Annotated in this window: 48 protein-coding genes and 3 pseudogenes; 24 read left to right on the forward strand and 27 right to left on the reverse strand. The window is 68.8% G+C overall.

Annotated elements, in window-relative coordinates; all coding sequences use genetic code 11:
- Positions 1 to 58: 58 nt before the first annotated feature.
- Positions 59 to 760: a hypothetical protein gene (locus FHL79_RS11310; protein ID WP_138758705.1), complete on the reverse strand. Its 702-nt coding sequence runs from the start codon at positions 758 to 760 to the stop codon at positions 59 to 61.
- Between the two features lie 170 nt (positions 761 to 930).
- On the opposite strand from FHL79_RS11310, the gene FHL79_RS11315 reads away from it, so the two are divergent.
- Positions 931 to 1,446, forward strand: a complete 516-nt coding sequence (locus tag FHL79_RS11315) for a hypothetical protein (RefSeq protein ID WP_138758706.1) — start codon at positions 931 to 933, stop codon at positions 1,444 to 1,446.
- A 114-nt stretch (positions 1,447 to 1,560) separates the two neighbouring features.
- Here the strand turns inward: FHL79_RS11315 and FHL79_RS11320 are convergent, their stop codons facing one another.
- Both FHL79_RS11320 and FHL79_RS11325 read right to left on the reverse strand, forming a co-directional pair.
- Positions 1,561 to 3,627, reverse strand: a complete 2,067-nt coding sequence (locus tag FHL79_RS11320) for an ArnT family glycosyltransferase (protein ID WP_138758707.1) — start codon at positions 3,625 to 3,627, stop codon at positions 1,561 to 1,563.
- Positions 3,624 to 4,889 (reverse strand): bifunctional glycosyltransferase family 2/GtrA family protein, encoded by a 1,266-nt coding sequence (locus tag FHL79_RS11325; RefSeq protein WP_138758708.1) that lies wholly within the window; start codon positions 4,887 to 4,889, stop codon positions 3,624 to 3,626. The genes FHL79_RS11320 and FHL79_RS11325 overlap by 4 nt, the downstream gene beginning before the upstream one ends.
- Before the next feature lie 138 nt (positions 4,890 to 5,027).
- Here FHL79_RS11325 and FHL79_RS11330 point away from each other — a divergent pair, with 138 nt between their 5' ends.
- Complete coding sequence (locus FHL79_RS11330; RefSeq protein WP_138758709.1) at positions 5,028 to 5,966, forward strand: quinone oxidoreductase family protein; 939 nt, start codon at positions 5,028 to 5,030, stop codon at positions 5,964 to 5,966.
- 9 nt (positions 5,967 to 5,975) lie between these two features.
- Here the strand turns inward: FHL79_RS11330 and FHL79_RS11335 are convergent, their stop codons facing one another.
- Both FHL79_RS11335 and FHL79_RS11340 read right to left on the reverse strand, forming a co-directional pair.
- Complete coding sequence (locus tag FHL79_RS11335) at positions 5,976 to 6,689, reverse strand: DNA alkylation repair protein (RefSeq protein ID WP_138758710.1); 714 nt, start codon at positions 6,687 to 6,689, stop codon at positions 5,976 to 5,978.
- Position 6,690: 1 nt separating this feature from the next.
- Positions 6,691 to 7,074 carry a hypothetical protein gene (locus FHL79_RS11340; protein WP_138758711.1) on the reverse strand — a complete coding sequence of 128 codons (384 nt, stop codon included), beginning with the start codon at positions 7,072 to 7,074 and terminating at the stop codon, positions 6,691 to 6,693.
- Positions 7,075 to 7,160: 86 nt separating this feature from the next.
- Between FHL79_RS11340 and FHL79_RS11345 the strand changes: the two genes are divergently transcribed.
- Together FHL79_RS11345 and FHL79_RS11350 are read left to right on the forward strand one after the other, a co-directional pair.
- A complete protein-coding gene (locus tag FHL79_RS11345) occupies positions 7,161 to 8,702 on the forward strand; it encodes an acetolactate synthase large subunit (protein WP_138758712.1) in 1,542 nt (513 codons plus the stop codon).
- 137 nt (positions 8,703 to 8,839) lie between these two features.
- Positions 8,840 to 10,378 carry an esterase/lipase family protein gene (locus FHL79_RS11350; protein ID WP_138758713.1) on the forward strand — a complete coding sequence of 513 codons (1,539 nt, stop codon included), beginning with the start codon at positions 8,840 to 8,842 and terminating at the stop codon, positions 10,376 to 10,378.
- A gap of 6 nt (positions 10,379 to 10,384) precedes the next feature.
- Here FHL79_RS11350 and FHL79_RS11355 read toward each other — a convergent pair whose 3' ends face one another.
- The gene (locus tag FHL79_RS11355; protein ID WP_138758714.1) at positions 10,385 to 11,095 is read right to left on the reverse strand and encodes a Clp protease N-terminal domain-containing protein; all 711 of its coding nucleotides are present in this window, start codon (positions 11,093 to 11,095) and stop codon (positions 10,385 to 10,387) included.
- 115 nt (positions 11,096 to 11,210) lie between these two features.
- Here FHL79_RS11355 and FHL79_RS11360 point away from each other — a divergent pair, with 115 nt between their 5' ends.
- The gene (locus FHL79_RS11360) at positions 11,211 to 11,660 is read left to right on the forward strand and encodes a hypothetical protein (RefSeq protein ID WP_138758715.1); all 450 of its coding nucleotides are present in this window, start codon (positions 11,211 to 11,213) and stop codon (positions 11,658 to 11,660) included.
- A gap of 54 nt (positions 11,661 to 11,714) precedes the next feature.
- Here FHL79_RS11360 and FHL79_RS11365 read toward each other — a convergent pair whose 3' ends face one another.
- Positions 11,715 to 12,293, reverse strand: coding sequence for a carboxymuconolactone decarboxylase family protein (locus FHL79_RS11365; RefSeq protein ID WP_138758716.1), 579 nt, complete (start codon positions 12,291 to 12,293; stop codon positions 11,715 to 11,717).
- Positions 12,294 to 12,624: 331 nt separating this feature from the next.
- Here FHL79_RS11365 and FHL79_RS11370 point away from each other — a divergent pair, with 331 nt between their 5' ends.
- Both FHL79_RS11370 and FHL79_RS11375 read left to right on the forward strand, forming a co-directional pair.
- Complete coding sequence (locus FHL79_RS11370; RefSeq protein ID WP_138758717.1) at positions 12,625 to 13,899, forward strand: hypothetical protein; 1,275 nt, start codon at positions 12,625 to 12,627, stop codon at positions 13,897 to 13,899.
- Positions 13,896 to 14,474: a hypothetical protein gene (locus tag FHL79_RS11375; protein ID WP_138758718.1), complete on the forward strand. Its 579-nt coding sequence runs from the start codon at positions 13,896 to 13,898 to the stop codon at positions 14,472 to 14,474. Before FHL79_RS11370 ends, FHL79_RS11375 begins: the two co-directional genes overlap by 4 nt.
- Positions 14,475 to 14,732: 258 nt before the next feature.
- On the opposite strand, the gene FHL79_RS11380 is transcribed toward FHL79_RS11375, so the two are convergent.
- Both FHL79_RS11380 and FHL79_RS11385 read right to left on the reverse strand, forming a co-directional pair.
- Positions 14,733 to 15,398, reverse strand: coding sequence for a response regulator (locus FHL79_RS11380; protein WP_138758719.1), 666 nt, complete (start codon positions 15,396 to 15,398; stop codon positions 14,733 to 14,735).
- A complete protein-coding gene (locus FHL79_RS11385; RefSeq protein ID WP_138758720.1) occupies positions 15,395 to 16,558 on the reverse strand; it encodes a sensor histidine kinase in 1,164 nt (387 codons plus the stop codon). The genes FHL79_RS11380 and FHL79_RS11385 overlap by 4 nt, the downstream gene beginning before the upstream one ends.
- A 173-nt stretch (positions 16,559 to 16,731) precedes the next feature.
- Between FHL79_RS11385 and FHL79_RS11390 the strand changes: the two genes are divergently transcribed.
- The gene (locus FHL79_RS11390) at positions 16,732 to 18,882 is read left to right on the forward strand and encodes an MMPL family transporter (protein ID WP_138758721.1); all 2,151 of its coding nucleotides are present in this window, start codon (positions 16,732 to 16,734) and stop codon (positions 18,880 to 18,882) included.
- A 116-nt stretch (positions 18,883 to 18,998) separates the two neighbouring features.
- Complete coding sequence (locus FHL79_RS11395; protein WP_246080656.1) at positions 18,999 to 19,313, forward strand: hypothetical protein; 315 nt, start codon at positions 18,999 to 19,001, stop codon at positions 19,311 to 19,313.
- Positions 19,314 to 19,334: 21 nt separating this feature from the next.
- Here the strand turns inward: FHL79_RS11395 and FHL79_RS11400 are convergent, their stop codons facing one another.
- Together FHL79_RS11400 and FHL79_RS11405 are read right to left on the reverse strand one after the other, a co-directional pair.
- Positions 19,335 to 20,441 carry a tyrosine-type recombinase/integrase gene (locus tag FHL79_RS11400; RefSeq protein ID WP_138758722.1) on the reverse strand — a complete coding sequence of 369 codons (1,107 nt, stop codon included), beginning with the start codon at positions 20,439 to 20,441 and terminating at the stop codon, positions 19,335 to 19,337.
- A gap of 234 nt (positions 20,442 to 20,675) precedes the next feature.
- Positions 20,676 to 20,825: a helix-turn-helix domain-containing protein gene (locus FHL79_RS11405; RefSeq protein ID WP_138758752.1), complete on the reverse strand. Its 150-nt coding sequence runs from the start codon at positions 20,823 to 20,825 to the stop codon at positions 20,676 to 20,678.
- A 207-nt stretch (positions 20,826 to 21,032) separates the two neighbouring features.
- Between FHL79_RS11405 and FHL79_RS26145 the strand changes: the two are divergent.
- The 3 genes and pseudogenes from FHL79_RS26145 to FHL79_RS25785 all read left to right on the forward strand — a co-directional run.
- Positions 21,033 to 21,092, forward strand: a pseudogene (locus FHL79_RS26145) (hypothetical protein); the annotation flags it as partial.
- A gap of 200 nt (positions 21,093 to 21,292) precedes the next feature.
- A complete protein-coding gene (locus FHL79_RS26590; protein ID WP_439331127.1) occupies positions 21,293 to 21,361 on the forward strand; it encodes a hypothetical protein in 69 nt (22 codons plus the stop codon).
- 241 nt (positions 21,362 to 21,602) lie between these two features.
- Positions 21,603 to 22,091 carry a hypothetical protein gene (locus tag FHL79_RS25785; protein WP_246080658.1) on the forward strand — a complete coding sequence of 163 codons (489 nt, stop codon included), beginning with the start codon at positions 21,603 to 21,605 and terminating at the stop codon, positions 22,089 to 22,091.
- Between the two features lie 343 nt (positions 22,092 to 22,434).
- Here the strand turns inward: FHL79_RS25785 and FHL79_RS11425 are convergent.
- The 5 genes and pseudogenes from FHL79_RS11425 to FHL79_RS11440 all read right to left on the reverse strand — a co-directional run.
- Positions 22,435 to 22,725, reverse strand: a pseudogene (locus tag FHL79_RS11425) (transposase); the annotation flags it as partial.
- Between the two features lie 63 nt (positions 22,726 to 22,788).
- Positions 22,789 to 23,805, reverse strand: a complete 1,017-nt coding sequence (locus FHL79_RS11430) for a transposase family protein (protein ID WP_171058120.1) — start codon at positions 23,803 to 23,805, stop codon at positions 22,789 to 22,791.
- Between the two features lie 1,147 nt (positions 23,806 to 24,952).
- Complete coding sequence (locus tag FHL79_RS11435; protein WP_171058121.1) at positions 24,953 to 26,362, reverse strand: TolB family protein; 1,410 nt, start codon at positions 26,360 to 26,362, stop codon at positions 24,953 to 24,955.
- A gap of 277 nt (positions 26,363 to 26,639) precedes the next feature.
- Entirely contained in the window at positions 26,640 to 26,768 is a 129-nt protein-coding gene (locus tag FHL79_RS26155) for a hypothetical protein (protein WP_281283866.1), read from the reverse strand.
- Positions 26,769 to 27,366: 598 nt separating this feature from the next.
- A pseudogene (locus tag FHL79_RS11440) lies at positions 27,367 to 28,534 on the reverse strand (IS3 family transposase).
- A 244-nt stretch (positions 28,535 to 28,778) separates the two neighbouring features.
- Between FHL79_RS11440 and FHL79_RS11445 the strand changes: the two are divergent.
- The 4 genes from FHL79_RS11445 (at position 28,779) to FHL79_RS11460 (ending at position 34,853) form a co-directional block, all read left to right on the forward strand.
- Entirely contained in the window at positions 28,779 to 29,069 is a 291-nt protein-coding gene (locus FHL79_RS11445) for a hypothetical protein (protein WP_138758727.1), read from the forward strand.
- Between the two features lie 487 nt (positions 29,070 to 29,556).
- On the forward strand, positions 29,557 to 31,110 hold the full coding sequence (locus FHL79_RS11450) for a S8 family peptidase (protein WP_218938431.1): 1,554 nt from the start codon (positions 29,557 to 29,559) through the stop codon (positions 31,108 to 31,110).
- Between the two features lie 118 nt (positions 31,111 to 31,228).
- On the forward strand, positions 31,229 to 32,035 hold the full coding sequence (locus FHL79_RS11455) for a polysaccharide lyase family 20 protein (RefSeq protein ID WP_171058122.1): 807 nt from the start codon (positions 31,229 to 31,231) through the stop codon (positions 32,033 to 32,035).
- A 1,726-nt stretch (positions 32,036 to 33,761) separates the two neighbouring features.
- Positions 33,762 to 34,853, forward strand: a complete 1,092-nt coding sequence (locus FHL79_RS11460) for a hypothetical protein (protein ID WP_138758729.1) — start codon at positions 33,762 to 33,764, stop codon at positions 34,851 to 34,853.
- A gap of 570 nt (positions 34,854 to 35,423) precedes the next feature.
- On the opposite strand, the gene FHL79_RS11470 is transcribed toward FHL79_RS11460, so the two are convergent.
- Positions 35,424 to 36,452 carry a tyrosine-type recombinase/integrase gene (locus tag FHL79_RS11470; RefSeq protein WP_171058123.1) on the reverse strand — a complete coding sequence of 343 codons (1,029 nt, stop codon included), beginning with the start codon at positions 36,450 to 36,452 and terminating at the stop codon, positions 35,424 to 35,426.
- Between the two features lie 256 nt (positions 36,453 to 36,708).
- Positions 36,709 to 36,939, reverse strand: a complete 231-nt coding sequence (locus FHL79_RS11475) for a transposase family protein (RefSeq protein WP_138758731.1) — start codon at positions 36,937 to 36,939, stop codon at positions 36,709 to 36,711.
- 731 nt (positions 36,940 to 37,670) lie between these two features.
- Here FHL79_RS11475 and FHL79_RS11480 point away from each other — a divergent pair.
- A complete protein-coding gene (locus tag FHL79_RS11480) occupies positions 37,671 to 38,150 on the forward strand; it encodes a hypothetical protein (protein ID WP_138758732.1) in 480 nt (159 codons plus the stop codon).
- A gap of 667 nt (positions 38,151 to 38,817) precedes the next feature.
- Here FHL79_RS11480 and FHL79_RS11485 read toward each other — a convergent pair.
- On the reverse strand, positions 38,818 to 39,033 hold the full coding sequence (locus tag FHL79_RS11485) for a hypothetical protein (protein WP_138758733.1): 216 nt from the start codon (positions 39,031 to 39,033) through the stop codon (positions 38,818 to 38,820).
- Between the two features lie 412 nt (positions 39,034 to 39,445).
- Here FHL79_RS11485 and FHL79_RS11490 point away from each other — a divergent pair, with 412 nt between their 5' ends.
- On the forward strand, positions 39,446 to 40,801 hold the full coding sequence (locus tag FHL79_RS11490; RefSeq protein ID WP_246080660.1) for an IS110 family RNA-guided transposase: 1,356 nt from the start codon (positions 39,446 to 39,448) through the stop codon (positions 40,799 to 40,801).
- A 1,208-nt stretch (positions 40,802 to 42,009) separates the two neighbouring features.
- On the opposite strand, the gene FHL79_RS11495 is transcribed toward FHL79_RS11490, so the two are convergent.
- A complete protein-coding gene (locus FHL79_RS11495; protein ID WP_138758734.1) occupies positions 42,010 to 44,244 on the reverse strand; it encodes a hypothetical protein in 2,235 nt (744 codons plus the stop codon).
- A 1,973-nt stretch (positions 44,245 to 46,217) separates the two neighbouring features.
- Here FHL79_RS11495 and FHL79_RS11500 point away from each other — a divergent pair.
- The 3 genes from FHL79_RS11500 to FHL79_RS26595 all read left to right on the forward strand — a co-directional run bounded on the left by FHL79_RS11500 (position 46,218) and on the right by FHL79_RS26595 (position 50,948).
- A complete protein-coding gene (locus FHL79_RS11500) occupies positions 46,218 to 46,616 on the forward strand; it encodes an ATPase, T2SS/T4P/T4SS family (protein ID WP_281283868.1) in 399 nt (132 codons plus the stop codon).
- A 302-nt stretch (positions 46,617 to 46,918) separates the two neighbouring features.
- On the forward strand, positions 46,919 to 49,690 hold the full coding sequence (locus FHL79_RS11505) for an NACHT domain-containing protein (RefSeq protein ID WP_138758735.1): 2,772 nt from the start codon (positions 46,919 to 46,921) through the stop codon (positions 49,688 to 49,690).
- A gap of 310 nt (positions 49,691 to 50,000) precedes the next feature.
- Positions 50,001 to 50,948, forward strand: coding sequence for a rolling circle replication-associated protein (locus tag FHL79_RS26595; protein ID WP_439331126.1), 948 nt, complete (start codon positions 50,001 to 50,003; stop codon positions 50,946 to 50,948).
- A gap of 403 nt (positions 50,949 to 51,351) precedes the next feature.
- On the opposite strand, the gene FHL79_RS25520 is transcribed toward FHL79_RS26595, so the two are convergent.
- Positions 51,352 to 52,095, reverse strand: coding sequence for a recombinase family protein (locus FHL79_RS25520; RefSeq protein ID WP_218938434.1), 744 nt, complete (start codon positions 52,093 to 52,095; stop codon positions 51,352 to 51,354).
- On the reverse strand, positions 51,984 to 52,577 hold the full coding sequence (locus tag FHL79_RS25525; protein WP_218938435.1) for a recombinase family protein: 594 nt from the start codon (positions 52,575 to 52,577) through the stop codon (positions 51,984 to 51,986). The genes FHL79_RS25520 and FHL79_RS25525 overlap by 112 nt, the downstream gene beginning before the upstream one ends.
- 296 nt (positions 52,578 to 52,873) lie before the next feature.
- Here FHL79_RS25525 and FHL79_RS11520 point away from each other — a divergent pair, with 296 nt between their 5' ends.
- Entirely contained in the window at positions 52,874 to 53,608 is a 735-nt protein-coding gene (locus FHL79_RS11520) for a hypothetical protein (protein WP_138758736.1), read from the forward strand.
- A 239-nt stretch (positions 53,609 to 53,847) separates the two neighbouring features.
- Here FHL79_RS11520 and FHL79_RS25090 read toward each other — a convergent pair whose 3' ends face one another.
- The 3 genes from FHL79_RS25090 to FHL79_RS11530 form a co-directional block, all read right to left on the reverse strand.
- Entirely contained in the window at positions 53,848 to 54,006 is a 159-nt protein-coding gene (locus FHL79_RS25090; protein WP_171058124.1) for a hypothetical protein, read from the reverse strand.
- A 343-nt stretch (positions 54,007 to 54,349) separates the two neighbouring features.
- Complete coding sequence (locus FHL79_RS11525; protein ID WP_138758737.1) at positions 54,350 to 54,550, reverse strand: hypothetical protein; 201 nt, start codon at positions 54,548 to 54,550, stop codon at positions 54,350 to 54,352.
- A gap of 84 nt (positions 54,551 to 54,634) precedes the next feature.
- Complete coding sequence (locus tag FHL79_RS11530; RefSeq protein ID WP_138758738.1) at positions 54,635 to 55,426, reverse strand: hypothetical protein; 792 nt, start codon at positions 55,424 to 55,426, stop codon at positions 54,635 to 54,637.
- Positions 55,427 to 55,626: 200 nt separating this feature from the next.
- On the opposite strand from FHL79_RS11530, the gene FHL79_RS11535 reads away from it, so the two are divergent.
- Entirely contained in the window at positions 55,627 to 56,451 is an 825-nt protein-coding gene (locus FHL79_RS11535; RefSeq protein WP_138758739.1) for a hypothetical protein, read from the forward strand.
- A 21-nt stretch (positions 56,452 to 56,472) separates the two neighbouring features.
- Here the strand turns inward: FHL79_RS11535 and FHL79_RS11540 are convergent, their stop codons facing one another.
- Both FHL79_RS11540 and FHL79_RS11545 read right to left on the reverse strand, forming a co-directional pair.
- On the reverse strand, positions 56,473 to 56,856 hold the full coding sequence (locus tag FHL79_RS11540; RefSeq protein WP_138758740.1) for a hypothetical protein: 384 nt from the start codon (positions 56,854 to 56,856) through the stop codon (positions 56,473 to 56,475).
- A 48-nt stretch (positions 56,857 to 56,904) separates the two neighbouring features.
- Positions 56,905 to 57,324, reverse strand: coding sequence for a hypothetical protein (locus FHL79_RS11545; protein WP_138758741.1), 420 nt, complete (start codon positions 57,322 to 57,324; stop codon positions 56,905 to 56,907).
- A gap of 68 nt (positions 57,325 to 57,392) precedes the next feature.
- Here FHL79_RS11545 and FHL79_RS11550 point away from each other — a divergent pair, with 68 nt between their 5' ends.
- On the forward strand, positions 57,393 to 57,647 hold the full coding sequence (locus FHL79_RS11550) for a hypothetical protein (protein WP_138758742.1): 255 nt from the start codon (positions 57,393 to 57,395) through the stop codon (positions 57,645 to 57,647).
- Positions 57,648 to 57,671: the final 24 nt, after the last annotated feature.

Below are 57,671 nucleotides of genomic sequence, written 5' to 3' on the forward strand. Positions count from 1 at the left end.
GGCGGGCGGTGGGTCACCGCGGTACAGGTCGTCCTGGCTCACCGGCTGAGTGTGCGGGTCAGCCGCCGATGGCCGCGGCAGGCAGGGCCGCCATCCGGACGGCGATCGACCGGGCGGCGGCCGCGGTGGTGCCCGGGTCCTCGCCGATGAGCACCGACAGCACCTGACCGCGGGCCTGCGCGACGACGACCTGCGTGCTCCCGTCGGAGAGCCGGTACTGGAAGACGACGCTGTCCTCGGCCAGGCCGTCGGCGGGTGGCCCTGGCTCGAAGGTGTACTCGTCGGGCGGGCAGCCGCCGAAGGCCTGCACCAGCTCCTGGACGGCGGTGGCCGCGGCCGCGGGGGAGTCGTAGGCGATCGCCTCGGCCGAGACCTGCGGCGTGCGGCTGCCGTCCAGCCCGACCACCGGGTGCTTGGTCGTCCGGTGCACCTCGGAGGTGAAGGTGCCGCCGCAGATGCCGGCGAGGCTCGGGTTGTCGACCAGCGCGGCGCCCTGCGACAGCGGGTTGGCCTGCACCGACCAGCCGGCCGGCAGGTCGTCGGCGCGCAGTGCCAGCGCCAGGGCCGCGTCGGCCGGGGAGCCGGCGAGCGCCGGGTCGGCAGCCGCCTCAGCAGCGGCCACGGCCGAGGCCGCCGGCGGCTCGGCCGAGGCGGTGGCGGTGGCGGTCGCGGCGATCCCGGTCGAGGCGCCGCCGGTGCAGCCGGCCAGGGTCAGGACGGCGGCCGCCCCCGTGCCGAAGAGGACGCCGCGGGACCACACCCCAGCGACGGTAACCGTCGGCGCTGTGCGCTCGGGACTGGAGCGGGCCCCCGGGCGGCACCGGCAGGTCGTCCATACTCACCGGTGCCCGGGACACCGGCGTCCCGAGGAGGAGCGATGACCCGACCGGCCCGGACCGCGGTGCAGGTGGAGCAGGACGCGCTCGACCGGTGAGCAGTCGCGGATGGGTCCCGGTGCGGGACGGCGCAGACCGGTGGTGGCTGCTCACCGCCTACGACGACGGGTGGTGCACGGCGCCGGTGGACGTCCCGACGGCGGCGGACACCCGGCGGCGGCTGCGCGTGTTCCTGGCCTGGACCGCGGCGGTCGTGGTGTTGTTCGCCGCCGCGGTGGGGATCGGCTTCCTGTTGCCGGAGCTGACCTGGCTGCCGTGGGTGCTGCTCGCCGCGAGCCTGGGCACCCTCGCGGTCGCCGGGCTCGGGGCGGCCCGGCGGCGGGCCGCCGCGAGGCCTCCGGTCTTCGGCTCGTCCGCCGAGCACGCCGCCGTCGCCGGGGCCACCCGGATCGCCCTGGACCAGGTGCGGGCGGTGGCCGTGCAGCGTGGCGGCCACGAGGAGGTCGTCACGGTCGCGCTGCGGCGGGGGAAGCCGGTCGTCTACCGCTCGCCGGACCGGAGCCTCGGCCGGCTCTTCGCCGACTGGGTCCCCGCCCCACCGAGCAGGTGAGCGGAGGCTCGAGCTCTGCCCCCGGTGAGGGCAGAGCTCGAGCACCGCCGAGCAGGGTCTGGGACGGTCGGGTCCTGCTCCACATCTGGAGCAGAGCCCGACTGCCCGCGGACCTCAGCCGGCTGCGCCGCTCAGGTCGTACAGCGTGACGCCGTCGACGGTCTGCGCGGTGTAGCTCTCCGCCACCCAGGCCGCGATCTCCGCCGACACGCTGCTGCCGCCGTCGCTGCTCATCCCCAGGCCGCCGCCGATGAACCAGTGGACCTCACCGGCGGCGACGAGCTCCTGGAACTGCGCGAGGGTGGGCGAGGGGTCGCTGCCGTTGAAGCCACCGAGGGCCATCACCGGGTCGCCGGTCGCCAGTTGGTACCCCGCGGCGTTGTTGGACCCGACGGCGGCGGCCACCCAGGTGTAGGAGTCGGCGTCCTCCTCGAGCACGGCGACCACCTCCGCACTGGCGTCGGCGGCGTCGAGCAGGCCGCCCATGCCGCCCGCACCACCGCCGCCGGTGGGCCGGCCGGTGGTGGTGCCGCCCGTGCCGGCCGGTGGCGTGCCCAGCTGGCCGGGAGCTCCGCCGGGCTGGCCGGCTCCGGCGCCCGCGGGTGGGGTCCCGCCGCCGGGTCCACCGGGGCCGCCGCCGAAGCCGGTGCCCCCGCTGACCGTCGGGCCGGCCGAGGGGATGGACCCGGTGTGCGCCGTCCCCGCCGTCTGCACCGCGTAGGCGGCCGGGCCGCCGAGGGCGGCGAGGACGCCGACCGCGAGCACCGTCGCGGTCACGGCCCGGCCCACCCGGTCGGCGACCAGCAGGCCGAGCCCGGCGAGCAGGCCGGCACCCAGGACGAGCCAGCGCAGCCAGGGCAGGAAGTCCGCCGACCGGTCCAGCAGCACGAACGACCACACCGCGGTGCCGGCCAGGGTCAGCGCCAGCACGATGCGCGCCCACGCCCGGCCGCGGCGCTGCCAGAGCAGCCCGCCGCCGATGCCGACCAGGGCCGCGATCGCCGGGGCCAGCGCCACCGTGTAGTACGCGTGGAAGATGCCGGCCATGAAGCTGAAGGTCAGCCCGGTGACCAGCAGCCAGCTGCCCCAGGCCAGCAGCGCCGCCCGCCGCAGGTCGGTGCGCGGGGCACGGCCGACGGCGACCAGCCCGGCGGCGAGCAGCACCAGCGCAGCCGGCAGCAGCCAGGCGACCTGACCGCCGACCTCGGCGCCGAAGAGCCTTGCGATCCCGGTCGAGCCCCAGGCGCCGCCGGCCCCGCCGCCACCGACGCTGCCGGTCTCGTCGCCGGTCAGCCGGCCCAGGCCGTTGTAGCCCCAGATCAGCTCCCACACCGAGTTGGTCTGCGAGCCGCCGATGTAGGGCCGCCAGGAGGCGGGCACCAGCTCGACGACCGCCACCCACCAGCCGGCCGAGACCACCAGCGCCCCGCCCGCGGCGAGCACGTGCAGGACCCGCTTGCCCAGCGTGGTGGGCGCGGCGACCAGGTAGACCAGGGCTGAGCCGGGGACGACCAGCACCGCCTGCAGCGTCTTGGTGAGGAACGCGACGCCGATCAGCACGCCGACGCCGACCATCCAGCGCAGGCTGGCCCGCTCCACCGCCCGGACCGTGGCGTAGGCGGCCAGGCTCATCAGCAGCACCAGCAGCGCGTCGGGGTTGTCGAAGCGGAACATCAGCACCGCGACCGGGGTCAGCGCCATCGCCGCGCCGGCCAGCAGACCGGATCCGGGACCGGCGACGCGGCGCACCGACAGGTACAGCACCCCGACGGTGGCGACGCCCATCAGCGCCTGCGGCACGAGCAGCGACCAGGAGTTCAGCCCGAACAGCCGGACGGCGATCTCCATGACCCACAGCGACGCCGGGGGCTTGTCGACGGTGATCGAGTTGCCCGCGTCGGAGGAGCCGTAGAAGAAGGCCTCCCAGCTCTGCGAACCGGCCTGCACGGCCGCCGCGTAGAAGGCGTTGGCCCAGCCGGAGGCGGCCAGGTCCCACAGGTACAGCAGGCCGGTGGCGGCCAGCAGCCCGAGCAGCGACGGGCGCACCCAGGCCGGGTCGTCGTCCCGGCCGCGCAGTGAGCGCTGGACGAACCGGCGGGCGCGCGACGTCCGCGCGCGAGGTGGTGTCGGCTCCGGTGCGGGTCCCGAGGGCTGGCTGGGGGAGTCGAGGACGGTGCTCATCGGACGGTCTCCATCGCCGGGACGGCGGGGTCGGGGACGGGGGAGGACGGGCTCGTGCGGCGCGCGGGGCGGAAGACCCAGCCGCGGAGGAGGACGAAGCGGAGCAGGGTGGCCAGCGCGTTGGCGACGACCAGCGCCCCGACCTCGGTGCTGCGGGCCGGCGTGGCGGTGGCGGCGTGCAGGACGGCGAGGGTGCCGCTGGTCAGCGCCAGGCCGAGGCCGAGGACCACCAGCCCCTGCAGCTGGGCGCGCCCGGCGCCGGGGCCGCCGCGGATGCCGAAGGTGACCCGCCGGTTGGCCGCCGTGTTCGCGACCGCGGTCACCCCCAGCGCGACCAGGTTCGCCGGCTGCGCCGCGAGCACGCCCCGCAACGCCACGAACAGCAGCAGGTAGGCCAGCGTGGACAGCACGCCGATGGTGGCGAAGCGGACCAGCTGCCCGGCCAGCCCGGCCGGGACCCCGGGTACCGGGTCGGCCAACGGCCCGCGGCCCAGTGAGGCGCGGAGCTCGGCGACCGGCAGCCGGCCGGTGGCCAGGGCGCGCAGCATCCGGGCGATGCCGGCCAGGTCGGCCCGGGCGGTCGCCACGATGTCCACCCGGCTGTCCGGGTCGTCCACCCAGTCCACGGGGACCTCGTGGACCCGCAGCCCGCTGCGTTCGGCGAGCACGAGCAGCTCGGTGTCGAAGAACCAGCCGGTGTCCTCGACCAGCGGCAGCAGCTCCGCGGCGACGTCGGCGCGGATCGCCTTGAACCCGCACTGCGCGTCCGACAGCCGGGTGGCCAGCGCCCCGCGCAGCAGCAGGTTGTAGCCGCGGGAGATGACCTCGCGCTTCGTGCCGCGCACCACCCGCGACGACGGTGCCAGCCGGGTGCCGATCGCGAGGTCGGAGTGGCCGCTGATCAGCGGGGCGACCAGCGGCAGCAGGGCGGCGAGGTCGGTGGACAGGTCGACGTCCATGTAGACCAGGACCGGCGCCGGCGAGGCCAGCCACGCGGTGCGCAGCGCCCGGCCACGGCCGGCCTCGGGCAGCACCAGCACCTCGATGCCGGGCAGCTCGGCGGCGACCCGACGAGCGACCGCGACTGTGCCGTCGGTGCTGGCGTTCTCCGCGACGGTGATCCGGAACGGGTAGGGCAGCTGGCTGGACAGGTGCGCGTGCAGCCGGCGCAGGCAGGGCTCGAGGTCGGTCTCCTCGTCGTGGACGGGGACGACGACGTCGACGACCGGCGTGCGGAGGCTGCTCGGGTCTGGCGGGGGCATGGCACGACCGTCGGGTCCGCGGCTGGTGGGCTTCCCTGCTCCGGCTACGTGTCGCCTGTGAGCGGTGCGCGCGCGATGTGGCTCCGCCCACCCGAGGGCCGGGTGTGCCCGACGGCGCGGCGGGGGTAGCGGCTGGTCATGAGAGCAGTCGGAGTGACGGAGTTCGGCGGGCCCGAGGCCCTGCACCTGGTCGACGTCCCGGCCGAGCCGCTGGGCGCGGGTCAGGTCCGGGTCCGGGTGACGGCGGCGACGGTGAACCCGACCGACACCTATGCGCGCAACGGCACCTACGCCGGGCGCGACCCGGTGAAGGAGTTCCCCTACGTCCCGGGCATGGACGTCGCCGGGGTGCTGGCCGAGGTCGCCGAGGGTGCGCCGACCGACCTGGAGGTCGGCGCGCACGTGATGGGCATCGTCCTCCCCTCCGGCGCGCACGGCGGCTACCGGGAGGACATCGTGCTGCCGGCGCGCTCGATCGCCCGGATGCCGGCCGGCGTGAGCGACGCGGCTGCCTCGACGCTGCCGATGAACGGGCTGACCGCGCGGCTGGCGCTGGACAAGATGGCGCTGCAACCGGGCCACGTCCTCGCGGTGACCGGTGCCGCCGGCGCGTTCGGCGGGTACGTCGTCCAGCTGGCGAAGACCGAGGGGCTCACCGTGGTCGCCGACGCCGCGGAGGCCGACGAGGACCTGGTGCGCGAGCTGGGCGCCGACGTCGTCGTCCGGCGCGGGGACGACGTCGCGGCACGGATCCGCGAGCAGTTCCCGGACGGCGTGGACGGCCTGGCCGACGGGTCGGTGCAGGACGCCGTCGTGCTGCCGGCGGTGAAGGACGGCGGCGCGGTCACCACCGTCCGCGGCTACCGCGGCGACGGGCAGCGGGACCTGCGGGTCTTCCCGGTGCTGGCGCGCGAGTACGCGGAGCAGGCCGAGGCGCTGGACCGGCTGCGCGCACACGTGGAGCAGGGCGAGCTGACGCTGCGGGTGGCCCAGACCTTCGCGGCCGCCGACGGCGCGGAGGCGCACCGCCGGCTGGAGGCCGGCGGCGTCCGCGGCCGCTTGGTGCTGCTCTTCTGACTGCCCCCGTCAGCGGCCCGCCCCGAGCGTGCGAGGGGTGGGGGGAAGGGAGTCCCCCCGGAGGTGCTTGGCGGCTTCTCGCCGTGACAGCGGACTCAGCTCGTGCCCGGCGAGGAAGCCGCGCACCCACGCCGGGTCGGTCTTGGCCAGGTCGCGCAGCGCCCAGCCGATCGCCTTGCGGACGAAGAACTCCGGGTCGGCGGCGTTGACCTCGATCACCTCGGCCAGCAGCGCCCGGTCGGTGCGGTCCTTCGCGCCCAGCTGGGCGATGACGGCGCTGCGCCGCAGCCACCGGTCCTCCGACCGCGCCCAGTCGCGCAGCACCGGTGCCAGCTGGGCCGGGGAGGCGAGCAGCAGGTCGCGGACCCGGCCGGCGACGCCGTCGACGAGGTCCCACCACGCCCCGCTGGTGATCATCTCCTCGTACAGCGGGAGCAGCTCCAGGGCGCCGCGGGCGACCGGCAGCCCGGTGAGCGCGATCGCCGCGTAGCGCTCCTCGCGGTACGCCGCTCCCCGCCACAGCGCGCCCGCCGCCCGCCCGACGTCCGCCGCGGTCACCGGCGGGTCCGCGGTCGCCGCCGCCCGGGTCAGCCGGCGCACCTCGGGCAGCCGCACGCCCAGGCAGGGCTCCGCCGTCTTCAGGTAGGCCTGCATCCCGCGGGCCCGCTCGGGGTCGGCGACCGACCGCAGCGCGGCACGCACGGCCGCGACGAGCGCCTCCACCTCAGCGGCGCCGGGCGGCCATCGGCAGCCAGACGGCCAGCCCCATCAGCAGCACCGCCAGCGGCACGTGCACCACGACGCTGCCGCCGCCGGCACGGCCGAGGACGTACTCGACCACCAGCAGGACCAGCAGCATCACCGTCCCGATCAGCAGGTCGCGGCGGTGCCGGAGCCAGACGACGGCGGCCACGGTGGCGATCGCGGCCAGGGTCACGGTCGCCTCGGCGCCGTGCTGGTGCACCGAGTACCAGGTGCTGCCGTCGGCGTCGGGGCGCAGGAACAACCCGGCCCACAGCGCCTGCAGCAGGACCCCGAGCGAGGTGAGCCCGATCAGCGCGGACCAGACGGGAGGCGGCTTCAGGGACGTCGTCCCGGTCGTGGCCATGGCCTGATCCTGCCAGCCGCCACGGCCCGTGCGAGGCTGCTCGGACGGGGCCGCTCACGGGCGTGCGGCCGGCACCGGGAGGCGACGTGAACGGCGCGCAGGCAGTTCTCCGCACCCTGGTGGCCGGCGGGGTGGAGGTGTGCTTCGCCAACCCCGGCACCTCGGAGATGCACTTCGTCGCCGCGCTGGACGACGTACCGGAGATGCGGGCGGTGCTGACCCTGTTCGAGGGGGTCGCGACCGGCGCGGCCGACGGCTGGGCGCGGATGACCGGCCGGCCGGCGGCCACCCTGCTGCACCTGGGGCCGGGGCTGGGCAACGGGCTGGCGAACCTGCACAACGCCCGCCGTGCCCGCGTCCCGCTGGTCAACGTGGTCGGCGACCACGCGCTGGGTCACAAGCGCCTGGACGCCCCGCTGGAGTCCGACATCGACGCGGTCGCCGGCACGGTGTCGGGCTGGGTGCGCCGGTCGCTGACGACCGGGGACGTCGGCGCCGACACCACCGACGCGATCACCGCCGCGCGCGGGTGGCCCGGCCGGGTGGCCACCCTGGTGCTGCCGGCCGACGTGTCGTGGAGCGAGGGCGCGGCCCTCGGACCGGTCCGGGGCGCGCGGGCGGCACCCCGGGTGCCGGACGTCGAGATCGAGGGGCTGGCCGACGTGCTCGGTCCCTCGACCGTCCTCTTCCTCGGCGGGTCGGCGCTGCAGGAAGCGGGGCTGAGGGCGGCGGCGGAGGTGGCCGCCGGCACCGGCACCCGGCTGCTCGCGGAGACCTTCCCGGCCCGGATGCGGCGCGGCGCCGGGCTCCCCGACGTCCTCAAGCTGCCCTATCCGCCCGACGGCGCCCGCAAGCAGTTGGACGGTGTCGAGCACCTGGTGCTGGCCGGCGCGGTCGAGCCGGTCGCCTTCTTCGGCTACCCGGGCACGGGCGGTCGGCTGGTGCCCGAGGGCTGCACCGTGCACGTGCTGGCCACGCCCGCGGAGGACGTCGTCAGCGCGCTGCTCGCGTTGGCCGACCGGGCCGCTCCCGACGCGACGCCGCAGGTCGCCGAGGTCCGGCGCCCGGAGCTGCCCACCGGCCGGCTGGACGTCAAGGCCCTCGCCGAGGTGGTCGGGGCGCTGCTGCCCGAGCGGGCCGTCGTCGTCGACGAGGCGGTGACCAGCGGGTACTTCCTGCCCGGGGCCACCGTCGGGGCGCCGGCGCACGACTGGTTGACGCTGACCGGCGGCGCCATCGGCCAGGGCCTGCCGGTGGCGACCGGCGCCGCGGTGGCCGTCCCCGACCGGCCGGTGGTCGCGCTGCAGGCCGACGGCAGCGCCATGTACACGATCCAGGCGCTGTGGACCCAGGCCCGCGAGCAGCTCGACGTCACCACCGTCATCTGCGACAACGGCGCCTACGCCATCCTCGCCGCCGAGCTGGAGAACGTCGGTGCCGCGAGCGGGGGAGAGCGGGCCGCGAAGCTGCTGGACCTCGGCGGGCCGGCGCTGGACTTCGTCGCGCTGGCCACCGGGATGGGCGTGCCCGCCACCCGGGCCACGACCGCCGAGGAGCTCGCCGAGCAGTTCCGCGCCGCGCTCGCCGAGCCCGGGCCGCACCTCATCGACGCCGTCCTCCAGCGGTAGCGCGCACGGTCGGTCACACCCCGTCGTCCGCACGCAGCCGGGCGGCGGGGCACCCCGCCGTGCCGCGCCGGAGGCCGTTGACGGCCGGCCCCGGCGATGGGCTGATGACCGGTACGGGCCGACGAGGGGACGCAGCGATGAGGCTGCCGATCATCTACGTGCGCGGTTTCGCCGGGGACACTCGCGGGATCGACCGGGCGGTGGACGACCCCTTCTACGGGTTCAACGAGGGCTCGGTGCACGTCCGGGTGGGCGGGGACGCGCAGCCGCAGTTCCACCAGTTCGAGAGCCCGCTGCTGCGGTTGATGCTCGACGACGACGAGGAGCCCGGGGAGGTCTACCGGCCGCTCGTGCAGGGCGGTCAACGCGCGTTCCTGGAGGCCCAGGACGACGGGTCGGTACCGCCGCGGACGATCTGGGTGCACCGCTTCTACGACCGGGCGGCATCGACCTTCGGCCAGCGGCCGGAGGCGTTCACGCTGGAGCGGGCGGCGGAGGACCTGTACGCCCTGGTGCGTCTGGTGCGGGCCAAGACCGGAGCCTCGCGCGTGCACCTGGTGGCGCACTCGATGGGCGGGCTGATCTGCCGCTCGATGATCCAGCGGGTGGTGCCGGAGGCGACCGGCCGGCCCGACGGCGCCGCAGACGTCGTCGACCGGCTGTTCACCTACGGCACGCCGCACGGGGGCATCGAGTTCGCGGTCGGCTTCGGCCTGGTGGAGGAGCTGCGCGACTTCTTCGACATCGGCGGCGGGGCCGTCTTCGGCCCGGACCGGATGTGGGAGTACCTGACCCCGGCGGACCGGCGGGACGGCGGACCACCCGCGGGCTGGGACCCGGCGACCATGCCCGCGGACGGGTTCCCGCGGGACCGGGTGTTCTGCCTGGTCGGCACCGACCCGGCGGACTACGCCGCCGCCGGCGGGCTGTCGTCGCGAGCGGTCGGCGCGCGCAGCGACGGGCTGGTGCAGATCGACCACGCCTACGTGCCCGGCGCCCACCGCGCGTTCGTGCACCGCAGCCACAGCGGCCGGTACGGGCTGGTCAACTCCGAGGAGGGCTACCAGAACCTGCGCCGGTTCCTGTTCGGCGACCTGCAGGTGTCCGTCGAGCTGCGCGGGCTGACCCGGCCCGACCCCGGCGACGACATCGTCTGGCAGCTGGAGACGCAGCTGGCGATCCGCGGGCTGCCGGTCGTCGTGCACGAGCAGACGACGGCGCACCAGTGCCCGGTCCAGCTCGAGTGGCCCGACGCCGCCGACGACGACAGCAACCCGGTCCCGCTGGTCACCACGTTCCTGCTCTCCGGGCAGGCGCCGGCCGGCCGGACCCCAGGTGCGCCGGCCCGGCTGCGGCACGCGCTCCGGCTGCGGCTGATCTCGCTGCGGGAGGAGCACGGCTGCTGCCGGTTCGGGGACCACCTCGAGCAGACCGCCGACGTCGACGACACCCTGGTCGTGGACATCGAACCAGGGCTGCCGTGCCCGCGGGCGTGGGCGACCTGGAACTCGGTGATCCCCGGCGCGATCCGGGACTGGGAGCCCGCCGGCCCGCCGATGGGCGACGCCGACGAGAGCACCGGCGTGTGGTGCACCGAGGTGCCGCTGCCGGCGACCGCGCGGCCTGTCCTGGGCCAGCGGGCTCGGGTCCGGCTCACCGTGACCGCGCGGGGCTGACCGCGGTCAGCCGAGCGCGGCCAGGGCGGCCAGCACGTCCTGCTCGACCCGCGCCTTGTCGACGCCGAGGCCGGTGAGCACGCCGGCGCCGTCCTCGAGCTCGAGCAGGGCGAGCAGCAGGTGCTCGGTGCCGATGTAGTTGTGGCCCAGCCGGAGCGCTTCGCGGAAGGTCAGCTCGATCGCCTTCTTGGCGCTCGCGTCGAACGGGATGAGCGCCGGGAGGGCGTCGGTCCGAGTGGGCAGGGCGGCGGTGACCGTCTGCCGGACGGCGTCCAGGTCGAGCCCCTGGTCGGTCAGCGCCTTCGCGGCCAGGGCGTCGGGCTGGGTCAGCAGCCCCAGCACGAGGTGTGCCGTGGTGATCTCGCTGTTGCCCGCGGTGCGGGCCTCCTCCTGCGCGGCGACGACCACGGCCCGCGCCCGGACGGTGAACCGGGTGAAGCCCTGCTCGGGGTCCAGCGGCAGGTCCCTGGGCACGAAGCGCTTCTGCGCGGCCTGCTTGGTGACGCCCATGCTGCGGCCGATGTCGGTCCAGGAGGCGCCGGAGCGGCGGGCCTGGTCGACGAAGTGGCCGATCAGGTGGTCGGCCACCTCGCCCAGGTGGTCGGCGGCCAGGACCGCGTCGGTCAGCTGGTCCAGCGGCTGGTCGTGCACCTTCTGGATGGCGGAGATGAGGTCGTCGAGGCGGACGGTGGGCGGCATCTGCACCGGATCGGTCATGCCGTCAACGCTAGGTTGACGATCCCCCGTCGTCAACCCCAGGTTGACGGAAGAGGGCGTTTCCCGATGATCAATCCGGGGCATCTCCGAGGTTCCCAGACCGAGGAGGACCCCCGTGGAGACCTGGCTGATCGTGGTCATCGTCATCGCCGTGCTGATCGTGCTGGCGCTGATCGCCATGGCGGCGGCCAAGCGCAGCCGGGCCGGCAAGGCGCGCAAGGCGGCCCAGGCCCGTGAGCACCTGCGTGAGGCCGAGCTCCGTGGCGCGAAGGCGGAGAAGGAGCAGGCGCTCGCCGACGAGCAGGCTGCCCGGGCCCGCCGGGAGCGGGCGGAGGTCGAGCTGCGCGCCGCCGAGGCGGAGCGCGAGGCCCGGGAGCGCTCCCAGCACGCCCAGCAGGAGCGGTCGGCGGCCGAGCAGCTGAAGGCCAAGGCCGAGAAGCTCGCCCCGGGGCTGACGCACGGCGGCGGTCACGTCGGGGGCGCGCAGGCCGCCGACGTCACCCAGCAGATCCGCCGCGAGGACATCCAGCGCGGGTCGAACGGCGGCGGCGCCACCCGCGCCTGACAGCCGCGCCGACGGGCCGTCTCCCTCCGGGGAGGCGGCCCGTCGGCGCGTCGGTCACCGTGCCGTGGGCTCTGCCAGCGGCTGCAGCTGGCAGGCCGCGGCGAAGCCCTGCGACTCGATGCCCAGTGCGGTGTTGCTGCGGGTGTAGAAGTTGGCCAGCGCGATGTACGCGGTCAGCTCCACCAGTGCCGCCGCCCCGAGCTGGTCGAGCAGCCGGGCGGACAGCTCGTCGGTCACCGTCGGCGGCGTCTGGCTCATCGCCTCGGCGTACTCCAGTGCGTCCCGCTCCAGCGGCGTGAACACGTCCGACTCCCGCCAGCGCGGCACCTCCCGGGCCTTGGTCAGGTCCAGCCCCTCGTTGGCGGCCAGGAAGTAGCCGAGGTCCAGGCACCAGCTGCAGCCGACCAGACTGGCCACCGCCATGTGCGCGAAGGACTTCAGGTCGGCGTCGCAGCGGTCCCACTTCTTCGACTTGCGGCCGATGGTGAAGCTGAAGTCGACGATCTGGCGGTTGTGCCAGGCGACCTCCACCGGCTCGGCCACCTCGCCGAACATCCGGCGCGACATCCGCTTCACGATGGCGCCGTAGACGCCGGTCAGCTCGGCCTTGGGGATCCTCGTGGTGCTGGCCATGACTCCTCCTCGGGTGGGTGTCCTGCATCAAGACGCCCGCCGACCCTCAGGTGTGACATCCCGTGGGCGGCGCCGCCGGCGGGGGCGTCGCGGGAGCACCCGATCGCGCACGGTGTCGGGCGTGCACGAAACGACATCGTCCGCCTACCCTGCGTGGGTCGTTCGCCGACGGATGCGAGCTGGTCCGATTGCCACCGGTGTGCCGATCGGCTGTGTCCGGCCGGTGTCGCGGCGTCGCTGCTCCAGCACCGGGTCACATGGAGAGGAGATCGATGACTCACGATCACGCGAGGACGGTGCGGGCGACGGCGGCGACCGTGACCCCGCCGCGATGACCGTGCCCGTCCCGTCCTCCGACGCAGACCGGATGACCGGCCGACCGGCGGCGGTCCGGGTCGGCACCGTCGGGCTGCCGAACCGAGCCGCGCTGCGCGGCCTCCGGCTCGAGGGCTCCGCGGGCCGGCTGACGCTGACCCGGGCGGGGCGCGAGCTGCGCAGCTTCACCGTCGGACCCGGGCAGGACGTCGAGCAGGCCGAGCACCTGGGCGGCCCGAAGCTGCTCGAGCTGGCCCCCACCTCGCTGGGTGCCGTCGACCTGGTCGGGCCGGGCGGGGCCCGGGTGGCCCGGCTGGACCTGCGGGAGTGGGTGCCGGAGGCCGAGGAGCTGTCCCGGCCCAAGGAGGCGCTGGACCGCTCGAGCGTGGTCGAGGTGCTGCAGCAGGCCGGCCTGCCGCTGCGCCCGGTGCCGCCGTCGGAGCTGGCTGCGGTGCTGGACACCCGGGTGCCGTCGCTCCTGCCGTTCCGCCGGGTGCCGGTGGCCTACACGGTGCTGCGGTCGGTCGCGGTGGTGCTGGCCACCGTCACCTTGCTCTGGGCCATCGTCACCGACGTGCCCGACCTCCTGTGGCCGCTCGGCTCGCTGGCCCTGCTGTTGAGCACCCTGGTCGCCGTGGGCATGTGGGCGGGCGCACTCGCCCGGGACCGGATCTCCGACGGGAGCCAGCCAGTGCTGCGGCCACATCCGTCGGCACCGGCGACCCGCCGGTTCCGCCGGACAGCCCGGGTGCGCGTCGAACCGGACGCCGTGGTCGTGGTCGACGGCATGGGGCGCGAGCGCCGGCTGCCCCGGGAGGGCGCGTTGGCGGTGACCACCGCCTCCGTCGTCCGGGAGGGGACCGACACCGCGGCGCTGGAGCTGCGCACCGAGGACGGGACGCCGCGGGCGACCCTGCCCTGGAGCCTGTGGTGCGGCGGCGACGGTGGTGCCGACGCGCTGGAGCGGACCTGCGCGGCCGCCGGCCTGGCGCTCGAGCGCCGGGCCGCACCGGCACGCCGGTCAGCGGCGGAGGAGGCGGCGGCGCGGAAGCTGTTCTCCTCGCCGGCCCGCGGCTGGGTGCAGAACCTCACCTGGCCGCACGGGCTGCCGGGTCAGGCCGCCGTCTGGCAGACCGCGGCGATGTCGGCGCTGCTGCTGCTCTACGGCGTCGCCGACCAGCCGCCGGCCTGGACCCGCTGGGTCCTGGGCGGCACCCTGCTCCTCGCACTGGGGCAGCACCTGGTGCGGCTCGTCGCCCGCCGTTGGCTCGACCGGGAGGTGTCGGCATGACCGACGTGCTGGAACTCGAGCTGGAGGCGGACCCGGGGTGGTACGCCGTCCCCGAGGACGCCGACGAGCTGCACGAGTGGTCGATCGGCCTGGTACGGGAGCTGGCCGGCCCGGGAGCGGAGGAGGACGCCGTCCGGTCGGCGGCGGAGAGCGTCTTCCTGCACGGGCGCACCCAGCTGGAGGCCGGGGTGGAGTTCGCCTGGGTCTTCCTGCCGGAGCCGCTCGGGCCGGTGGTGGCCGTCTGCTCGATCGAGCTGGTCTTCGGCACTGCGGGCGACCTGCCCTCGCTGGACCAGGTCGCCGAGACGTTGGCCCGCCCCGAGGCCCGGTACCTGGATGCCCCGGAGGTCGGGCGCCCGCTGCTGCAGGCCGGGCCGGCCGTGCGTCAGCACGCCGTGCGGACCGACGGTCCGGAGGGATCGGTGGTGGAGAGCGTCGTGCACGTGCTGGAGGTGCCGGGCGTGGACGACGCGCTGCTGCGGATCTCCGCCGAGTGGCGTGCCCTGCCTCTCGGCGAGGCGCTGGTCGAGCAGGCGGACCGGCTCGCCGCGGCGCTGGTCGTCCGCACCGACTGACCGTTCGTCATCGGTGGTGCGGAGGCTCACGGCCGAGCCCCCTCGCGAGCCGCGTGTCCACGTCGCGGAAGGGGCTGGCGGGCTGGTTCAGGTCGGTCACCCTGCCGTCGAGGCCCCCGATCACGTGCCGGGAGCCAGTGCTGAACTCGTCGCGGGACGCCTGGGAGGTCGTGCTCGAGCTGTCGGTGACGTGGCTCTCGAGACACGAGCTCCGCACTGCGCGGGTCGGCGCACCCGGTCGCCACCTCGCCGCGAGGATCACCGGCGGGGGAGCAGCCCGGTGCGCCAGGCCAGGGCGGCGAGCTGCGCGCGATCCCGGGCACCGAGCTTGCCCAGCACCCGCCCCACGTGGGTGCGCGCGGTCGCGGGGCTCATCCCCAGTTCCTGGGCGATCTCCTCGTTGGACAGGCCGTCGCCGACCGCGGCCAGCACCTCGCGCTCCCGGGCGGTCAGCGGCTGCAGCGCCGCCGACCCCACCGGCGCCCGGGCGTTGACGGCCGTCACGGCGGCCCGCACCACGCCCCGGGTCACCGCGGGGGACAGCACCGCCTCGCCGGCTGCCGCCGCCCGCACCCCGCGGCGGAGCTCGTCGGGCTCGGCGTCCTTGAGCAGGAAGCCGCTCGCCCCGGCCTGCAGCGCGCCGAGCACCAGGTCCTCGTCGTCGAAGGTGGTCAGCGCGACCACCGACACCGCCTCCAGGGCCGGGTCGGCCCCGATCCGCCGGGTCGCCTCGATGCCGTCCAGCACCGGCATCCGCAGGTCCATCAGCACGACGTCGACGTCCCGCGCCACCCGCAGCCGGTCCAGCGCGGCACGTCCGTCCCCCGCCTCGCCGACCACCTCGACGTCCTCGGCCCGCTCGAGCACCGCCCGGATGCCGGCCCGCACCAGCGGCTGGTCGTCGACGACGAGCACCCGGATCACGCCGGCGCCGCCACCCGGTCGGTGGCCAGCGGCACCACGGCGGTGACCGCGAAGCCGCCGCCGTCCCGGTTGCCCGCCGACAGCCGGCCACCCAGCAGCGCCACCCGCTCGCGCATGCCCTGCAGCCCGTGGCCCTCGGCATCCGGGCCGGCCGTGCCGGTGCCGTCGTCGGTCACCGAGACGGTGATCTCGCCCGGCCGGTGGTCCAGGGTCACGGTCGCGGAGCGGGCGCACGCGTGCCGGAGCACGTTGGTCAGCGACTCCTGCACCAGCCGGTGCACGGTCGCCTCGACGGCGGCCGGCAGCGGCCGTGGCTCACCGCGGACCTCGAGGGAGACGTCCAGCCCGGTGGACGCGGTGGCCGCGACCAGGTCGGCGACGTCGGTGAGGCCGGCCGCCGGCTCGACGGGAGCGGCGTCCCCGCGCAGCAGGCCCACGGTGTCGCCGAGGTCGTGCAGCACGTCCCGGCTGACCGCGCGGATGGTGTGCAGCGACCGGCGGGCGGCCTCCGGGTCGTCGTCTAGCGACTCGGCGGCGACCGCGGCGTGCAGTGTGACGACCGCGACCGCGTGGCCCAGCAGGTCGTGCACGTCGCGGGCGATCCGCAGCCGCTCGTCGGCGACCCGGCGCTGCGCCTCGGCCTCCCGCTCGTGCGCGGCCAGCAGCAGCCGCTGGTCGAGCTCGGCCTGCCAGCCGCGGCGGGAGCGGACCGCGTCGCCGAGGGCGAGCACCGCGGCCAGCAGCGCCAGCGAGATCGCGCCGTCGTAGCCCAGGATGAGCCCGGCCTTCTCGTTCTCCCCGTCGCTCATCAGCCGGAACACCACGGACAGGGCCAGGCCGGCGCCACCCACCACCGCGCCCAGTCGCAGCCGCCCGGCCTGCGCGACGACGAAGAACGCCGGCGCCAGCGGGAGGATCAGGCCGACCGCGGAGTAGCCGGTCCAGTAGAAGCCGTAGAGCAGGGCGATGCTGGCGTAGAGCGCCGGCACCGGCGCCCGACGGGCGACGAGCATCGGCAGCCCGATCACCGCCACCAGGGCGAACCCCAGCGCGTCGTTGGACCGCGCCTCCGGCTCGAGGTGGCCGGCCAGCGCGGCCCAGGCCGGCAGCACCGAGGCGAGCACCAGCACGACGTCGACACGCCCCGGGCGCCAGGTCATGCCCGGGAGGCTAGGGGACCCCGCGGCGGCTGCGCGTCCGCGCTGCGACGTATCCCGCCGGCACCGCGTACGTCCAGATCCGCAGCCGGAGCGGGTTCCCGGGCGGACGACGTCCGGGCCGGTCGTTCCTAGCGTTCGGCGGGTCTCACCCCGCCTGCCGTCAGGAGCTCCCCGTGCTCGACTCCCTCGCCCGCTGGTGCGTCCGGTCGCGACGGCTCGTCGTCGCGCTGTGGCTGGTCGCCGTCGTCGGGCTCTCCGTCCTCGCCGGTGCCTTCGCCGGCCCCACCAGCGACGACTTCACGCTGCCCGGCTCGGAGAGCACCCGCGCCGCGGACCTGCTCGCCGACGCCGGCTTCCAGGCCCGCTCGGGCTACCAGGCCCAGGTGGTGCTGCACCGGACCGACGGTCTCGACGACCCGGCGGTCCGCGCGGCGGCCGCCGAGCTGGCGGCCGACATCACCGACCAGGTGCCCGGCGCCGAGGTCGTCTCCCCGTTCGACCCGGGCGGCGCTCAGCAGGTCTCGTCCGACGGCACCATCGGCTACCTGCAGGTCGACCTCCCGCAGCGCACCGTCGAGGAGCTCACCGAGGTCAGCGACACGATGGGCGCGCTGCGCGAGGACGTCGACGTCCCCGGGCTGCAGGTGGAGGTCGGCGGTCTGGTGCTCGACGAGGAGGCCACCGGCGGGCCGCCCGCCGAGGTGATCGGCGTGATCGCCGCGGCGCTGATCCTGTTCGTGGCGTTCGGCTCGCTGCTGGCGATGGCCCTGCCGCTGGTGGTCGGCGTGCTCGGCGCGTTCTGCGGCATCGCCGCGATCGAGCTGGCCGCACACGTCATCGACGTGCCGAGCTTCGCCGGCGCCGCCGCCGGGATGATCGCCATCGGCGTCGGCATCGACTACTCGCTGTTGCAGGTGACCCGGTACCGCGAGGCGCTGCGCGGCGGGCTGCCGGTCGTCGAGGCGGTCGTGCTGGCCCAGCGCACCGCCGGCCGCTCGGTGCTCTTCGCCGGCACGACCGTGGTGATCGCCTCGCTGGGGCTGGTGTTCATGGGCCTGGCGCTGATCACCGGAGTCGCCATCGGGATCGCCGTCGCGGTGCTGGTCACCATGCTGGCCGCGGTCACCCTGCTGCCGGCGCTGCTGGGGTTCGCCGGCCCGCGGCTGGGCCGGGTCCGGAGCCGGCGCGGCGCCGACGAGGGGTCGACCGCGGCGCGCTGGGCGCGGGCGGTGCAGCGCCGGCCGGCGGTCTGGGCGGTGGGCTCGCTGACCGCGCTGGTGCTCCTCGCCGTCCCGGTGCTGGACCTGCGGCTCGGTTTCAGCGACGCCGGCACGCTCAGCACCGACAGCACCGCCCGCCGGGCCTACGACCTGCTCGGCGAGGGCTTCGGGCCGGGCGTCAACGGGCCGATGGTCGTCGCCGTCTCCGCTCCGGACGCCGGGGCGGTCGCGGCCGACCTGGCCGGCGGGATCGGTGCCGACCCCGGCGTCGCCTCGGTCGGCCCGCCGGTCGTGTCCGCCGACGGCGGGACGGCGCTGCTGCAGGTGCTGCCGTCGTCGGCCCCGCGCGAGGAGGCCACCACCGACCTGGTGCACCGGCTGCGCGACGACGTCGTCCCGGCGGCTGCAGGGGAGGCCGAGGTGGCGATAGGCGGTGCCCAGCCGGCCGCGATCGACTTCGCCGACTACACCGCCGAGCGGCTGCCGGTCTTCCTCACCGTGGTGCTCGGGCTGTCGTTCCTGCTGCTCGTGCTGGTCTTCCGCGGGTTGCTGGTCGCGCTCAAGGCGGTGGTGGTGAACCTGCTGTCGCTGGCCGCGGCGTTCGGCGCGGTGGTCGCGGTCTTCCAGTGGGGCTGGGGGGCGGACCTGCTCGGCGTGGAGGGGGAGGCGCCGGTGGAGGCCTGGGTGCCGATGATGCTGATCGCGATCGTGTTCGGGCTCTCGATGGACTACGAGGTCTTCCTGCTGTCGCGGATCCGCGAGGAGTACGACCGGAGCGGGGACAACGCCAGCGCGGTGACCCTCGGCCTGGCCCGGACGGCGCGGGTGATCACCGCGGCGGCAGCGATCATGGTGTGCGTCTTCGGCAGCTTCGTGTTCGGCTCGACCCGGGAGCTGCAGCTGTTCGGCTTCGGACTCGCCGTCGCGGTGCTGATCGACGCCACGCTGGTCCGGCTGGTGCTGGTGCCGGCGGCGATGGAGCTGCTCGGCCGGGCGAACTGGTGGCTGCCGCGCCGGCTGGACCGGGCCCTACCGCACCTCACGGTGGAGACACCGGTCGAGGACCGCGCCCGGGAGGATGTCGTCCCTGCCGGCACTCGGTGACCGCATCCCGGTCAGGCGTTCACCTGATCGGGTGAACGTGGCCGTCCTTCGTCACAGTCTGTCCACAGGGGCCCGGCAGGAGACGGTTCCGTTCCCTTCCAGTCACCGCACTCAACGTGACCAAGTGGCTGTTCAACGGGGGTGTCGTGCCGGCTGTGAGCTCCGTCGTCGACCTCGTCGACGGCGAAGTGCGGGAGCTGATCCGCCGTCGGGGGCTGGACCCGTTCACCGACCCGGGGCCGGTGCGCCTCCTCGTCCGGGACGTGGTCGCCGACTACTCGGAACGGTCGCTGTCCTCGGCGCTGCCGCCGACCGGCGACCCGGACGGCGTGGCCCGGGACGTCCTGGACCGGGTCGCCGGCTACGGGCCGCTGCAGCGCTGGCTCGACGACCCGGAGGTCGAGGAGATCTGGGTCAACGAGCCGGATTAGGTGAACGTGCAGCTCAGAAGTTCAGTTTTGGTCCTGGGTCCGCACTGAGTCCGCAGCTGCAGTGAAGACGAGATCCGTGAGGCTGGCGGCGCCCGCCCGGGTGCGGTCCTCGGCCGAGGGCCACAGGTGGGAGTAGGTGTCCAGCGTCGTTGACGGCGACCGGTGCCCCAGCGCCCGCTGCACAGTCACGACGTCGCAGCCGGCGGCGATCAGGCCGGAGGCGTAGAAGTGTCGGAGCCCGTGCAGATGCAAGGCTGGCGTCTCCGCGGCCTTGGTGGTGGACTGCCACCACGAGTTGACGGTGCTGGGCGGGATGGGACGCCCGTCGGCGGTGTAGAACAGCCAGCCCTCGGCCGCCGTTCCAGTTCCTTCAATGTGTCGGGCGAGCATCTCGACGAGCCGATTCGGCAGGTAGATCGTTCGCTCGGATCCGTACTTCGGCTGCCGGAGTTCGGCAGGACCACCCCGCCGGCGTTGGACCTGTCGGCGTACCTGCAGTCGGCGCCCGAGGAAGTCGACATCCTCCAGGTTCACTGCAGAGGCTTCGCCTAAACGAAGGCCGGCGAAGGCGCAGACACCCAAGTAGGCCTGCATGTTGGGGCGAGAGCGATCGATCAGCGCTCGGACCTGGTCGGGTGTCGGGATCTCCATTGCGTGCTCGGCGCGTCGTCGAGCAGGAAGTCGGAGCCCTGCGGAGGGGTCAATCGCGATGACCCGATCCCGCACCGCGGACTTGAGGGCAGCCCGTACGGCATTGACCCGTGTGGCCACTGTGTTCGGCGCGTAGCCGTCCGACACCATCGCCTTGACCCACGTCTCCAGGTGCGAAGCGCGAAGGGCCGCCATCGGCACCGCGCCGAATGTCACCTTCCGCCGGACCAGGTCTATCTGCACCTCAGTCATCGGCGCCCACACCTGCCGTTCCGACCAAGTCCGGTAATAGGCGTCGAAGGTCGCGCGGCCGGCCTGCGGATCGACGTAGCTGCCGGTGACCACCGAAGCCGTCACTTCGTCCAGCCACCGCTGCGCGTCGGTCTTTCGTTTGAAGTGGCGGGCGTGTTCCTTGCCGTTCTCGTCCCGGTACCGGGGGCGGTACGTGCCGTCCGGCCTCCTTGCGATCGACGCCACCGCTGACCGCCTCCGTCTCCGTCTCCGTCTCCTCGAGCCGGACCTTCGACCGTCGCAGTCTCGACTCCCCACTGACCCCAACGGTGCCGTCTCGCGGAAGGGTCAGCCGACTCCGCGTTGGCATCCGGCTTCCGCGAACTTGCGAGTGGAGCCGCCCATCCTTACACCCTGCTGACTGCGGGCTCCACCCGTTGGTCAGCGGCCGGCTGCCGCTGCGGCGCGCTGGTGATCGGCTCAGGCGTGCAGGTCGTCGCGGCGGTAGAGGACGCGGCGGCCGAGGCGGAAGCTGCGCGGGCCGGTGCCCAGGTGGCGCCAGTACCGGAGGGTGGCGACAGGAGCGCGGAGGAGTTCGGCGGCTTCGGCGGCTTCGGCGATGGTGAACAGCTCTCGATCGTGGCGGGGTTGCCGTCGGGCATGGCTGACTTCGGTGTGGTCGGGTGGGCTGGGCCCCGTCACCTCAGAAGGCGCCAAAATGAAGCCCGTGCTGACAGCGGAGCGCCAGATCCTGCAGAAGTTCTCTAGTTGTCCTCCGGCGTCCGCTTTCCAGTACCGCGTCCGGCAACGACAGCAAATACGCGGATGATCACCGTTATGGCTACCAAGACCTCCGTCCTCATCGACGACCTGGACGGCGAGACCTCCGCCGACACTACTGTCAGCTTCGGTCTCGACGGCAAAAGCTACGAGATCGACGTTCGGACAAAGCCGCTGAATTCTGCGACGCCCTGTCGAAGTATGTCTCGCCGGGTCGTAAGTCCGGCTCGACGAGCAAGGCGCGGGCTGCTGTTCGCCACGCGACCACAGACTCGATCGACCCCGCGGCCGTCCGAGCTTGGGCCAAGAGTCAGGGCATCGACGTTTCTCCGCGCGGCCGCACCAAGAGCGACGTGGTCAAGCAATTTCGGGCTGCCGGCAACTGAAGGGGAGCTCTGGGCGCTTGCTCCTGGGCTCCTGATTCCGCCTCCCCGGCGGCGCCGCCGCCGCACGGTCGTCCGGACCCTGTCGGCGGGGCCTCCGGCGGCCTAAGCTCGTTCTCCTGGGCGTCGAGGGGGATGCCCCTGGACCATGCATGCATACCGGTTGGCCGCGTCTTGTCTCACCGGCTGCGCACTGCTCGCGGCCTGCGCCGGTCCGGGTACCGGCACTCCTACCCGGGCCGCGGTGGCGTCGGTAGCCCCGGCGTCGATAGCCCCGGCGTCGATAGCCCCGGCGTCGGTAGCCCCGGCGTCTGTGGACTGTAAGGCCGTCGCCTACCCGGCCGCCGGGTGCATGTCGCGATCGGAGTGGCTGGCACTCGGCGTCGGTGCGCAGGACTGGGACGCCGCGCATGTCCACGTCCAGACGGCGGAGCTGACGGGGGACGGCACGCCCGAGGTAGTCGTGCAGCTCGCCTGCCCCTGGCCGACCGGGGGCAGCCCGGACGTGGTGGTGGTGTTCACCCCCGACGGCAGCAAGCTGCTCGGGCGCCTCCGAGAGAACCTCTGGTTCCAGAGGGCGACGGTGACCACCGACGGCGGGAGGGTGACGATCGCCGGCCCGACGGTAGCCGGCGAGGACCCCCTATGCTGCCCGGCCCACCACGGGCAGATGACCTTCCGCTGGAACGGAGCGCGGTTCGTGGCCGACGAGGTCGTGCAGACGCCATCGTGACCGGCCGCCGGAGCTCCCGGGCCAACAGCGCCGGACGTCGATCCTCCGCGGGGCACTCCAGGTCACCTGATCGCTTGGTCCTGCCGGTGACGCCGCGTCTCGTTTGTCAACAGATCGCTGACAGACGTCTCGCGGACCGGTCGGTTCTCCTTCGGCCTAGATCCACCGCCGATCTTGGTCCGGTCCGCCAGCCGGTGATCTGATCTTGATTGCCGGATGTGGGCGCGGGTGAGCTGCCGGTCTGTCCGGCTCTGCCACTGTCGGTTTGCGGTCGGGCCTGTGAGGCGGATGGTCGCGGTCAGGCCGCCGCTGGTGGTCCGCAGGTTGCGTCGAACAGCTGGGTTTAGGCGGTCTCCCACGGCCAGTCTCGAGGCCGGTGCAGCCGCCGCCGCCGGGCGGAGTGGGCGATCCGGGCCGGGATGGCGATGAGCTGGGTGCGGATCGTGGCAATGCGGGCCTTGGCGTAGAAGGCCCCGGCCAGGTCGCCAGCGGCCCGGGTGAGGTTGAACGCGATGGCCGCGTAGACCAGCCAGGCGGCGTTCGCGGTGAACTTTCTCGACGGTAGGTGGGCCAGCGGTCCTGCCTTGAACTCGGCGATGACCTGCTCGACGAGCGCGTGATCCCGGTGGGCGGCCTCGGCGTCCAGCATCGACAGCGATGAGTCGGTGACTTTTCTCCCCAAGATGTCAAATGGTCTTCACCCTCGGTGACGTCGGGGACCCAGTGGGGCCGGTTTTCCTTCGCCCAGTGCGACCGGATCCAGGAGGCCAATAGCCGTGGGTCGGCGTCGCGGTGCCCCCGGAGAGGTCCGCGCGTAGACCGTCTCCACCGACGGGTGTGCCGTGCCGCTGCGCCGAAGCCGGCGGATGACTTTGATGGCCGCGCTCCGTGCGGGAACAGCCGTGCCTCCAGCGTCCCGTCCAGGTCGATGACCTTGATCGATTGGAACTCTATCTGGCCCTGGTCCCGGTGGCGTTCGATCAGCCCCGGGGCTTGCGCCCAGGGCAGCCGAGCCAGCGCGCGTCGCAGGACGGGTGGTTGCCTTTGACCGTGAACAGTAGTGCGCGCCGCGGCCGTGCAGATAGGCGGCCTGGGCGCGCCGGCAGTGCAGCGCATTCGCGGTGACTACCACACCGCGCAGGTCAGGCAGGGTGTTCAGGACGAGGGCGAACGCGGCCAGCTCATCACCTTCGGCCACCTCGGCCTGGGCGAAGACCAGCCCGTGAGCGTGTTCGAACACCGCGACCAGCTTGGCCTGCCCGCCGTTGCCGATGCGGGCACCGCGCAGCGTCTTGCCATCAAAGGCCAGTACCGTCCGGTCCTCGGCGACCGGATGACCGGCATCGCCGCTGGTGGCCGGTGCCGGCTGCGCGCCCGCGCGACCGGCCAGCACCCAACGGGTGAGCGCCTGCTGCAAGACGGTCATCTCCACCGCGCCCAGCACCCAGGCGAGCGTGGCCGCATGCGGACTGGACCGGCAGATGGTGACCGGCGCGTCGACGTGGCGGGCCCACTGCGCGATCGCGGCGTAGGAGCGGGCACCGGCCAGCTCCGCGCCGACGGCAACGTAGAGAATCGATTGCAGACTGTGACGGCACCCGCGGGCCTTCCGCGGATCAGGAACCGCCGACAGGGCCTGCAGCAGCGTCGTTGACTCGGCCACGCCCAGCGGCTGGGCAGGCAGTTCGACGGTGCGGACAGCGTCCTGCACCACTGACGAGGAGGATGAACAGGCGGGCACGGGCACTCCGCTAGTGACCGGATGGCCTTCAGCACCTTCAAATCATCACACCGCCCGGGCACGCCCTAACCTTGCAGGTCACACGCCCATCCCACGACTTTGCAGCTGCCTTGCCAGCAACCGAGAGGAGCAATCATGCACGCCGAACGGTCACTTGGTATTGCGGGATACCAACGAACCCGCCTCGCTGCAACTTGAATTCGGTCACGGTGAACGTCTCAGGCACGTTGGAAGTCGGGGGCGGTAATGCTTGCAGCACTGCGTCCTCAAAGGAGGTGAATGAGGTTCCCGAAAATTCTTCGGACGGATTCATGACTCTCTCACTGTTCGGTTCTTGGCGTAGTTTGCCTTGCGTGTAGGCGGGCTTCTTGTCTGGTCCTCCGGCTTGTCGCGGCGGTCGGCGTGGTAGCCGCCGCAGGCGCTATTGGTCCCACGTACCTGGTCGGCGGCTACATCTACCGCCTCTCGCCTTCGACCCGGTAGAATCAAGTTCGTAGCACTACTCACGCGATCTTGACCCAGGAGCCGGGAGATCCGCCGCTCTTGCAAAGGTAAAGGTCGACTCTTGAGTCAAGGTATAGCTCTCCAGCAAGGTGTACGTGAGTTGCACTTGTGCTCGTAGGCGGCCCCGCACTTGAGCTCGGCGTGATCCGAATCTGAGTGTATTCGCCGGATACAGTCAAGCCTATGCCTGCGCGTCCGTCGGCGTCGACGGCAATACCCTGTGGTCCACCGTTATAGTTGATGCCTTGGACGCCGTAGCACGGGCCCGCCGGAGTTGAACTGCTCGGGCCGCCAAGGCCCATGACGCCCACAATCCGCCCATATCCTTGAACGCCATACGATCCGTTACTCGAGTTGGCGTAAGCCCGAACGCCCACTCCATTAGGCGTATCGGATGAGGATTGAATGCCGATAACTCCCGGGCTTCCGGTAACGTTGTTCGCCCTCACGTATAGGCCGACTCCCACACCTGGTATGTCGACGTCTAGGATGGTGGAATCGGACGACTGGTTGGTCGCCCCGAGGATTAATGGCTGCCCACTAGTCATGTCAGCTCCTTAGCGCGCTAGTTGTGCGATGTTCACTGCAAACGGAATGAACAATCGCCTCCCGGTCCTCACCTCAGGCGGACGAAGATGTTTAACACGTTGTCGTCGTCTTCGGCGCTCAAGTTGTCCGCCGCCGATTGGAAGGCGACTGAGCCGCCGTCGGCCGACATTGCGGGGAAGTTCGAACTGTCGTTCCCGCCCGGACCGTTGGTCCCGCTCGCGCGGCTCACCAGGGTTGTTGCCCGCTGGTCGAGATCACGCACGAATACATTGAAAACGTTGTTGTCGTCGTCCGCGCTCAGGTTGTCCGCGAGGGACTCGAAGGCGACGTACCGGCCGTTCCCAGAGATGGAGGCGGACAGGGAGGCGTCGTCGGCTCCGGCGCCGTTGGTGCCGCTGGCACGGCTGATCAGCCGGGTGGTGCCGTTCTGGAGGTCGCGCACGAAGACGTTGGAGACGTTGTCATTGTCGTTGCCGCTCAGGTTGTCCGCGTTTGACTCGAAGGCTACGTACCGCCCGTTGCCGGAGATCGAGGGATTCGAGGAACCGTCATCGGCTCCATCGCCGTTGGAGCCGTCTGCTCGGCTAACTAGTCGGGTAGTGCCGTTTTGAACGTCGCGCACGAAGACGTTGGTGACGGCGTCGTCGTCGTTGGCGCTCAGGTTGTCCGCGGCGGACTCGAACGCGACATACCGACCATCGGCAGAAACTGACGGAAAGGCTGCGCCAGCATCCGCGGCAGCGCCGTTGGTGCCGTTGGCCCTGTCCACCAACCGGGTACTGCCGTTCTGGAGGTCGCGCACGAAGACGTTGGTGACGGCGTTGTTGTCGTTGGCACTCAGGTTGTCCGCATCCGACTGGAACGCCACGAACCGTCCGCTTTGGGAAATGGAGGCGAACCCTGAGTCGCCGTCACCTGCTGCCCCACTTATGCCGTTCGTCCGGCTCACCAGTACCGTCGTCCCGTCACCCACGTCACGCGCGAACACGTCCTCAACGGCATCGAGATCCACGGCGCTCAGGTTCGTGGCCCGCGACTGGAACGCGACACGATTTTCCCCCGAAATCGAGGGAAATGTGGACGCGTTGTCCGCTGCCGCACCGTTGGCGCCGTCGGCACGGCTGACCAGTCGAGTCCTGCCGTTCCGGACATCCCTCACGAAGATGTTGTCGACGTTGTCGTTGTCGTCGGCGCTGAGGTTGTTCGCGTTGGACTGGAAGGCGACGAGATGCCCGTCAGCGTTGGTCGACGGGAGAAAGCTGTCCTCGTCGCCCACCAGTCCGTTGGCGCCGTCCGCCCGGCTTACGAGGATGGTGACGGCCGGAGCGGCGGCCGCGGAGGTGGGCAACGCAACGACCATCGACACGGCGAGAGTTGCGACGGCGGGCGCCCGCCGGAATCGCCCCACGCCGACCGCCCGGGAGGCCGACTGGCCCCGCTCGCGTGAATGCTGACCGGACCACGACGAGATGGTCATCGCGGAACCTCCGCTCACTTCCCTGCGTGAATGGAGGCCGCCGACATTTCTGCGTCGAGCTGCATCCCCACCCTGGCCTCGTACGTGTTCCAGCATGAGGTCAAGCCGTCACAGGAGCGTCACTGCGCCATCACCGGGCGTAGGAGACGTCGGACGATCAATGTCCGTGCCGCCCCGCGGGCAACATCTTCGTGTCAAAACCGGGTCCACCTGGAACCAGCTCAAATCCCGACCATCACTTGATCGGCCTCGGCGTCCTCGGCCAAGTGATCGGCGATCAGGGCATGCAGCCCGACCAGCCCTCGACTCCCTCGGGCAGCCGCCGGCGAGCCAGCCGGCGGCTGGACACGTCGACGATCTCGATATCGTGATGGGCCTCCGCCCAGTCATCTTCGATGAACAACACTCTGCAACGGCCTCCTCCGGTCCGGCGTCAGCTGTCCGCAACCTGGAAGAAAAAACCGTGGCGACCTAAGGGATCAGTGCTCATCCGGCACGCCATCCCACCGCCCATCCGCCTTCTCCTCGCGCACCGGCGGGGGCACGATCCAAGCGTGGGCCTCGACCCTCGGGACTCGGGACGGGCAGTGTTCACCCGCTGGCGGCTCGGACACCCGATCCTGCTTCAGAGCCGACCGAATGTAGCCCCGTTAGAAGCAGGCAGCCCGCCGCTCGCGCTGCATCGGCAGGGCAACCGGTGGCCGCGGTACAAGCCCGCCCGCGCGGGGTCGGTGCGCGGGCTGGTCAGGTCAGACGCGGCTTCCGTGGAGGAGTAGGGCTAACCGGTCGCGCTGTTCGGCGGTCAGAGAGGGCGCTGCCTCTACAACTCGGCGCGGATGTGATCCTCAAGCTGTTGCGCTCGTCGGACTTCGCTGCACGGGGGACCTAGGGCGCGGAGGCCACGGCCGTCGCCAATGGTCATCGGATCTCCTGCGGTGACGGCCACGGGGGATGGACGGACGTCGGGACTGCCCCCACTTCAGTTGACTCGTCGGGTGGGATGGTCAGGCCGCGATAGCGGCGGGGCTGAGCGTCTTGTACTCGATCGGTGTGAGTCGGCCGAGACGGCGTTGGCGGCGCCGGCGGTGGTTGGTCCGCTCAATCCAAGTGATGATCGCCAGCCGTAGTTCTTCACGGGTGGCCCAGCGTTGGCGGTCGATCACGTTCTTCTGCAAGAGCGCGAAGAACAATTCCATCGCGGCGTTGTCGCCGCAGGCACCGACCCGGCCCGTCGAGCCGACCAGCCCGTTGTTCTTGATCGTGCGGACGAAGGCGTTCGAGCGGAACTGACTGCCGCGATCGGAATGGACCACGGTGCCGACCGGGTCCCGACGGATGGCGTTGCGAAGTGCCGCCATCGCCAGGGATGCCTTCATGCGGGAGTCGATGAAGTAGCCGACGATCCGCCCGGAGTAGACGTCCTTGATCGCGCAAAGGTAGAGCTTGCCTTCGGCGGTGCGGTGCTCGCTGATGTCGGTCAGCCACATGACGTTCGGTGCTGCCGCGGTGAAGACCCGGTCGACCAGGTCGTCGTGCACCGGCGGGCCGGCCTTGCGATTGAGGCCGGCTTCTTCGCGAAGATCGACCAGATGCGCTGCTGGGAGCAGAGTCGGGCGACTCGGTTCTCACCTGCGGTGATGCCTTGCTCGCGCAGTCCGTCAGCGATGAACCGGTAGCCGAACGCCGGGTCGTCGGCATGGATGTCGAGTGCGGCGTTGATCAGGTGCGCGTCGTCCCAGTCGCGCTGGCTGACCGGGTTGGCCTGCCACTTGTAGAACGCCTGTTTGGTGAAGCCGAGCACCCGGCAGGTCCCCGCGACGGGGATGTGCTCGGCGGCAAATTCACGACCAGCGGGTAGATCATTTTGGGAGGACTTCGCGGGCGAAGTAGGCCGTGGCCCGTCGCAGGATCTCGTTCTTCTGTTCCAGCAGCTTGTTGCGCCGGCGCAGCTCCCGCAGCTCCGCGGACTCGTCCTTTGCCGCCGCCTCCGCCGCCTCGATCGCCGCTGCTCGGTGGAGTGAGTCCGTCGTCTCGGTCGGCCATCTTCAGCCAGCGCTGCAGGCAGGACTCGGAGATCTCGAAGTCACGGGCGACCTGGGAGATCGACGCCTCGCCCTTGCGGGCGACGGCGATCACGTCACGCCGGAACTCCGGCGGGAACGGCTTGGGCACGATGCTGATCCTTCCAGCGAGGCCGCAGCCTCACAGGGCAGGAGTCAACCGAATTGGGGGCAGTCCCCAGACAGCCGAATTGGCAGTCCCCAGACAGAATTGGGGGCAGTCCCCAGACAGCGGAGTAGCGACCACAGGGCCCGCCAAAACCGCGGGCCTAGTTGGAGCGACGGTCCTGGCCCACACTGGGGCTCGCCCCGGCGCGGTCAGCGTCCCGGGACGCCCCCGGCAGGAGAGTGACCAGATGGGCGTCTACCCAACCGGTGTCCGGTACCGGGGAATCAACCGGTCCGGCGCGGAAAGCCCCGACGAGTGGGACGGCTGGAAGTCGAAGACGGACTCGGGCTGGTACGACATCCCCGACGTGAGCAAGCTGACCCAGGACCTAGGCTTCTACGCCAGTCAGGGGTTCAACGCGCTCCGGTTCCCGGTGTCGATGCGGCAGAGACAGGCCATGCTCTGGTCGCTGCAGTCGGCGAGGGCCATCTCCCGATTCCTAGGCAGCGTTGCCCGATCATTCGGAAGGTTCAGCTGAAGCGCCGCTTCCTCGTGCACGGATGCTCGCCGGGGCTTGGCTTCGTTACGTGTGGCGCGGTGATGGCGCCGTGACGGCATGGTGACGACCTGGCGAGAAGATCGGCCGTGGTGACGCAGCCTCCTGCGCAAGAAGGTCTTCCATGTTGCTCGCGCTACTCACCCAGGCGGGTGCTGTTCTTCACGCCGCGACGGGCCATGTGCGGTGAGGTTCGACGCCGGCACAGCCAGGCCCGCAGGTGCGAATAGTCGGGGCCTATGTCGACGCGGAGCCTGGCCGGTCGCCGTCGGCGCGGCCCGCAGCGCGAGCGGAGGGCGGGGCTGGCCTTCATCGGCGGAATGAGCGCGAGGCTGTCGCGGGTGTTGGCCGCGCAATCGCTATCGGCGGCCGTGGTGAGGCGATGCGCGAGGAAGGAGAAGTAATGGCAGTAATCAACGGAGTCATGCCGGACGAGGGCGACCGGGGAGCAGACCGACCTGCTCGGATAGTGGTCAAGTTCCGACCCGAGGCCGGCTTGCGCGCCGGCGAGCCGATGTCCGCTTCAGAGTCAGGGCAGCTGGGCGAGCAGTGGTCTGCGGTTGTCGACGAGTTCCCCGACGCCGACTTCGCTATGTACTTCACTACTCTGGGAGAGGCGGAGCAGCGGGAGTTGACCGCTCGGACTCGCCACGCCACAGATGTGTTGCCCGATCTAGGGTCGTACCGCGCGGCGGAGCTGGCCGACCGGGCGCGCGCCGATGAGCTCGCCGCCGCCCTTCGGCGTATGGACTCGGTCGAAACGGCATACGTGGAAGCCGGGCCGGTGCCTCCTCCTGTGAACGCATCAGATGATCCACGCGCTGTGAACCAGGGCTATCTGGACGCTGCGCCGACCGGTATCGACGCACGCTGGGCATGGTCGTTGGCCGACGGCGCCGGTGCCCGTTTCGTTGACCTCGAACGTGGGTGGACTCTCAATCACGAGGACCTCGTCGCGGCGAATATGGCCTTAATCTCTGGAGTCAACCAGGACTTCTTCGGCCACGGCACCGCCGTTCTCGGGGAAGTCGTCGGGGTCGACAATGTCATCGGAGGTATCGGCATCGCTCCGAGCGCGCCGGCCCGAGTTGTCTCGCAGTGGCGCACGCCGACGAATTACAACACTGCGGACGCCATTGTCTCGGCGACGCTCGCGATGCAAGCCGGGGACGTCCTCCTTCTGGAGGCGCAAACGACGGTCGGCACACAAGCGTTCGTTCCGGTGGAGACTGAGCAGGCGGTGTTCGACGCCATTTTGGCCGCGACTACGGTCGGCATCGTGGTCGTCGAGGCGGCCGGCAACGGCGGACACAATCTCGATACCGTGACTGACCCCAGTGGCAACCTCGTTTTCGACCGTGCAGGCCCGCATTTCCGGGACTCGGGCGCGATTATGGTGGGCGCAGCCAGCTCCACGGCGCCTCACAGCAGGCTCAGCTTTTCCAACTACGGCGCTCGCATCGACTGTTTCGCTTGGGGCGAGAACATCGACACGACTGGTGACGGCTGGATGGGCAACCTCACCACCAGCTACACCACGGGGTTCGGTGGCACCTCTGGAGCATCACCGATCATCACCGGTGCAGCGTTAATCATGCAATCCTGGCGTCGGGCCAACCTCGGAGCGCCCTACTCGCCGAGCGATCTGCGGTGGCGGCTCAGTCGAACCAGCGGCAATACGGCGAGCGCGAACCCGGCCTCCGACCGCATCGGAGTCATGCCAAACCTCAGGGCCTTGCTGGAGGAGGAGATCAACCCCTACAAGGTCGATCGGTGGCCAGCGATTGTCGCGATCCTTCTCGGCGTCATCCAGGACGGCGGTGGCGTCGTGCTGACACCCAGCGGCCCACGTCCGGTCGGTCCACTAGATCATGTGGCGCCGAACACGCGGGACATCCTGCTCGGCTTGGCCGCCACAGAGATAGCCACGATGATCGGCGATCGGGACTCAGGAATCGCCCTCAAGCGTGAAGCCGCACGCATCATCCGCGCAGCTTCCGAACGTCTCGCCTCCGAGGCGTGACCCGCCCGATCTGCCTTTCGAAGGTCTCTACACATGAGAAGTGGGACTATATTGACAAGCCATTCATGGGTGAGGAATTTTCGCGCCCTCAAGCGCCCGGAGAAGGAGGAGCCAAGCCGTGACATCAACTCCAATCGACCCTGACCCGCTGTACGTGCTCGATTGGGAAGAGTTCGAGGAGGGCGTCCCACCGGGGCCTCCATCGGGATGGCGCCGGGACTACACATTAGAACCTTCCACTGCCGAGCCGCCGTACTCAATCGTCAGTACGCCCGGCCCGGTTCGAAGCGGCGCCCGCTCCGCGCGGTTCTTCCTGCACCGCCAAGATCCACTGCAGAGTTCCGGAACGCGAAGCGAACTCAAGACGCCCTGCTGTGAGCCGCCGGGTGCAGAGAGGTGGTATGGCTTCAGTATTTACCTTCCGGAAGACTGGTTGCCAGACCGGTCTCGAGAGAACGTTGCCCAATGGAAGCAAAACGACACGGAACCCTTGGATCCGCGACATGGTGGCTCTCCTCCCGCGGCCCTCACGATGGAGCAAGGGCAGTGGATTCTGACCACGCGCAAGTCGTCGTGGGATAACACTATTGATCAAGACGTATGTGTCTATGCGCTTGGCGCGTGCGAGCTCGATAAATGGACAGACTGGGTGCTGCACGCAAAGTGGTCAGAGGGGAACGAGGGGTTCCTCGAGGTCTGGAAGAATTGCCAGAGTGTGCGGATACTAGAGGGGCAAAATAAGTTTGCCGACGGCCGGGGCCACTATTTCAAATTCGGGGTCTACAAGTGGGATTGGAACGTAAAAGATCCTAAGGACCCGAAATACAAGGCCACAGCTACGGATAAACGGCTTCTATATCTTGACGAGGTGAGGATTGCTGATGGCAGGGGTAGTCTTGAGGTGATCTCGCCGCCAGCGACCTGAACAAGTGTGATGACGTCTAAATGCCCACTTGGGGTCGCCGGAAGAGCTGGTGCGGGCCAGCGTCGAGTCGTCCGTCGGCTGGCACCCGGACCTGCCTGGTCGCACGTGCCCGGCCTCAGGTGGCCGGCGTCGCCGGGGCGGTGTTCGCCGTTCTCGCCGACCACGGGCTCATCCCTGACGCCAGCACCCCACCCTCCTGGACACCATCGGCCCAAGCACCTGGCGGATCGCCGCGCTCGGCCGCTGCTGTTTGTTCCTGCTCGACACCGACCGCGAGGGCCCCAGGTAGCCCGTCGCCCTATCGGGGATCACCAAATCGACCCGCCGCGTGGTCGAGGTTAAGCACGAGGGCCACATGCGGTGTCCATCACCGGGGGTGCTGCATGACCCAGCCGACTCCGACCGACGCGGACGTAGTGCCGGCATCCGACTGCTCGATTCATGAGGAGCAGACCTGCGGGGGCCTGAACGGCCGTGCCCGCTGCGTGCTCGTAGTAGGGGCACGCAGCGGCCAATGGCGGTAGCCACCGGTATCGGCGATCCCCGCGTTGACCTGCGAAATTGGTAGATCGGTGCTGGTTCGGGAACACCTTGAACCAGGCTTGAAAGCCGTTACGGGGTGACACCCCTTACGGGTTCGAATCCCACGCCGTCGGCTTAGAGGCGCAGGTCAGCGGCGCTGTCGGTGCTGACCTGCGCGTGTCAGCGCGCACCACCATCGGCGGAGCCGCGCCGGCCCATCGTCCTGCTAGGACGTGCATGCCGACGGCACCTCCCGACCCGCTGCGCCGTCTCTCATCAGGCGGGCAGCTGGCTAGTCGGCCCGTGTCGAGGTCCCCGCCGCGCGACCTACACGCCGGCGCGATCGGAGCCACGCCGGGCTCGACTACGGAGGCCCCGTGGCCCTGGACGAGCACGGCCGTACTGGGAATCGTCGCCACGCAATTCGTCGACGTGGGCAACGTTGTGGCGCACTCGGTGGGTCTGACTCCCCGCGGGTCGTTCAACCTCGGTACCGCGGATGACTTCCCGGTTCCGGACCTCGCGGCCGTCATAACCGCATTGTGTCGTTCGACTTCGCCGCCTTCAGGTCGCACGCCGCAGTTGACGTGGGCTGCCAACCCGCTGGAGCCGCTGCACCAGGAGATTAGGCGGCGCACCGACGTCGCGGGCTGGGGGCAGCTCCGGCTTGCTAGGACTTCCGCAGGCCCGCGGGTTTGCGGTTCGTCGGCGCCGCTCCCGCTGACTTACGGCTGAGATGTGGTGCGCACGGCGGGGCCTTGGCGACAACGGAGACCGCTCCAAAAGGTCAATCAGGCGCTCCGACTCCGTCGCGACGCCGAGCCACCCACGAGGGATGAGCACGATGACGGACAGCACTGCCCGCATCAACTTGACCAGCAACGATGACCTGAAGCCCGCAAGCGAGAGCCAGATACCCAAGTCCAGTGACGGGAGGGGTGCGGAGGCGTCCCTGTAGAACCGCTCTCGCGGTATTGTCCCGGCATCGGCAAGTTCCCGCCGACAGGTCCATCCGATTGCAGGAGGACGTCGTGGAGATTACCCCAGTCACTTCTCCGGTCGACCCTAACTCACCAGAGCTACTTCGCTGGGCCGAGCACAGGCGTCGGCAGCTCGATATGCGGCGAGAAGTGAAAGCCGGGATACCGCTGCCGGTCGGTGATGACGAGTCAGCGCCGAAGCTGCCAGGAAACGACTGATCACGATGTTAACTTCCATCCACGCGTACATCAATTGGCGAATAGATGTCGACTGGAATACCTGCGGACAGGCGGCTATTGCAACCCTCCTGGACTTTCATGGCACTCAGCCCTGGCCTATTACGAGATTCTCCGACGGGTTTTGGGCTGACGGCGACGCCATTGACGCTGTCAGCCGAGACGGATTTGGGCCTGACATTGTGTTTGGCTGGGGAACGTCCGGCGGGCGCATAGCCGACGCCGTACGCGCATACGGACTCGATGCGAAGGTCCGAGCATTGTTTTTTCAGGGAGGCTGGGATCAGGCTTGGCCACAATTGCGAGAATCGCTCGACCGCGAGCTTCCTGTGGCCGTACTGCTTGACCTGGGACGACTTGGCGGACCTGACTTCGTCTTCCACTGGGCCATTGCATATGCATACACGGAAGACCGCTTGAACCTTGCGGCGTGCTCGTGGAACCCGACGCCATCGTTGGAGCAGTTTCGCTCGGCATGGCAATGCGATGCCGTGTTCATCCCGCTCGACCTCAAGATGTGTGGCGTATTCGTAGAACCGCGCCCGGGTGCAAATGGTGCTCGCTTCATCAGCCAGAGTGCGCCGTCGACCGGGCCCATAACTCCCGGGAGTTCCACTCGTGTATCCGTCACGATGAAGAATACGGGAACGACAACCTGGCGATCAGAAGACGCTTATTCCTTGGGTTCCCAGGATCCGCAAGACAACTCAAGTTGGGGTATGAGCAGGATTGGCCTGCCCGGGCCGGTGGGACCGAATCAGATTGTGACGTTTTCTTGGACGGCGGTGACGCCACCGCCCCCGCGAGCCGTCTTCACTTGGCGCATGGTGCGCGACGGAGTCGAATGGTTCGGCGCGATGACATCCAAACACGTGGTAACCATCTCGGAGTCTCAGGATTGCTCAGAAATTCGGTCGCGCATCGCCGGGAATGAACGCGAGATCAAAGATTTGCAGGCCGACCTTAGGGCGGGAGGTGGCAACAGACAATTCATCCTGAAAGAGATTGGGCGGCTGCGCGTCGAGATCAAGGAACTTCAGGAGCGTGCCGATAGACTAGGATGCGCGAACGTCGCATGACAAGGCTGAGCGGCCTCCAGTCGGGTCGTACTCGCAACTTCTTGAGGGCGATGGAGGGATCCGACGCCTCCGCGCGGGGACAGGAGCACAAGAGCGGCGTGGACGCCGATTGCTAAGCAAGCGTCCTTGCGTCACAGCGGCACGTCGGTCCCTCATGCGGCGTCGCGGGGTCGATAAATTTCTACCCGACGACACAGTTCACGTGCCGTGCCGTGCCGTGCCGTGCCGTGCCGTGCCGTGCCCGCCAGGGCCGTGGCTGCGGCCGCTGCCCGAGTTCGCGGGCTCGGCGCGCTCACGGCCCATCCCGGCCAGGCTCATGTCGAGGCGTTCATGCATGAGCAGTGCGCCTACGGCCGGTCGCTGCGAAAAATCGCGATCTGACCGACCGCTCATTCTCTGCAGTCCGTAACATCCTCGACAAGCACGGCGTGCGGCGCCGAACAAGCGGCGCATCGACGCTCCAGTCACGCGGCAGCGCCTAGTACTGCAACGGTGGTTATCGCCACCCGACGCTCCGACCCGGGGGGTACCTCGAGGGCGTTACCACTGTCCTGTTCCGGTCGGGGACCGTCAGAATCGCCGGCGAAGGGCTGGAGGCCGTCGGACTTTGGGGTCGAGGGCGTCGGTCATCGCCCGAACCGCGTCGGCGGAGGGGTTGGCGTAGACCTCCAGAGAGCGGATGGAGGTGTGCCGAGACTTTGCCCGGACCGCGGGCGTGCTCCAGCCGTTCTCCACGGCGTGCGCAACACCGGAGTGCCGGAGCCGGTGCGGCGTCCACGGGGCACCGGCGGGGGCGAGGCGGGCGCCGATTGCGGTGAAGATCCGTTCTGCCTGCCGGTAGCCGAGGCGGGCGCGACCGGTGACCGGGTCAAGGTCGGCGGCGGGCATCGGGCGGGTGGGGCGCCGGGCGGCGAGAAGTAGCGGCCCGCGGGCGCGTCGGGCGATCACCCGAGGCAGCAGTTGGGCAGTGCCGGTCGACCACCAGATCGTTTCGGCGCTGCCGCCCTTGGCCTGCACGATGCCGTCGCGGCGACCCAGGTCCAGGTCCTCGACGTCTAGGCCGATTAGCTCGTCCGCCCGCGCCCAGGTCTCGTAGGCCATGCGCCAGAGCAGTCGGTCGCGGCCGGATACGCCGTCGAGCGTCCACAGGGCCGCGAGCAGCTCGCGGGTGATCGGCCGCGCCCGGCGTTCGTCCTCGGTGCGGCGGCGAACCTTGCGCGGCTCGATCAGGGCTACGGGGTTGGCGGAAATCCAGCGCCGGGTCTCGCACCAGCCGAGGAAGGACAGCAATGCCGCTCGGTGACGGTTGTATGGGGTAGCCGCCCTGCCGCTCCACCGGTCGAGCAGGTCCTCGATCTCCCGGTCGGTGATCTGGTCCACCGGAGCGCCCGGCCCGACGGACGAAGCAAGCAGGTCAAGGATGTTCGAATAGGCATTAAGTGTACTTCGCTCGAAGACGTCGCGGCGGATGAACCGGCGGGCGGCCCCGACTGTGCCATGTAGCGAAGCAATGGAGGCACACTGCGGACGCGCCCCGGCAGCATGGCCGAAATAAGGTGACGGCTTTTGCCCACGCCATGTTGGCACCTCGTCCGTCACCGTTCCGTCACCAGTGCGTCAATCGACGGCTGCTCGTACTGATGATCACTGGCCGCACCAGCAGGCGTGCTTGTCTCGCACGGGCAAGACGGGGTTATACGTCGCGATCTTCCGCTTAAGCGACCGCTAGTGAGAATCGCGGCCAGTCGTGACCCGCCCGGTCAGGGCACGCTGCAGCGCGGCCGGAACGACCGCCGCGAGCACCCGCCCAAACGTGGTCGCGTGCGGTTTGGGACCGACCACGGCCACCGCGTGCTCAGCGCTGCGGGCCCACTGTGCGATCGCCGCGTGCGAGCGGGCGGCCGGCCAGCACGGCGCCAGCTGCAAGCAGCATCATCGATTGCAGACTGTGACGACGGCCGCGGGCCCTGCGCGGATCCGGGACCGCGGACAGGGTCTGCAGCAGGCTGATCGACCCGGCCGCATCCAACCGCTCGGACGGCAGGCCGGACTCGGTGACCGCATCGCGCACGCCCGCGTACGTCACTTAGGACCCTGCCAGCGGGGCCGGGCGCGATACCGACGATGCTGACTACATGCGCAAGCAGCAGTTCTTGGCTACCGCAGCCGTCGGCCGCGACCGGCCAATTCAACTCGAGGCGCAGGCCGATGCTTCCTCAACCGACCGCTACCCCGCTCGGGGGCGCCCGGCCACCTGCGCCCCCGGGGAGGACAACCGGGACTTCCTTCTGGCCAGGAGAGCTTTGTCGTCTGCGGCCGCTCGACACCCACACCACCTTCCTCAGGGAGCCGCTGCGTGAAGGCAATCCGATGCCATCGCCAAATCTGCGTCATCAGCACGAGTGGCCATTCAGTCGGCATCCTGCATGCAAATGAGTAGTTGTCAACAGCGACTAATGAGATGACACCTACGGTGTTCCAGTCGTCCGTAATGACCGACCGTTGTCGGTGACCCTCAAGCCTTCACAAAGGACGGCACGCTTTTTACCGATTCGACAGAGCGCACCTCGCATACGCGGTGTCTGGCGAGGCCGTGAGGTGACAGCGCGGCCATTGCTGACTGGCGTTGGCAATGGTACGGCGGGATGAAGCGCCGCGGCCGCCGCACGCGGGCGCTGAATGCAAGTGGGTAGACGAGCGAGTCCCGTTCGGCCGACGGGCACGGATCAGCCGGCGATGCGCGTGAAGGATCAGCGCTGGCGAGCGTACCGATGCACGGCTTGCTACTTGTCGCGGCGTCAGGATCTTGTTGATGAGGTGGTCGAGGCCGTGATCCTCGCTCGACTGTCCCAGCCCGACGTGGCCGCGCTGTTCGTCGAGGATGAGGACGTGCCGGCGCTGCGAGCGGAGTGCGTGGAACTGCGGACCCGACGCGACGACCTGGCGGGACTGCTCGCTGACGGACTGCTCGCCGCGACCGTGGTGCGGGAACGCTCGCAGGAGCTCACCCGGCGCATCAACGACCTCGAGGACCGCATCAGCCGAGCGCTGGGAAAGTCACCGATCACTGCCCTCGCTGACGCTGAGGAGGTAGCAGCCGCCTGGCAGTCGATGCCTCTGCGAGGGCGCAAGCAGGTCGTCGCGCTACTTGTGACTGTGACCATTCTCCCCGCTGGAAGGGGCAGCGCTTCTCGCCCGACCAAGTTGACATTGAGTGGACGGTCGAAGGACCGACGGTACGGACCGGGGCGGGGCAAGGCAGAGGAAGGCGGAGCGCGGTCTAACCTCACGCACTGACGTGACGATCCCTTGCCCGGCACGCGGCTGCATGTGCCGGCTGGTCACGGTGACCGTGCTGCCCACCCGGCAAGGTGCCCGATATAAAACCCCCGCTCAGTCGGCATCCGCTGGCGTCGCGGACATGAGCATGGGGCAGCACGTGAACAGATGTCGTACCCGAGAACATCCATCCGGCTGCTGTGGCGCTGCTCGTCGAGTGCACACGGCGCACCACACCAAGGGGCGCCGCCTGCCCGGGTGATGTGCAGCAGGGCCCCGGCCCACTTCACTTGGCACTGGCCCTGCGCGTTGATCGCGCCTGTCCTCGGGGGTCGGGGTGCGCAGGCTGGTCAAGTCAAGCGCGGCTTCCGCGGAGCAGCAGAGCTAGCCGGTCGCGCTGCTCGGCGGTCAAAGGGGGCGCTGCCTCTACGACTCGGCGGACGTAGTACTCAAGCTGTTTAACTCGTTGGGCACCGCTGCAGGTGGGGCCCACGACCCGGAGTCCGCGGCCGTCGCCGATGGTCATGGGCCCTCCCGCGGTACGGCGACGGAGGGCGGACGGATATCCCTCACCGTCAGAAGGCGCCGATCCGGGGCGATTGCTGACTGCCGGGCCGGGGTGACAACGGGGTAGCGGCGCCTTGAGCGATCTGGCGCCCTACGTCACCCCGAGGTCACCCCGGTGTCACCCCCATGTCCGCGGTACTGGACGCAGGGAGGGGCCGCTGCGTCGGTGCACGGCGAGGAGGGCGTCGTCGAGGGCCGCGGCGATGGCGAGCATATGCCGGTCGTACACCGCGCCCTGCTCGACCTGGGCGGCGAGCTCTCGCACGAGGTCCACCCAGGCGAGTTGGCGGTGCTTCGGCACTGACGCCGGCGGCCGGGTCGGGACGGTGACCACCCGTTCGACGATCGTGACCGCGCTCCGTCCGGATGCCGCGGCGCGGGACTGCTCCCAGGCCCGGTGCCGGCAGGTCGCCGAACACCACTTCGGGATGGGCCCCCGCGACCGCGGAATGATCGCCCCGTGGCACCACCCGCACGTCGTCGCCGCTGCCCGCCGAGCCGCCCCGCTCGGGCTGAGCTCCGCCGGCGCACCTTGCAGCGGTAACGGCTGCCGCCCGGTCGATCGCTCCTGCTGCTGACGCCGACGACGGTCACGATCGCGCTGCCGACCTCGGTACTCACGGCTGCCTTCGCTGCTCATGCCCCCGAGCGTCCGAGGTGACGTTCATGAACCCGTCACCACGAATTGCGTGGGGGCCTGGTGCATGAGGTGTGATCGATTGCGATCTTGATCATGGTGCCGGGCGATGAGAACTGCCAGGACACTGCTGTCGCCGGCCGGCGACGTCTTGACACATTGGTGCGTCAAGCCCGGTGAGGTGTATGGCGCGGGGTCCTCGGGCGCGCTGGATTGTTGCCGTAGAGCACGTGGGTCTGTCTCCGGTCAGAGGGCCCTCCGGTCGGCGCCGCATGTCGCCGAAGGGGAGTGGTCGGGGCGGAAGTGCTGTTCGACCGGGCTGAACGTTGGCAAGGCGTTGCTGACCGTCTTTGTGCGCACCCCGGGTCCCCGGGGCCGGCACAGCGAGACGCGGACGTTCAAGACGACGGCCGGCTCCTTGCGCGTGATGCGGGACTGGCTGATCGCAAGCGGGGTGACGATCACGGCGATGGAGTCAACCTCCACCTACTGGAAGGCGCCGTTCTACTGCCTGGAAGAAGTCATGGAGGTCTGGCTGCTCAACGCCGCGCACATGAAGGCAGTCCCGGGCCGAAAGACCGACGTCAAGGACGCGGAGTGGATCGCCCAGCTGCTCGAGCACGGCCTACTGAGCCCCTCGTTCGTGGCGCCGCCGGAGATCCGGCATCTGCGGATGCTGACCCGCTACCGGGTGCAGCTGATGGGCGACCGGACCCGCGACGTGACCCGGCTGGAGCAGATGCTCGAGGACGCCTCGATCAAGCTCTCCGCGGTCGCCTCGAGCCTGTCGACGGTGTCGGCGCGGGCGATGCTGGGCGCGATGGTCGCCGGGCAGCGCGATCCGGCGGTGCTGGCCGAGATGGCTAAAGGGAAGATGCGGGGCAAGATCCCCGACCTGCGCGAGGCTCTAGACGGGCAATTCACCGACGCGCATGCCCGGCTGGTCGCCCAGATGCTGACCCGACTGGACCGGGTGGAGCAGGCGCTGGCCGAGCTCGATGAGCTGATCGCCGAGGCCTGCCGGCCGTGGGCGCATCAGCTGGAGCTGCTGCAGACCATCCCTGGAGTCGGCCCGAAGGTCGCCCAGGTCATCGTGGCCGAGACCAGCGGAGACATGTCCCGGTTCCCGACCGCGGCGCATCTGGCGTCCTGGGCCGGGCTGGCACCGGGGGTGCACGAGTCCGCCGGGCGGCGGACGCCGGTGGGGGTGCGGCACGGCAACAAGTGGCTGACCGCGATGCTGGTCGAGGCCGCCGGCTCGGTGGGCCGGTCCAAGGACAACTACCTCTCCGCCCAGCACGCCCGGCTGATGGCCCGCCGCGGGCTGTCCGGGCTCAGGTGGCGGTCGCCAACTCGATCCTGGTCTCGGCCTACTACAGGCTCAGCCGGGACGAGCCCTACCGCGATCTCGGTCCGGATTGGCTGCGCCGACGCGACGACGAGGCGCACGCCCGCCGGCTGGTGACCCAGCTGGAGCGACTCGGTCACACCGTGGTCCTCGATCCGGCGGCCTGAGCGCGGGGTGACGTCGGGGTGACGTTCCCGGGCTGACGCCCGGGCGCGCTGACGCGCGCCTGCAACTCGCCAATTCACGGGTCTGTGTCGGCCATGATTTTGTCCTCCATTGGAGGCAGGGGAGGGGCTGCTCGTGCCGCTCGGGTCTGTGGTGGGTGACGTCGCTACGGCTCAGGACGGCCCAGACTTTCGGACGACCGAGAGCGGAGTGCAATTGCGGCTCGCGTGCGTTAACGCATGAGGCCGTAGTGGCCGCACCATCACCTGTCGGTCGCGGGCTCGCGGACCGGTTGGCGAGTGCTCTGTGGCTGAAACCCCTCGACTGGAAGGGCCGGATGCGCCCCCGCCCACGACCGGCCAACTGGGATCTGGCGACCGCGAAGCCACGGTCAGCTACGTCACCGACCCTGCGATTGTCAACGTCAGTCAGCAGTTCCACCACGTTTCCGACCATTTAGGCGGAGCCGCATCAAAGGCGCTTGGACTACCGAATCGGTAGCATACGTGCCGTCTTCCAGTAAAAACTGACGGGCAGCGGTAAGGGTTGGAAGTTATGAGCAGAGAGTCGTCGCAAGTATCATTTCGTTGGTCGTTTACGGCGATTACTGACTGCATGGAGGATGCTGGCTGCCCGGGTTATGTCAATGACATTGAGCTTCGCGATGCACCCGTTCGCGGTCACGCAGCGACCTCGTGCGACACGGTGGCGTGAGTGTCGAGTGGGCGGCGAACGACACTAAGCTAGACGCTTTCCGAGAAGAACTAGACTGACGCGGAGCTGGCGGTGGGTGGCGAGGTGGTCCTCCAGGCGGGGCAGAGCATGCCCCGCTGCGTGACTGTCGACCAGACGTCACCCTGGCCCCGACTGAGCTGGGACCGGACGAGGGCCGCGATCCGCACGCCGAGGAGTGGCAGCGCCGCCACGGCGACCAGTGAACTAACTTGCGGAGCTGGGAATTCTCCGCGCTCCGCGGACCCCTCCTGAGGAGCTGACCGGGCCCTGCACGACGCCGGCGACGGATGGGTCGACCCGCAGGTGAGATCGACTCGGCCTGGCGGATCAGCGTGTTGTCGTGTCGCCTGTGGCGCCGTCCGTCCCGTGATTTAGCACCGGGCTGCTGCTTGACAAGGCAGTGATCGGGCGGTGCATGTTCGTCGTCACAGGGTTAGCCGTGTCCGGGTGACGGCCGTGAGGTCATACTCGCCGCCGAGCTGTTGGCCACGGAACACTTCGACGATCGTCCCATTGCCGACCTGTACCGAGATCCGTCGCGCATTGATGGACGGATCCCCCACATCGAAGCTGCCGGATGACCAGATCACGCGGTGGAGCCTCAACGGTGACAGCAGGTGGGACAGTTGTTGGCCCGTGAACGCAGTGGCACCCGCCGCCATCACCTCGACGCCCGGTACGGCGGCGGCAAGCGCGTCGATCACTGCCATAAGCGCGGTGAACGCCACTCCGGTCACGAAGGCGGCCAGCGCGCCGATGATGATGGCCAGCGGAGTCCCGGCGCCCAGTGAGGCGACCTCAATGACGCCGACGGCGACCAGCAGGATGATTGCTGCAGCCAGACTGACCAGGATGACGATGACGATGATAATCAGAAGGACAATTAAGGCCGTCCGCAGAATGGCCACGTCGAGGTCGCCGTCCACCTCGAAAAGCTTGAGTGACATGGCCACGATTTCGTCCGGCTCGATGAAGGCCGCCAGGTCCGGAGCGGCTGGGAAGGCCTGGAGGTCGGGCTGCCAGGAATCCGGGGCATCCCAGAAGCGACGCCGACCTGAAACTTGAAGGATATCGCCCACCCGCGTGAGATCGAAGAACTCGTTGGGGTCCGACGACGTCGGATCGGCAAGGACTGGGGCGAATCGCGTGCCGGTCACCTCGTAGGTTGCGTCGTCGGCGAGAGCGATGGGTCCGGCGCTCTCGGGATCCGTTTCATCGAGGCAGTCCACACGGCTCGCGGTGAGCCGCGCCGGCGCCTGCTCCACAAGAGGCGTAACCACGAAGTGCAGTGGCGGCGCAAAGACATCTCCTTCCTTGCGCACGTCGACGGCACAGGTCACGGGGTCTTGGTCCAAGGCAATGTAGTGGTCGGTCTCGTTGACGAAGCTTAGGTCCAGCCGATACAGGCCCGGATCAGCCGCGGCCGCGGGCCAACTAAACACGATCTGGTCGCCGACGAAGGTCAACGGCGACTCGCTGGGAAGGGGGGCGAGGACGGAGCCATGCACCGGCAAGTCGAGCACCTCGGATCCGGCCGGGGCCTCCCAGTTTGGCAGGAAGGTCATCCGGCCGTCCTCATCGGCTCCCTCATAACGCCGGAACCTCAGCTCACCTCGCGCCCTGCTCGCCACGAATCCAGATCCCTTTAACGTTACGACCTGGCCGGGTTGGACGTCGGTGAAGAAGACCTGCCTGCCGTCTTCAGCAGGTTCCAGGATTAAACACTCAGCGCCGTCCAGCTCGACATCGGTGCTGATCGTCCTCGCCTCGTCCTGCAGCGGGACGCGTTCTTGAAATGTCAGCTCCTCGGCGTGTACTTGGCCCAGGCGGACCGTACCCCCGGTGTTCACATCCGCTGTACGCCACGGATCGCGGGCCCAGATGTCGACCAGGTTGACCTGCGGCGGGTGCAGCTTCTGCACCTGGGGATCGTCGAGAACAATGTGCATGCGCTCGATGATGTCGGCGGGTAGTTCCCCTCGATTCATCCTGTCAATGCAGGTCTGGGGCAGCTTGACTCCCACGGTGAAGGCTGTCCCGATGCGCCCGTCGCCCAAGCCGGTACGGGGGTCCGGCGTGACGCTCGAGAGTCGCTGCAGCAGGCGGGTTCCGGGGCGGTCGTCACCGAACAGCAGCTCCTCGGCGAGGGATGAAGGGTCTCCGCCTCGCTGCAAGCAGCTGTCGGGCAGGTCCGTGGGCATGCAGTCGTCGAGAGCATGGCCGGCGTTGGTGATGACCTCCGTCGCCCGCGTAAGTTCCTCATCGGTGAATCTCGCCAGGGCCAGGTCGCGGGCGGCTCTGTGCGCCTTTGTCTGCGGGTTCTCCAGTTGCCCGGCGAAGTCGACCACGGTGCGCGCAAAGCACAACGTCGTTCGTGCCTGCTCGCCGTGCGTCTGCGTGTAGCTCCGCCAGGCTGCGCATCTCTTCGCGCGTTTGCTCGCAGGATCGGCCCGTAGGCGGCTCTTCGGGCTGTAGATGCCGATGTTGATTGCTTGCTCGACGCTAAGGGGAAGCGTGACAGACAAGTTTTCCGCAAGACCCGCATCGAGTTCCTTGCGGTATGTCGGCTGCTGGTTCTCATTGAGCAACACGACTTGGAGCGGGCCCGCGAGATCCTGGAGGTCTATGTGCAGATCGGCATGTCCCTGCTCATCGGTCACAGCGGACGTCGCTCCGTGCGGAGATTCGAGTACGACATGCACCCCTCGCAGGGCGACGAGGTCGGGGACGACCAGGACACGGACTCGGATCGCTGGCATGCGTACTCCCAGTAATCGGCTCAGTATGGCGTGACCAGGTGAGACAGCGAGCGGGGGCTGAGGGGGAAGTGAGATTCAAGTGGAGTGCACGCTCAGCGTGGCGTGCAGGCGTCACCGCGGCATCACTGTTGCGTCACGACCTAAGATCAACCGTTAACCTGTCCCGCAGTCCGCAGCTGGCTCCACTTCGGTGTGCGGCCCCCCACTCCATAGGCCAAGGTCCCCCTCCACCGATTCAACCGAGTCGCTACTCGCTCTAGTTTTCAGCGTACCGTCCTCTTGGACCGACCAAGTGCCGTGGACATCATTGAAGTCAAGGCGCGACCAATACATCGCTTGCCTATCGCTCCGGTCGGCCCGCACGTCAATTGAGCCGAGGTAAAGCTCTTCGATCGCCTCTCCGTCTAGCGTGAGGATGGTGCAGGGGGGAATGGTGACTATCATGATGACGGGGGCCCCAGTATAGAGGGGTACATTCTCTGCATTCAGGCCGAAGTCCCCCGCCCCCAGCATCTTGTATCGCAAGGCGACCTGCCTGATAGGGATCGGCGAGCGATTCTGTATGTAGACCGGGCTATTAGATGTGTTGTCAGTCCACCAGTGCACTCGGACTGCATACTCACGTTGTTTGTCGGCGCGACCCTCATCATTAACGAGAATCTGATCTTCGATCGCGCGCCTTTGATCCTCATTGATCCCTTTCTGACTCTCGTTGGCGCTTCTTTGTTCGCAATAGCCCAAGAGAGAGACCGCCAGCGCCAGGATCGAAAAAGCGACAGAGGTTCTGAGCGCCAGACGCGACGTCTGATTTCCCTTGATAGCCTCTAAAGCTTGCCTGACGTCGGCCCATGTAGGCGGTGAAGCACCTGACATACTCGCAGTCCCCCAGTGATTTTTGCTGCGTGACTCGGGATGACCCCCGAGGACGTGCATTGAACTACGGCTTGTGGCACCGATCGACCCTGTGGCGTGCGACACGGGGAGCCACCTGTCTAAGAGGCAGTGTCTGGGACACTGCGGCCAGGGACATGATGCTGTGCGTATCCCGGGTGGCCCGGCAGTACTCCGGCACGCTCGGCAAGGTCGGCAACAGCCATATAGGGGGTAAGCATCTGCGCGGTCACCGACGCCGCCTCCTGCCCGCCTTCATAGCGGCTGTTCCTGTTGACGGGCTGCAATGAGACCCAGGCCGCGACCGAGGAGGCGGCCGCGACCGTCCGCGCCCGCCGGAGCGTGCGGGCATCCCCGACGACGTGCGCCACCGGAAGAAGTGGCCGCTGGCCCTAGACATGCTCAACGAGATGGCCGGGTAGGGGCTGGCTCCGCCGGTGGTGGTCGCCGACGCCGGCTAGGCTACGACTCCACCGCCGCCTTGCGCGACGGCGTCGATGAGCTAGGACGTCCTGCCGGTGGTCGGCGCCCGACGTCTGGACCAGGTCGTCACGCTGGTCGACTCCGGCCGGGTGTTGCTCAGCCGGGACTGAAACCATTGCATCGCGGGACTGGTTTCTCACGGTGTAGCGCAGGAGGCGCGGTACCCGAGCCGGCACATGGCCGATCCCGACCGCCCGCGGCGTGGATGTGACGTGGGGGCCTCCGGCGCCGATCCACACACTCCTGGCCGTCCGCACAACCGACCTCGACCCGACGACCCGCTGCAGCCGGCACCATCGGCCGGCCCTGGAGCGGTTGCCTGGTCCCTCGGGACGGCTCGGGTGGGCCCGCGGAGAACGCCGTCCCAAGTCGGCACGCAGTCCGCAGGGTCCGCAGAGAGTCCGCAACTCAGCCAGCATCGGTCGTCGCCCGTCAGTAGCGCCCAACGATGAAGGCGCAGGTCAAACCCAGGTTTCATCGATTACCACACGCAGCCGTGCATCCCGGGTCAGTTCTGGGTCAACGAACCGGGCCGGGTCTTCGTCGCCCGTCGCGGCCGCAGCGAGCTGACCACGACGATCCTGGGTGCCGGGCAACTGGCCGACCTGGTCGAGCGGATGCTGCGCACGTCGGGCCGCCGCATCGACATGAGCACGCCGTTCGTCGACGCCATGCTGCCCGACGGGTCGCGGCTGCACGTGGTGATCCCCGACGTCACGCGCCGGCACATGGCGGTCAACATCCGGAAGTTCGTGCTGCAGGCGCACAGCCTCGACGAGCTCGTGGCGCTCGGGACGCTGACCACCCAGGCCGCCCGGTTCCTGGAGGCCGCGGTCGCCGCAGGGCTCAACATATTGGTCTCCGGCGGGACGCAGGCAGGCAACGCGGCAAGTCATTAAGACACCCGGTGGGTGTCGGGCGAGGATGACCTCAGGTCTCGTGTAAGCCTGAACCCCTTCGTCGGTGGGGCAGAGCCTGCCGTGCGTCCGTGCGGACCAACGGAAGGTGCAGATACGTGACTGGGTTTGAGGCGCTTCTTCCAGCGGTTGCAAAGGGCGCAGGCGCAGGGGTCATTCGGGCGGCGGGAGTCGGTGCTCGGGCTGTCTTTCGTGGTCGTCGGCGGCGCAAGATTCGAGCCTTGTCAAGTGGCCGCTCGGGCCTCGCCCGACGAGCCGTCCTCGAGGACCAGTCCCCTGAGACATTGAGCAAGATCCTCGACTTTTGTGAGTCCGCAGAGCTTGAACACGCCGCGACTGCGCTAGCGCGCGCTTATCTCTCGGAGGGTCATGGCCGTGCAGCCGCGGGCCTGCTGACCGCTCTTCAGGACGAGTTCTTGACGTCGCTCAAGGTGTTCGTCGGTGAGGAAACTTCCGCGGAGGTTGGCGAGGCCTTGCTCGCCGCTGTTAATGAAGTAGTGCTTCAACACGTTCGATATGTGCTGGCGAAACCAGACCTTGCGCCAGCCCTAGAGGCGGAGATGCTCAAAACTATAGGCAGCCTATCGTCAGCTACCGTGCGTAGTACCGATCTGCTGCAGGGGTTGGACGAGCTAGAGCGGTTTCGCGATTTCGAGGACGAATACCGCGCTCAAGTGGCTGGTCTTCATGCAACCATGAAGTTGCCGCACGCTGGCACGACGCGCCAAGTCCCCTACGAGCAGCTTTTCGTCGAGCCGGAAGTGTGGATCGGTCCGCAAAGTGACAGTTTGCGAGACGACGAACGCCGGCTAGATGTACCAGAATTGCTGCGGCACTCGACTCGCGCAGTTATTCTGGGTGACCCAGGGGGTGGTAAATCGACGCTCTCTCGGAAGCTCACTCACGATCTTGCTGCGGGGCGCGTCACTGGTTCAGTCCAGCGGACGCCCTTCTTCGTTGAGCTGCGCGACTATGCAACTGTTGTGCGGGGAAGGCATAAACAGACACTGATCGAATACCTTGAGGGTCGGTGTCGGTCTCCGTACAATATCGAAGCTCCGAACGAAGCAATCGAATGGCTTCTGCTGACCGATCGAGCCATGGTCATCCTTGATGGTCTAGACGAGTTGCTGGACACTTCGCTTCGTCGCGATGTGGTAGAAGCCGTTCAAGGTTTCGCTCTCCGGTACCCAACCTGTCCGATGCTCGTCACCTCCCGGCGAGTCGGCTACGACGAGGCGCCGCTCGACCCAGACCTCTTCGCCACGGTGCAGCTGGGCGAATTTACGCCGGATAAGGTATTGGCGTATGTGCAAAAGTGGTTCCGCCTCGATGAATCGGTTGAAACCGCTCGCCAGGAGGGGCTTGCGAATTCCTTTATGGAGGACAGTCTATTCGTCGCCGACTTGCGGGTTAATCCTCTTATGCTCTCGCTGATGTGCGGCATTTACGCGAGCGAGAATTATATACCGAGGAATCGGCCTGATGTGTATGAAAAGTGCGCTCTGCTGCTGTTTGAGCGTTGGGACAAGCAGCGCGGCATCCAGGCACCACTCTCGTTTGACGCCCATGTGCAGGCAGCCATGCGCTCCCTAGCCCTGCACATGTACAAGACCGAGGCGGACGCGGGCTCGGGCGCGGGAGAGGCGCAGGGAGTGCGCGAGGGGATGAGCCGCGCCAAGTTGGTCTCCTACATGAAGGCGTACCTTCGGGAAAAGCGATTCGATGATGACGATACGGCCGAGACCGCGGCTGCCGAGTTCATCGAATTCTGTAAGGGGCGAGCGTGGGTCCTAACGGATATCGGGTCAGAGACGTACGGATTCACGCATCAAACATTCCTCGAGTACTTTGCAGCAAGTCAGCTTGTCCGGCATCACACAAGTCCGGGAGCCCTGTATGCCGAGCTCAAGTCTTACATCAGGTCGGGAGGCTGGGATGTCGTGGCGCAGCTAGCGGTTCAAATCCTTGGACGTGCCACCGAGGATGGGGCGGATGACTTCCTGCAACTGGTGATTGCCGATGCCAGCGGCCTCTCCGTTAGTGATCTTTACGCTTCATCTTTCGCTGTTCGGGCGCTTCAGTTTGTCGTGCCTCGCCCCGACGTTTTGAGGTCGATTGTCGTAAAGGCTCTGGAGATTCACCTAGCTGACGAGGGACAACATGCAGACGAGAAGGGGTTGGCGGCTAAAAGGAATGAGCTCGGGGCGCGGGTGCAGCCAGAACTGCTTGCCGTCAATAGTGAAAACGCGCCGCGTGTAGGTAGCGTGTTGAGAGATCTATTGCGGGCGCGGCTGCATGAGAATGTTCACGACGAACCGGCTCTGCGCACTGCCCTTCTCAACACTTCGTATGGGCCGACCACGTTTTGGTCCGCTTGGTCAGCCGAAAACTTGGTGGAGTTTGCGGCTGCTGTAACGGCGCAGCGAACGACTGCTCACTGGGTTGCGCTGATCGAGCTGGACCGCGGGAGGGTGACCTTTAAGCAGGTCGTGGATTGGCATGGGGTTGGCTGCTTGTATGACTGGGATTTCATGGGCCTCGGTCGCACCGGTCTCCCGTTCTTCTTTCGACTGCTCGCTGTCCGTCATAAGGGCGGATATTTTGGGCTCGTGCAGCCGGTTTCGCCTGCTCGGACGAAGGTGGTTCAACAGCAGGTCATTCAAGACCTGGTGAAGCGAAGGGCCCCGTGGTTCTCCGACATTATGGGTCTCGAACGATGGGTGTGGTTCGTCGAGCAAGAAGCCAAATCGGATATTGCTCGGCTGGGACTAGTCTCCCTAATGCTGCTGCTCCCTCTGGTGGAAGTTCACATTCAAATGGTCGCGAATGGGGCGCCACTAGGGCCGCTTCCCGCCTGGTTGCGACCTCTCGCGGACGCTCGAACGAATGAGGCGGAACTGGATGATCTAGGGGAGCCCTTGCGTGCGAAGATCCGCGACGTGCCTGATGCGGAAGCATTCTTTGAGCGGTGGCTGAGTAAGGAGATTTCTCTCCTACCCCCTACGTCGCGCCGCCGACCTGGGTTGCGGCGGGCGGGGTCGGCTCGCGCGTAGCGCGAGCCGACCCTCGACTTGAAATAGCAACATAACTCGGAGCCCGTCCTCCTCGGCTGCGTTTTTCTCCTAGTGCCCTCCCTATAGGTGCTGGCGCAGGTCTGAGGGAAGTTCGTCAAGGGCGCGTAGCGGCGCAGCGAACCCTTGACGAGCGGAGGACGGGCCGGAGACTGCGCCGGTGGGGTGGGTGCGAAGTGACTCGTGTTGCCCTAGTGACGATGCTTTGACTCCCGTGTGACAGCCGTGGCAGTGCCCTGGGATACGAGATCGGCTCTTCTGGTTAGCCACCGCGCCAGGGGAACTCACACACATGCCAGGGTTTGCCAGCCCACTCCTGCGCGCCAACCATGCGCGCGGGACCACATATCAGGCCGTGCCGGTAACAGACGAGCAAGCCGCGGCTAGACCTAAGGGACGTGCTCCCGGGACGCGGCAGGTGGCTAGGCCCCCCTCGTTTCGTTACACGAGTCGCTTAGCCGCGAACCCCGCATCGTCGCGCGGGGGGCTGACAGTCCTCTGTCGGCCCGTCCCTGGGATCCCCTGTGTCTGTTCGCGTCCCTGCCGTGCGGCCTCGCCCCGCGTGGCAGTTGTCCCTGTACCCGACTGCTGGAGAGGGCGGGGGGTGTTACCAGCCGCCGCGTCAAGCTGTGCGGGATTGGGCGCCCGGTCGTCCGGCTGCAGACCCTGCGCGCGCACGGAAGAGGCTGCTCGTCGCGCCCGCGCGAAGGTGCGTCGGTACTGCGCGCACAACGGGCTGAGTCGTCTCTGGACGTTGACGTATGCCGGGCGGGGGTGCCATGACCCGGCGCAACTTCGGACGGACCTGGGTGGCTTCTTTCGCGGTCTCCGGTCCTCGATCGGTGGCGGGGCGCTGCCGTATGTCTGGGTGCCCGAGTGGCACAAGACCGACCACGGGCTGCACGCGCACTTCGCACTGGGGCAGTACGTCCACAGGAGCGTCATCCGCTCGACCTGGTCTCGCGGCTTCGTCAAAGGGAAGCTGTTGTCGGACCTGCCGGTCGGGTCGGGGACTCGTGAGGCGGCGCGCGTGGCGGCGGGGTACCTGTCCAAGTACGTCAGCAAGACCTTCGACGCTCCCCAGCTGTTCGGACGCCACCGGTACGACTTGGCTCAGGGATTCCAGCCTCCGGTGCGACGGCTGACGGCGGACTCGCCTGAAGACCTGCTGGCAAAGGCTTGTGAGGTCATGGGCCAGTTGCCTACCCGGTCTTGGTCGTCGGCTGAGGTCGAGAACTGAAATCGACCGCCGGCGGTGTGGTTCGCGTGGGCTTGAGCGATGTGCCGGCCGACAAGTTGCGCGCCTGGGTTGAGGCGTCGACCACCGCTCAGGGGCCTCCGTTGAAGGTCACCGATTCCGCCGCTGTGGAGCAGGTCAGGGCTCTGCTGACGGGTGGCCGGGCGCGGCCCGTGAAGGCGCGCGGAGCGCGCTCAAGGGGCGCGGCTGGGCGCGGGTCAGATGCGCCAGACGGGCTGAACGCGGTCGATGTTGAGGCCCTTTCGACCGGAGATGCCGGGCTGGATGACGACGTGATCTAGGACGGCCTTGATGATCGCAGCCTGACGGCTGAGGTTCAGATCGGCCCATCTCAGCCTGAGTTCTTCGCCGTGACCAGCCAGTCCGTCAAGGGCGCTGTGCTCGGTCAGCCTGGTGAGAGCGCGGCGGTGACGGCGCGTTGGTCTTCGATCCGCTGTCTCGCCCGGCGCATCCCCGCGCGATCGATCTCACCATCCGCGTACATGTCGGCCAGCTCTTGAAGCTGGTCGGTGTCCGCTCTGATCGCGGCCGCCAACTTTCCGGCTTCGCCGTCGTCGTGCGCGGGCAGGCCGTTGAGGGCGTCGGTGAGGGCGGGTGTGTCCAGGCGAAGGAGGACGGCGTCGACGATGAATCGCTCCAGCTTGTCCGCGTGGATCGCCATGCGGCCGCAGCCACCGAAGTCGGTCCCGGAACGGCAGAGGTAGCGGCGGGTTTCGAAGCGTGGCACTGAGTACATGACGGTGCCGCAGAGGCCGCAGCGGCACACTCCGGACAGGACGTAACGGCGCGCCGTGCGGTTGGTTCGGCGCGCCGGGTCCGTAAGCAGCAGGCGCAGTCGCTCGCCGTCTGCGGCGCTGATGATCGGCTCCCAGACGGCCCGAGTGAGCGTCTCGCCGCGATGCGTCCTCATGCCGTACATGCGCGGGTTGAGGAGTAGCTGGCGAACCGTGACCGTGCGCCAAGGACGGCCGGTGACCGTCCGGACGCCTGACTCGTCCAGCCACTTGCTCAAGGACGTCAGGCTCTCTCCGGCCAGTGCGCGAGCCGCCAGGGCTCGGATGACGTCCGCCTCTTCGGGGCGGTGGGTGAGCTTGTCGGTCTCAAAGCCAAAGGCGCGTGGTCCGCCCATATGGGGCTCCCTGTGTCTGCCAACTCCTGCATCTTGCGCCGTCCCCGCCTCCGCTTGCTGTCGCTCTCGTTGGCCGCGACAGCCGCCAGTAGTCGCGCCACGAGCAGTCCGTCCCCGCTCCCGAGGTTCATGTCACCGTGCAAGGTCACCACATCGGAGACGCCCGCTTGAGTACACGTCGCGGCGAACTGCTCGAGCTCGATGGGCCTTCGGTGTAGGCGGTCCATGTGCCACACGACGACCGCGTCGCGGCGTCCGTCCGACAAGTCTTGCAGCATTCGCGCGTAGGCCGGGCGCTTTTTGCCGCTGTAGGCGCTCACGTCATCGTCGATGTAGACCTCGCCGACCGTCCATCCGCGACGGCCTACCTCGGCGCGGCAGTCGTCCACCTGCCGCTGCACGCCAAGCCCGTCGCCGTCGCGGTCTTGGCTGATGCGGGCGTAGACCGCCACTGCGGTCCGTTTCTGCATCACCGGTGACACTAGTGAATCGTCGTAAAGACCACGCTGCTCAACTGCCTGTGCGCGGCGATCACCGCCCGCGAGCGGGTGGTCACCTGCGAGGAGGTCTTCGAGCTCCCGGAGGCAAGGGAGCTGCACAAGAAGCGGGGCACCACCTTATGGCAGTAGCGCCGCACAACGTCGGTGAGCCCCATGAAGGTCTGACCCTCCCACCAGCTTGACCAGTAGACATGCGGAACAGGGTCGACTGTTCGGCCCTCCCTGTAGTCCAATGCGTGGCCTAGCTCAGCGCGCTCAACGATGGGGGAACGAGCGACATGTCAGGATCTGGCCGTTGGACCCCGCCACCCGAGCAGGTTCAAGCTGATGCAGCGGTTGATGGGAATCGCACGTCGCGCTGGGCTCTTTGGATTTCTGTCATCTTCTCCATCCTGGCGCTACTGGTCTCCATTGGAAGTCTGGTCGAGCAAAAGAGCATCAATGAAGAACAGAGACGCATCAATGCTGATCAGCGGCGCGCGATGGACGACCAGAGGCGGGCCATCGATGATCAGATACGCGCTAACGATGAGAGTCGTACGGATGAATCCATGGAATACGCCATCCGCGTTTCGTGGTGGCTAAACCCGAATGGCGACGTTCTTACAATACAGAACAGATCGACAGTGCCTATTCGAGACGTCACGTTGCGCTACAAAGCGATGTCCGAGGCTAGTCAATCGACGCCTTGGGAGAACCTTCCCATCTACGATGGCTCCCCAGTCATCTACCAAGACGTGATCGCCCCCTGCACTTCACTATCGATTGATGCTTTGGGGCTCAGGAAGAAATACGAGGGGGAGCCTCCCGAGTACGGCGTCTACGGGTTTACGACTCTGGCTTTTGTACGCGTCGACTTTATCGATGCGCATGGCTCGTGGTCCATCGGAGTCTCAGGAGAGGAGCCTCAGATCCTAAAGGTGGAGGATCGCCTGGAATTTAAGGACGGGGATTGGCCGTTTCCGCCGGAGTTCATGGAAGAACAGCCAGCCAGCGACTGTGGAAGTGGCTGACTCGGAACTGCGTTACCAGGCCTCCCACGTTTCGACTTAGTTGAACCGACGTGGACGCACGCTGACAGCCGACGCTTCTGGTGGCTCACCGAGGCCGTGCAGCTGACGATCTACCCGGCCCGGCCGCAAGGGGACTGAGGTCCACCTGCTGCCACGGCCGGACGCTGCTACCTGACCGCCTTGCCGGATCTGGGGTGACAGGGCGGGCCGACGACCATGTCGACGCCCCGCCCCTATCGCTACCTCAGCAGCGGGATGAAAAGGCCGGCGGCGAGGACTCCCTGCTCGACCGAGCCGGTGGCGACCGTGATGCCCACCTCGGCGGCAGCCATCACGGCCAGCCCGACGACCCAGGGCCACCCTCGCTGGGGAGGTGCACTCTTGCGCAGTACGGTCATGGGCGTTGTCATAGACGGCGTCTCCTGTCAGTGCTTCCTGTGCGGTCACGGAGATCTCGGACGGGCTCCCTGTTCCAGCAGGGGGCCCGTTCGCATTTCTGCGGACGGGCCACGACCCGGCGGTATCTCCCGGATGTCGCGGCCGGGGTTCCGGTGCGACAGCGCGGAGTCTAGGGACGCACCCCTACAGGTACGACCTCTCGAACCCGCCCTCGACCGCACAAGTGGGTTGACAGGCGGTGGATGAAGGGCTGTTTCCGCTAGTCAGCGCACATCCTCAGCCCGATCCGTGCTCCGTGCGGGTGTCGCAGGGACCCCGTTGGACGGTGACGTTCAGGCGGGATCAGCTGCGTCGGTGCGGGTCGATCCGCAGGCCGTTCATCCGTCTCTCCATCGGGAAGCGCGCGATGGCTGCGTCCCTCTCCTCATCCGTCATCTCGTGCGGCGGGTCGTACTTCTGGATCAGCTCATCGAGGACCCGGCGCTCCTCCTGCGCCTCGCGCAGGGCCTGGCGGTCGGCATCGGTGAACCAGCGGATCGTCACGGACCGAGGCTCCTCGGCTGGGTAACAGCGGTCAACGCGAAGGACCCGCCACCGTGAGGTGACGGGCCCTTCCTCGTTCAGTCCTCAGACGGTGGTGCGGCAGAACTCGTTGTCCGAGAGGTCGATCGCCGGTGACCGGTTCCCGAACTCGTCCACGCCATAGACCGGATAGGGCGTGCTGCACAGCCCCATGATGCTGGCACCGGTGTAGCCGCCCTGGGCGTCCGTGGTGAAGAAGGAGCTGATGACGTCGCCGTAGCCGGTGCTGGAGTTGACCTTCCGCACCGAGGTCTCGGTGTTAGGCCTGAAGCCTGATGCCTGCAGCTGAACTGTGTACACCCGGTTGCGGCCCGTGCCGTAGCCCTCAGACGCAGCGACCTCGATCAGCGGCGTGAGGGGCACCGCCGGGGACTCACAGCCCGGCAGCGGGTTCGCCAGCTCGACCCGGACGGGCTCGAAGAGCCCCGTCGGCGGACGGTAGTGGTCACCCTCGACAGCGGTGATCGCGGTGGCCTGAGCCCCGCAGTCGTTGGTCAGGGTGTACGCGTCGGTGGTGCCGTCCTCTTTCACGGCGAAGGTCTGGGACTGCGGCTGGCTGACCCCGGGCAGTTCGTAGGTCAGCGTCACGATCCCACTCGGCTTGGCACCCTCCAGCCGGTACGAGAGGCCCCAGGTGCCGGGCCACGTCGCCAGCCACTCCTCGGTGAACGCCGAGTGCGGCACGGCGACCAGCTGCGGCGTGTAGACCTCCACCGGCGGCACGACCGGCACCAGCGCACCACCCCGGGCCAGCGTCGAGACGCACCGCCCCTGGTTGGCGAACGGCTTGCCGGTGGCCGGGTCCTTGTAGTTCACGTAGCCGCCGTTCTTACACACGGCAGAGGGGTCAGCGGCGGACGCCGGAGCGGCAAAGCCGACCACAGAGAGCGCAGCAATCGACAGGACGGTGGCGGTGCGCTTCACAAGGTCCCCCAGTGGTCTTCGGACGACGACGTCCGGTAGTGACGCGTGATGCTCTCATTGACAACGACCGAGCGGACGCTGTTCATAGGGCGGCTCTTGTCAGCGTGGCCCACGTGGTCGATCAACACCACGGCAAGACCGGCACGGCGGAACGGCTCCACCAAGAGGCGGTGGACCGCGTCGATCGCCAAGCCAAGCGGCGAGGTAACGCTGCCTACTTCGAGCGGGTGTGGCTCAACCGCCGCACCCAAGGCGCGAGGCAGGCTTTCGACGCCGACCGGTGGTCTCACCTCACCCGCATCCGCGAGCTACCGATCGGCGGGCCGATCGCGCTTGGGCTGGACAGCTCCAAGTGGCGGGACTCCACCGGCATCGTCGCCACCGACATGCTCACCGGCTGGCAATGGCTGGCCGGCTGGTGGGAACACCCCGGCGCGAAGGACCCGAACTGGGAGGTTCCCACTTCTGAGGTCGAAGCCACCCTCGATGACCTGTTCGCCCGTTTTCACGTCACGCGCCTGTACGGCGACCCGGCGCAGGGCTATGACGTGATCCTGGCCCGGCAGGCGAGCAAGCACGTCCCCCGCCGCGTGGTCGAGTTCTTCACCGACTCCAGGGGCCTGCGACGCACCGCGCTGGCCTGCCGCAGCTATGCCAACGCCATGCGCTCCGGTGAGGTCACTCACGCCGGGGACGAACGGTTCACCGCTCACATCGGCGCCGCGGTCAAGCGGGATGTGCGGGCGACCGACGACAAGAGTGCACCGCTGTGGCTGATCGAGAAGGAGCGGCGGGATTCCCCGTTCAAGGTCGACTACGCGATGGCGGGTCTCATCTCTTGGCAGGCGTACCTCGATGCCATCGCCAGTGGTGACCCGCTCGCCGAGATAAGCAAGCCAGCGCTCACCCGGGTTCGTGGTCGGGTGCGGTCCCGTTGAGTGGTGCGCGGCCCCCGTGCATCATTCCTGCATAAACTTTTCTGGCACGTCTGACAGCGACATGATGCGGATGGGTCGGTCCGCGAAGCGGCTCACCCTGAGGCGCAGCTCGAACACGTGTGTCATGGCTTGCAGAATCTCGTACGGATCCTTGTTATGAATTAGGAACTCCGTCGCGACGACTTCCTCCTCAGCGGTCTCGGCGCCCTGGGGGATGGCGATTACACGTAGCGCATGACTGTGTTCGCCACCCCCGATGTCGAGTCCGATGATGAACCAGTCGTCGTGATTGAGACCCACCAGATCATTCAACGACGGCCCAGTCATCCGCTTATCGAGTTGCGCCGTGCCTACCCAGTCGGGATACGTGACCTCGGCCTCTCCCCACAAGAATCCGTCTTCCATTAATCAACCCTTCTCTTAGTAGGGGCACCACCGAGCCGGACCGCTTCGTTATGCAGACGTTCCGTCACGCTGCACATGGTCGTCGCCGAGGGCTTTGACGAAGCGTCGCGCCAAGTCGGTCCAGTCGGCTGCCGTGAGCCCCGTTGAGGCAGTCAGTTCCTCGATCGCTCCCTGTAGGTCCCACGACGGGCGAAGGTGTGGTGCAAATCCCCGATCAGCGGCCCAAAAGGCCAGATACGAGCCCGTTCGGCCTTCACTCTTGCTGAGAATGCGCGGCACGGCATTGCGCTCAAATGAAGCCTTGACGTGCGGATAGCGCTTGGCGTGGGGCCATTCCGCCCACGCGCGCCGGAACGCGGTATCTGCGTCCTGGTTGTCGACTGCGGTAACGCCCAACACTAGGCACCCGATCGCCAGTCCCTCGGCAACCGTCGTCTCCTGCTCCGCCTTCGATCCCACTTGATCCACAACGTGACCGTAGCGTCACGAAGCGCGGCGTCCGCTGATCGACACGTTGGGTGCCTAGTCTGACCGACGTGTGGACGCCGACCCCCGACGAGGCGCTGGCAGACGATCTGCAGGCGGCACTCGCTCGGCCGGGTGCATCGTGGGTGTCGCCGCCACGGCCGGTGGCTTTGACCACCGAAGATAAGGCCACTGGGTGGCTATGGTGCCGGCAGAGGACTGCTGACGGCATCTGGCTGGGCCTGGCCACCATCTTTTACGGCCGCTTCTTCGAGGGTGCGGAGCTGGGCTGGCATCAGGCGAAAGACCTACGCACCCTCGACTAGTCCGCCTCGCCTTGGGGACAGCCT

Origin of the sequence: Modestobacter altitudinis, assembly GCF_005930475.1 — a bacterium.
Classification (GTDB): Bacteria; Actinomycetota; Actinomycetes; order Mycobacteriales; family Geodermatophilaceae; genus Modestobacter; species Modestobacter altitudinis.

What these genes read in the sequence shown, in the direction of transcription:
- FHL79_RS11325 (WP_138758708.1), bottom strand. Translation starts at nt 4,889, where the DNA reads ATGCCCCCGCCAGACCCGAGCAGCCTCCGCACGCCGGTCGTCGACGTC.
- FHL79_RS11490 (WP_246080660.1), top strand. Translation starts at nt 39,446, where the DNA reads ATGAGAACTGCCAGGACACTGCTGTCGCCGGCCGGCGACGTCTTGACA.
- FHL79_RS11365 (WP_138758716.1), bottom strand. Translation starts at nt 12,293, where the DNA reads ATGGCCAGCACCACGAGGATCCCCAAGGCCGAGCTGACCGGCGTCTAC.
- FHL79_RS11445 (WP_138758727.1), top strand. Translation starts at nt 28,779, where the DNA reads ATGGGCGTCTACCCAACCGGTGTCCGGTACCGGGGAATCAACCGGTCC.
- FHL79_RS11435 (WP_171058121.1), bottom strand. Translation starts at nt 26,362, where the DNA reads ATGACCATCTCGTCGTGGTCCGGTCAGCATTCACGCGAGCGGGGCCAG.
- FHL79_RS11385 (WP_138758720.1), bottom strand. Translation starts at nt 16,558, where the DNA reads ATGACCTGGCGCCCGGGGCGTGTCGACGTCGTGCTGGTGCTCGCCTCG.
- FHL79_RS11460 (WP_138758729.1), top strand. Translation starts at nt 33,762, where the DNA reads ATGTTAACTTCCATCCACGCGTACATCAATTGGCGAATAGATGTCGAC.
- FHL79_RS11520 (WP_138758736.1), top strand. Translation starts at nt 52,874, where the DNA reads ATGTCAGGATCTGGCCGTTGGACCCCGCCACCCGAGCAGGTTCAAGCT.
- FHL79_RS11370 (WP_138758717.1), top strand. Translation starts at nt 12,625, where the DNA reads ATGACCGTGCCCGTCCCGTCCTCCGACGCAGACCGGATGACCGGCCGA.
- FHL79_RS11340 (WP_138758711.1), bottom strand. Translation starts at nt 7,074, where the DNA reads ATGGCCACGACCGGGACGACGTCCCTGAAGCCGCCTCCCGTCTGGTCC.
- FHL79_RS25520 (WP_218938434.1), bottom strand. Translation starts at nt 52,095, where the DNA reads ATGGGCGGACCACGCGCCTTTGGCTTTGAGACCGACAAGCTCACCCAC.
- FHL79_RS11350 (WP_138758713.1), top strand. Translation starts at nt 8,840, where the DNA reads ATGAGGCTGCCGATCATCTACGTGCGCGGTTTCGCCGGGGACACTCGC.
- FHL79_RS11330 (WP_138758709.1), top strand. Translation starts at nt 5,028, where the DNA reads ATGAGAGCAGTCGGAGTGACGGAGTTCGGCGGGCCCGAGGCCCTGCAC.
- FHL79_RS11355 (WP_138758714.1), bottom strand. Translation starts at nt 11,095, where the DNA reads ATGACCGATCCGGTGCAGATGCCGCCCACCGTCCGCCTCGACGACCTC.
- FHL79_RS11540 (WP_138758740.1), bottom strand. Translation starts at nt 56,856, where the DNA reads ATGGAAGACGGATTCTTGTGGGGAGAGGCCGAGGTCACGTATCCCGAC.
- FHL79_RS11375 (WP_138758718.1), top strand. Translation starts at nt 13,896, where the DNA reads ATGACCGACGTGCTGGAACTCGAGCTGGAGGCGGACCCGGGGTGGTAC.
- FHL79_RS26595 (WP_439331126.1), top strand. Translation starts at nt 50,001, where the DNA reads ATGCCAGGGTTTGCCAGCCCACTCCTGCGCGCCAACCATGCGCGCGGG.
- FHL79_RS25090 (WP_171058124.1), bottom strand. Translation starts at nt 54,006, where the DNA reads ATGACCGTACTGCGCAAGAGTGCACCTCCCCAGCGAGGGTGGCCCTGG.
- FHL79_RS11320 (WP_138758707.1), bottom strand. Translation starts at nt 3,627, where the DNA reads ATGAGCACCGTCCTCGACTCCCCCAGCCAGCCCTCGGGACCCGCACCG.